Annotated in this window: 55 protein-coding genes and 3 other annotated features (1 of these 58 running past the window's edge); of the genes, 49 read left to right on the top strand and 6 right to left on the bottom strand. The window is 36.9% G+C overall.

Annotated elements, in window-relative coordinates; translation table 11 throughout:
- From RV15_RS08275 to wrbA, 15 genes are all read left to right on the top strand, one after another.
- Positions 1 to 272: LysM peptidoglycan-binding domain-containing protein (locus RV15_RS08275; protein ID WP_139242994.1), on the top strand; the 272-nt coding region annotated here is incomplete at its 5' end.
- Between the two features lie 51 nt (positions 273 to 323).
- Positions 324 to 608: a binding site (T-box leader), on the top strand.
- 578 nt (positions 609 to 1,186) lie between these two features.
- Positions 1,187 to 3,700, top strand: a complete 2,514-nt coding sequence (leuS, locus tag RV15_RS08280; protein WP_083429135.1) for a leucine--tRNA ligase — start codon at positions 1,187 to 1,189, stop codon at positions 3,698 to 3,700.
- Between the two features lie 286 nt (positions 3,701 to 3,986).
- On the top strand, positions 3,987 to 4,442 hold the full coding sequence (locus RV15_RS08285; RefSeq protein ID WP_071877589.1) for a hypothetical protein: 456 nt from the start codon (positions 3,987 to 3,989) through the stop codon (positions 4,440 to 4,442).
- A 174-nt stretch (positions 4,443 to 4,616) separates the two neighbouring features.
- Positions 4,617 to 5,009, top strand: a complete 393-nt coding sequence (gene fosX, locus RV15_RS08290) for a FosX/FosE/FosI family fosfomycin resistance hydrolase (protein WP_071877590.1) — start codon at positions 4,617 to 4,619, stop codon at positions 5,007 to 5,009.
- A gap of 460 nt (positions 5,010 to 5,469) precedes the next feature.
- Entirely contained in the window at positions 5,470 to 7,071 is a 1,602-nt protein-coding gene (gene abc-f, locus RV15_RS08295) for a ribosomal protection-like ABC-F family protein (RefSeq protein WP_071877591.1), read from the top strand.
- Between the two features lie 473 nt (positions 7,072 to 7,544).
- A complete protein-coding gene (locus RV15_RS08300) occupies positions 7,545 to 10,205 on the top strand; it encodes a fibronectin type III domain-containing protein (RefSeq protein WP_071877592.1) in 2,661 nt (886 codons plus the stop codon).
- Positions 10,206 to 10,215: 10 nt separating this feature from the next.
- Positions 10,216 to 10,755 carry a hypothetical protein gene (locus tag RV15_RS08305; RefSeq protein WP_071877593.1) on the top strand — a complete coding sequence of 180 codons (540 nt, stop codon included), beginning with the start codon at positions 10,216 to 10,218 and terminating at the stop codon, positions 10,753 to 10,755.
- A gap of 62 nt (positions 10,756 to 10,817) precedes the next feature.
- A complete protein-coding gene (locus RV15_RS08310) occupies positions 10,818 to 11,474 on the top strand; it encodes a hypothetical protein (protein WP_071877594.1) in 657 nt (218 codons plus the stop codon).
- Positions 11,475 to 11,498: 24 nt separating this feature from the next.
- A complete protein-coding gene (locus RV15_RS08315; protein WP_071877595.1) occupies positions 11,499 to 11,816 on the top strand; it encodes a hypothetical protein in 318 nt (105 codons plus the stop codon).
- Between the two features lie 569 nt (positions 11,817 to 12,385).
- The gene (locus tag RV15_RS08320) at positions 12,386 to 13,219 is read left to right on the top strand and encodes a PRD domain-containing protein (protein WP_071877596.1); all 834 of its coding nucleotides are present in this window, start codon (positions 12,386 to 12,388) and stop codon (positions 13,217 to 13,219) included.
- A gap of 161 nt (positions 13,220 to 13,380) precedes the next feature.
- Entirely contained in the window at positions 13,381 to 15,291 is a 1,911-nt protein-coding gene (locus RV15_RS08325; RefSeq protein WP_071877597.1) for a beta-glucoside-specific PTS transporter subunit IIABC, read from the top strand.
- A gap of 341 nt (positions 15,292 to 15,632) precedes the next feature.
- Complete coding sequence (locus RV15_RS08330) at positions 15,633 to 16,355, top strand: glucosamine-6-phosphate deaminase (RefSeq protein WP_071877598.1); 723 nt, start codon at positions 15,633 to 15,635, stop codon at positions 16,353 to 16,355.
- Positions 16,356 to 16,358: 3 nt separating this feature from the next.
- A complete protein-coding gene (locus RV15_RS08335) occupies positions 16,359 to 17,825 on the top strand; it encodes a glycoside hydrolase family 1 protein (protein ID WP_071877599.1) in 1,467 nt (488 codons plus the stop codon).
- A 187-nt stretch (positions 17,826 to 18,012) separates the two neighbouring features.
- Complete coding sequence (locus RV15_RS08340) at positions 18,013 to 18,330, top strand: rhodanese-like domain-containing protein (RefSeq protein WP_071877600.1); 318 nt, start codon at positions 18,013 to 18,015, stop codon at positions 18,328 to 18,330.
- 222 nt (positions 18,331 to 18,552) lie between these two features.
- Positions 18,553 to 19,158, top strand: coding sequence for an NAD(P)H:quinone oxidoreductase type IV (gene wrbA / locus RV15_RS08345; RefSeq protein WP_071877601.1), 606 nt, complete (start codon positions 18,553 to 18,555; stop codon positions 19,156 to 19,158).
- A gap of 73 nt (positions 19,159 to 19,231) precedes the next feature.
- On the opposite strand, the gene RV15_RS08350 is transcribed toward wrbA, so the two are convergent.
- The 3 genes from RV15_RS08350 to RV15_RS08360 all read right to left on the bottom strand — a co-directional run bounded on the left by RV15_RS08350 (position 19,232) and on the right by RV15_RS08360 (position 21,580).
- The gene (locus RV15_RS08350; protein WP_071877602.1) at positions 19,232 to 20,050 is read right to left on the bottom strand and encodes an amino acid ABC transporter substrate-binding protein; all 819 of its coding nucleotides are present in this window, start codon (positions 20,048 to 20,050) and stop codon (positions 19,232 to 19,234) included.
- A 14-nt stretch (positions 20,051 to 20,064) separates the two neighbouring features.
- A complete protein-coding gene (locus tag RV15_RS08355) occupies positions 20,065 to 20,700 on the bottom strand; it encodes an amino acid ABC transporter ATP-binding protein (RefSeq protein WP_071877603.1) in 636 nt (211 codons plus the stop codon).
- A gap of 238 nt (positions 20,701 to 20,938) precedes the next feature.
- Complete coding sequence (locus RV15_RS08360) at positions 20,939 to 21,580, bottom strand: amino acid ABC transporter permease (RefSeq protein ID WP_071877604.1); 642 nt, start codon at positions 21,578 to 21,580, stop codon at positions 20,939 to 20,941.
- A 73-nt stretch (positions 21,581 to 21,653) separates the two neighbouring features.
- Positions 21,654 to 21,898, bottom strand: a binding site (T-box leader).
- A gap of 185 nt (positions 21,899 to 22,083) precedes the next feature.
- Positions 22,084 to 22,312, bottom strand: a binding site (T-box leader).
- A gap of 254 nt (positions 22,313 to 22,566) precedes the next feature.
- On the opposite strand from RV15_RS08360, the gene RV15_RS08365 reads away from it, so the two are divergent.
- The 7 genes from RV15_RS08365 to RV15_RS08395 all read left to right on the top strand — a co-directional run bounded on the left by RV15_RS08365 (position 22,567) and on the right by RV15_RS08395 (position 29,454).
- Positions 22,567 to 23,289: a gamma-glutamyl-gamma-aminobutyrate hydrolase family protein gene (locus RV15_RS08365; RefSeq protein WP_071877605.1), complete on the top strand. Its 723-nt coding sequence runs from the start codon at positions 22,567 to 22,569 to the stop codon at positions 23,287 to 23,289.
- 139 nt (positions 23,290 to 23,428) lie between these two features.
- Positions 23,429 to 25,075, top strand: a complete 1,647-nt coding sequence (locus RV15_RS08370; protein ID WP_071877606.1) for a peptide ABC transporter substrate-binding protein — start codon at positions 23,429 to 23,431, stop codon at positions 25,073 to 25,075.
- A 250-nt stretch (positions 25,076 to 25,325) separates the two neighbouring features.
- A complete protein-coding gene (amaP, locus tag RV15_RS08375; RefSeq protein WP_071877607.1) occupies positions 25,326 to 25,889 on the top strand; it encodes an alkaline shock response membrane anchor protein AmaP in 564 nt (187 codons plus the stop codon).
- 13 nt (positions 25,890 to 25,902) lie between these two features.
- Positions 25,903 to 26,118 (top strand): DUF2273 domain-containing protein, encoded by a 216-nt coding sequence (locus tag RV15_RS08380; protein WP_071877608.1) that lies wholly within the window; start codon positions 25,903 to 25,905, stop codon positions 26,116 to 26,118.
- A 37-nt stretch (positions 26,119 to 26,155) separates the two neighbouring features.
- The gene (locus tag RV15_RS08385) at positions 26,156 to 26,626 is read left to right on the top strand and encodes an Asp23/Gls24 family envelope stress response protein (RefSeq protein WP_071877609.1); all 471 of its coding nucleotides are present in this window, start codon (positions 26,156 to 26,158) and stop codon (positions 26,624 to 26,626) included.
- A gap of 34 nt (positions 26,627 to 26,660) precedes the next feature.
- A complete protein-coding gene (locus RV15_RS08390) occupies positions 26,661 to 26,909 on the top strand; it encodes a GlsB/YeaQ/YmgE family stress response membrane protein (protein ID WP_071877610.1) in 249 nt (82 codons plus the stop codon).
- Positions 26,910 to 27,291: 382 nt separating this feature from the next.
- Positions 27,292 to 29,454 (top strand): hypothetical protein, encoded by a 2,163-nt coding sequence (locus tag RV15_RS08395; RefSeq protein ID WP_139242995.1) that lies wholly within the window; start codon positions 27,292 to 27,294, stop codon positions 29,452 to 29,454.
- Between the two features lie 105 nt (positions 29,455 to 29,559).
- Here RV15_RS08395 and RV15_RS08400 read toward each other — a convergent pair whose 3' ends face one another.
- On the bottom strand, positions 29,560 to 29,880 hold the full coding sequence (locus RV15_RS08400; RefSeq protein WP_071877612.1) for a DUF960 domain-containing protein: 321 nt from the start codon (positions 29,878 to 29,880) through the stop codon (positions 29,560 to 29,562).
- 271 nt (positions 29,881 to 30,151) lie between these two features.
- Positions 30,152 to 30,763: a 50S ribosomal protein L25/general stress protein Ctc gene (locus RV15_RS08405; RefSeq protein ID WP_071877613.1), complete on the bottom strand. Its 612-nt coding sequence runs from the start codon at positions 30,761 to 30,763 to the stop codon at positions 30,152 to 30,154.
- Positions 30,764 to 31,259: 496 nt separating this feature from the next.
- Here RV15_RS08405 and RV15_RS08410 point away from each other — a divergent pair, with 496 nt between their 5' ends.
- On the top strand, positions 31,260 to 32,015 hold the full coding sequence (locus RV15_RS08410; protein ID WP_071877614.1) for a 16S rRNA pseudouridine(516) synthase: 756 nt from the start codon (positions 31,260 to 31,262) through the stop codon (positions 32,013 to 32,015).
- Positions 32,005 to 32,691 carry a YjjG family noncanonical pyrimidine nucleotidase gene (locus RV15_RS08415; RefSeq protein ID WP_071877615.1) on the top strand — a complete coding sequence of 229 codons (687 nt, stop codon included), beginning with the start codon at positions 32,005 to 32,007 and terminating at the stop codon, positions 32,689 to 32,691. The genes RV15_RS08410 and RV15_RS08415 overlap by 11 nt, the downstream gene beginning before the upstream one ends.
- A gap of 50 nt (positions 32,692 to 32,741) precedes the next feature.
- On the opposite strand, the gene RV15_RS08420 is transcribed toward RV15_RS08415, so the two are convergent.
- Positions 32,742 to 33,194, bottom strand: coding sequence for a GNAT family N-acetyltransferase (locus RV15_RS08420; protein WP_071877616.1), 453 nt, complete (start codon positions 33,192 to 33,194; stop codon positions 32,742 to 32,744).
- Positions 33,195 to 33,339: 145 nt separating this feature from the next.
- On the opposite strand from RV15_RS08420, the gene udk reads away from it, so the two are divergent.
- The 25 genes from udk to RV15_RS08545 form a co-directional block, all read left to right on the top strand.
- A complete protein-coding gene (gene udk, locus RV15_RS08425; RefSeq protein ID WP_071877617.1) occupies positions 33,340 to 33,963 on the top strand; it encodes a uridine kinase in 624 nt (207 codons plus the stop codon).
- 181 nt (positions 33,964 to 34,144) lie between these two features.
- A complete protein-coding gene (locus tag RV15_RS08430) occupies positions 34,145 to 34,813 on the top strand; it encodes a response regulator transcription factor (protein WP_071877618.1) in 669 nt (222 codons plus the stop codon).
- Positions 34,804 to 35,895 carry a sensor histidine kinase gene (locus tag RV15_RS08435; RefSeq protein ID WP_071877619.1) on the top strand — a complete coding sequence of 364 codons (1,092 nt, stop codon included), beginning with the start codon at positions 34,804 to 34,806 and terminating at the stop codon, positions 35,893 to 35,895. Before RV15_RS08430 ends, RV15_RS08435 begins: the two co-directional genes overlap by 10 nt.
- Positions 35,896 to 35,952: 57 nt before the next feature.
- Positions 35,953 to 37,302 carry an ABC transporter permease gene (locus RV15_RS08440; RefSeq protein WP_071877620.1) on the top strand — a complete coding sequence of 450 codons (1,350 nt, stop codon included), beginning with the start codon at positions 35,953 to 35,955 and terminating at the stop codon, positions 37,300 to 37,302.
- Between the two features lie 44 nt (positions 37,303 to 37,346).
- Entirely contained in the window at positions 37,347 to 37,976 is a 630-nt protein-coding gene (locus RV15_RS08445; protein ID WP_245791287.1) for an ATP-binding cassette domain-containing protein, read from the top strand.
- An 81-nt stretch (positions 37,977 to 38,057) separates the two neighbouring features.
- Complete coding sequence (locus tag RV15_RS08450) at positions 38,058 to 39,542, top strand: ABC transporter permease (protein ID WP_071877622.1); 1,485 nt, start codon at positions 38,058 to 38,060, stop codon at positions 39,540 to 39,542.
- 12 nt (positions 39,543 to 39,554) lie between these two features.
- Complete coding sequence (locus RV15_RS08455; RefSeq protein WP_071877623.1) at positions 39,555 to 40,229, top strand: ABC transporter ATP-binding protein; 675 nt, start codon at positions 39,555 to 39,557, stop codon at positions 40,227 to 40,229.
- Positions 40,222 to 41,727 carry a PASTA domain-containing protein gene (locus RV15_RS08460; RefSeq protein WP_071877624.1) on the top strand — a complete coding sequence of 502 codons (1,506 nt, stop codon included), beginning with the start codon at positions 40,222 to 40,224 and terminating at the stop codon, positions 41,725 to 41,727. The genes RV15_RS08455 and RV15_RS08460 overlap by 8 nt, the downstream gene beginning before the upstream one ends.
- Positions 41,728 to 42,250: 523 nt before the next feature.
- A complete protein-coding gene (locus RV15_RS08465) occupies positions 42,251 to 42,592 on the top strand; it encodes a type II toxin-antitoxin system PemK/MazF family toxin (RefSeq protein ID WP_071877625.1) in 342 nt (113 codons plus the stop codon).
- A 322-nt stretch (positions 42,593 to 42,914) separates the two neighbouring features.
- The gene (locus RV15_RS08470) at positions 42,915 to 43,886 is read left to right on the top strand and encodes a Gfo/Idh/MocA family protein (RefSeq protein WP_071877626.1); all 972 of its coding nucleotides are present in this window, start codon (positions 42,915 to 42,917) and stop codon (positions 43,884 to 43,886) included.
- An 801-nt stretch (positions 43,887 to 44,687) separates the two neighbouring features.
- Positions 44,688 to 46,565 carry a BglG family transcription antiterminator gene (locus RV15_RS08475; RefSeq protein WP_071877627.1) on the top strand — a complete coding sequence of 626 codons (1,878 nt, stop codon included), beginning with the start codon at positions 44,688 to 44,690 and terminating at the stop codon, positions 46,563 to 46,565.
- A complete protein-coding gene (locus RV15_RS08480; RefSeq protein ID WP_071877628.1) occupies positions 46,562 to 46,900 on the top strand; it encodes a PRD domain-containing protein in 339 nt (112 codons plus the stop codon). Before RV15_RS08475 ends, RV15_RS08480 begins: the two co-directional genes overlap by 4 nt.
- A gap of 59 nt (positions 46,901 to 46,959) precedes the next feature.
- Positions 46,960 to 47,313: a glycine-rich SFCGS family protein gene (locus RV15_RS08485; protein WP_071877629.1), complete on the top strand. Its 354-nt coding sequence runs from the start codon at positions 46,960 to 46,962 to the stop codon at positions 47,311 to 47,313.
- Positions 47,314 to 47,340: 27 nt separating this feature from the next.
- The gene (locus RV15_RS08490; protein ID WP_071877630.1) at positions 47,341 to 47,715 is read left to right on the top strand and encodes a DUF4312 family protein; all 375 of its coding nucleotides are present in this window, start codon (positions 47,341 to 47,343) and stop codon (positions 47,713 to 47,715) included.
- Positions 47,716 to 48,498 (top strand): DUF4311 domain-containing protein, encoded by a 783-nt coding sequence (locus RV15_RS08495; RefSeq protein ID WP_071877631.1) that lies wholly within the window; start codon positions 47,716 to 47,718, stop codon positions 48,496 to 48,498.
- Between the two features lie 25 nt (positions 48,499 to 48,523).
- Positions 48,524 to 49,189, top strand: a complete 666-nt coding sequence (locus tag RV15_RS08500) for a DUF4310 family protein (protein ID WP_071877632.1) — start codon at positions 48,524 to 48,526, stop codon at positions 49,187 to 49,189.
- Between the two features lie 123 nt (positions 49,190 to 49,312).
- Positions 49,313 to 50,632: a PTS sugar transporter subunit IIC gene (locus tag RV15_RS08505; protein WP_071877633.1), complete on the top strand. Its 1,320-nt coding sequence runs from the start codon at positions 49,313 to 49,315 to the stop codon at positions 50,630 to 50,632.
- Positions 50,633 to 50,681: 49 nt separating this feature from the next.
- On the top strand, positions 50,682 to 50,996 hold the full coding sequence (locus RV15_RS18860) for a hypothetical protein (protein ID WP_071877634.1): 315 nt from the start codon (positions 50,682 to 50,684) through the stop codon (positions 50,994 to 50,996).
- Between the two features lie 5 nt (positions 50,997 to 51,001).
- On the top strand, positions 51,002 to 52,090 hold the full coding sequence (locus RV15_RS08515; protein WP_071877686.1) for a DUF871 domain-containing protein: 1,089 nt from the start codon (positions 51,002 to 51,004) through the stop codon (positions 52,088 to 52,090).
- 8 nt (positions 52,091 to 52,098) lie between these two features.
- Positions 52,099 to 53,208: an amidohydrolase/deacetylase family metallohydrolase gene (locus RV15_RS08520; RefSeq protein WP_071877635.1), complete on the top strand. Its 1,110-nt coding sequence runs from the start codon at positions 52,099 to 52,101 to the stop codon at positions 53,206 to 53,208.
- Complete coding sequence (locus RV15_RS08525; RefSeq protein WP_071877636.1) at positions 53,198 to 54,292, top strand: DgaE family pyridoxal phosphate-dependent ammonia lyase; 1,095 nt, start codon at positions 53,198 to 53,200, stop codon at positions 54,290 to 54,292. The genes RV15_RS08520 and RV15_RS08525 overlap by 11 nt, the downstream gene beginning before the upstream one ends.
- A gap of 26 nt (positions 54,293 to 54,318) precedes the next feature.
- The gene (dagF, locus tag RV15_RS08530) at positions 54,319 to 55,062 is read left to right on the top strand and encodes a 2-dehydro-3-deoxy-phosphogluconate aldolase (protein ID WP_071877637.1); all 744 of its coding nucleotides are present in this window, start codon (positions 54,319 to 54,321) and stop codon (positions 55,060 to 55,062) included.
- Positions 55,063 to 55,226: 164 nt separating this feature from the next.
- A complete protein-coding gene (locus tag RV15_RS08535) occupies positions 55,227 to 56,237 on the top strand; it encodes a sugar kinase (protein ID WP_071877638.1) in 1,011 nt (336 codons plus the stop codon).
- A gap of 197 nt (positions 56,238 to 56,434) precedes the next feature.
- Positions 56,435 to 57,445 (top strand): DNA topoisomerase IV subunit B family protein, encoded by a 1,011-nt coding sequence (locus tag RV15_RS08540; RefSeq protein ID WP_071877639.1) that lies wholly within the window; start codon positions 56,435 to 56,437, stop codon positions 57,443 to 57,445.
- 25 nt (positions 57,446 to 57,470) lie between these two features.
- Positions 57,471 to 57,671: the beginning of a YaiI/YqxD family protein gene (locus RV15_RS08545; RefSeq protein WP_071877640.1), read on the top strand. Its footprint extends 246 nt past the window's final position; only the first 201 of its 447 coding nucleotides appear in the window; its start codon is at positions 57,471 to 57,473; its stop codon lies beyond the right edge, outside the window.

Genomic DNA, 57,671 nt, shown 5'->3' on the forward strand with positions numbered 1-57,671 from the left:
GCATAAGTATCACTAATTTACGTCAGTGGAACAACTTGAATGGTGATATTATTCAGCCAGGTCAACGTTTAGTAGTTAAAAAAAGCCAAGGCGCTGCTAGCTCTTCTGGCAATCAAGGCAGTACTCAAACAGCAGGCTCACACACCGTAAAAAGTGGTGATACATTATGGGGACTTGCTCAAAAATATGGAACAAGCGTTCAAAAGGTCAAACAATTGAATGGCTTATCAAGTGATGTCATTTATATTGGTCAAAAATTGAAAGTTAAATAAAACGATTGATATTGCCTGAAATATTTGGTAGTATGGTAGCACATAATAGATATATAAACAGTGAAAAGGAATAGTAGAAAGAACTCTGTTTTAGAGAGCGTATGGCTGGTGAAAATACGCACAGAAGCTTTTGAACTCGCCTTTGAGTTATTTTACTGAATGAGTGACGGATACAGACTCTTAGAGAATTTTTCCGATTCTGATGAGCGGCTGAAAACAGTTGAACAATCATCTTCACTTTATTAAGTAAAATCGGCGACAGCCGTTACAATGTTGAGGCTTGTATTTATACAAGTGAACTTAGGTGGTACCACGTTGTCAATTTACGTCCTATAGGAATAGATTCCTGTAGGACTTTTTGTTGTGAATCACTGTGATTGCCAACGGCAGAACAGATGATGAACAATACTTGGCGACCAAAGGGAGAGAAGTTACCTAACTAGTGAATCACCCCAAGCCAGCACCCGAACAAAGTGTAAAAAGCCAAAAGTCCTAATCATCTTATCTAAAACAGATGATGAAATATGAAGGGTGCGACGAGAGAGAAGTTACCTAACTAGTGAATCACCCCAAGCCAGCACCCGAACAAAGTGTAAAAAACCAAAACTGCTAATCATCTTATTCTAAAACAGATGATGAAACACGAAGGGTGCGACGGGAGAGAAATTACCTAACTAGTGAATCACCTCCAAGCCAGCACCCGAACAAAGTGTAAAAACCAAAACTGCTAATCATCTTATCTAAAACAGATGATGAAACATGAAGGGTGCGACGAGAGAGAAGTTACCTAACTAGTGAATCACCCCAAAGTTACCACTCTAACAAAGTGAAGAAGGCTAGCCTTAAGAAATAGGTAAACCACCCACCATCAAAAACTAATAATCAAAAGCTACTTAAATAGGAGGAGAAAAAACGTGAGTTACGATCACAAGAAAATCGAAAAAAAATGGCAAAAATATTGGGCTAAGCATAATAGTTTTACTACCCATGATGATCCTAGCAAAAAGAAATTTTACGCTTTAGATATGTTCCCATATCCGTCAGGACAAGGACTCCATGTGGGACATCCAGAAGGATATACTGCAACAGATATTTTATCTCGCATGAAGAGAAGCCAAGGATACAGCGTGTTACATCCAATGGGTTGGGATGCATTTGGGTTGCCAGCAGAGCAATATGCATTGGATACAGGAAACGATCCAGCTGAATTCACAAAAAAAAATATTGAAACATTCAAACGTCAAATTAATTCCTTAGGTTTTAGTTATGATTGGAATCGCGAAATTAATACGACAGATCCTGAGTATTATAAATGGACACAGTGGATTTTTACCAAGCTATATGAACATGATTTGGCTTATGAAGCAGAAGTAGCGGTAAACTGGGTGCCAGAACTTGGAACAGTTATTTCAAATGAAGAAGTGATCGATGGCAAAAGCGAGCGCGGCGGCTACGATGTTGTTAGAAAACCAATGCGTCAATGGATGCTTAAAATCACAGCCTATGCAGATCGCTTACTGGATGATCTAGATTTGGTTGATTGGCCAGAGAATATTAAAGATATGCAACGTAATTGGATTGGACGTTCTGAGGGAGCCAATGTTGACTTCAAGATCAAAGGAAGCAATGAAACAGTAACAGTCTTCACAACCCGAGCAGATACATTATTTGGTGCTAGCTATTTGGTCATCGCACCTGAATTAAAAATAGTTGATGAAATCACGACACCAGAGCAAAAAGCTGTAGTTACGGCTTATCAAGCAGAAGTCAGCAAAAAATCTGATTTGGATCGTACAGATCTATCTAAAACAAAAACAGGAGCCTTTACAGGAGCCTATGCAATCAATCCAGTAAATGGTAAAGAAATTCCAATCTGGATCGCTGATTACGTTTTAGGAAGCTATGGAACAGGCGCTGTCATGGCTGTTCCTGCCCATGATGAAAGAGATTATGAGTTTGCTGATACGTTTGACATTGAAATGATCCAAGTAATCGAAGGTGGAGATATTACAAAAGCCGCGTATACGGGTGATGGTCTTCATATCAATTCCGATTTCTTAGACGGCCTAAATAAAGAAGAAGCCAATGAAAAAATGTATCAATGGCTAACAGAAAATGGCTGTGGTAGAAAAGAAGTGACGTATCGTTTGCGTGACTGGCTATTTTCTCGTCAACGTTATTGGGGTGAGCCAATTCCTGTGATTCATTGGGAAGATGGTACAACAACAACCGTTCCAGAAAGTGAGTTACCTTTAAGATTACCAAAAACGGATGATATCAAGCCAAGTGGAACAGGAGAGTCACCGCTTGCAAATATTACCGAATGGATCAATGTGACTGATCCTGAAACTGGTAAAAAAGGTAAACGTGAAACGAATACAATGCCGCAGTGGGCAGGAAGCTCTTGGTATCATTTACGTTATATCGATCCACATAACAAAAATGAAATTGCCAACTATGAGAAATTAGAACGCTGGTTGCCGGTGGATATTTATATTGGTGGAGCGGAACATGCTGTCCTTCACTTGTTATATGCACGTTTCTGGCATAAATTCTTGTATGATATTGGTGTTGTACCAACTAAAGAGCCGTATCAAAAACTATATAATCAAGGAATGATCTTAGGCCAAAGCTTCCGTGATGACCGTGGAGTACTTGTTCCTACGAATATGGTTGAAAAACGTGATGGTATTTGGGTCAATATCGAAACAGGTGAAGAACTTGAAGAAGCGCCAGCCAAGATGAGTAAATCTTTGAAAAATGTCGTGAATCCTGACGATGTTGTTGAAAAATACGGAGCTGATACACTAAGAATGTACGAAATGTTCATGGGCCCACTTGATGCATCGATTGCATGGAGCGAAAATGGTCTTGAAGGTAGTCGTAAGTTCTTAGATCGAGTGTGGCGCTTGATCGTAGACGAAAATGATAAAATGCGGGACCGTATTACAACGATAAATGATGGATGCTTGACTAAAGTGTATAATCAAACCGTCAAAAAAGTGACCGAAGATATGGAAAATCTGCACTTCAATACAGCAATCTCGCAATTGATGGTCTTTGTCAATGAAGCCAACAAAGTTGACGTGTTGCCATATGAATACATTGAAGGCTTTGTTCAGTTACTAGCACCAATTGCACCGCATATTGGCGAAGAGCTATGGGCGATTCTCGGAAATGACGAAAGCTTAACGAACGCACCTTGGCCGACGTACGATGAAGCCGCATTGATCGAAGATGAGGTTGAAGTCGTTTTCCAAGTGAATGGAAAAGTTCGTGCAAAACTAAATATTGCTCGCGGTTTGAGTAAAGAAGAATTAGAAGAAAAAGCGTTAGCAGCTGAAGAAATCCTGACATTTATTGAAGGGAAAACAGTACGAAAAGTTATTGTTGTACCAGATAAATTAGTGAATATTGTAGCGAATTAGTAACCTAACCTATAACTAGCTACGTGCCTTCCCATCTCGTTTGAGGTGGGATTTTTTGCGTTAAAGGAATCCTATCCAGATCGAGAACGTTCCTTAGGTAATTATATGGGTTATCTCTTGAGCTGCATGAAGAGGATGGCATAGAGCGAATTTTGAGCAGTTTTAGATATTCTCAATTGTGATGTATAGTCTAAAATAAATTTTGAACTATATTTCTGCAAAAACTCTAGCTATCTATTCTTACTCTTGATATGATTATACATAGAACATTTAAAGGAGAAAAAAGATGAAAAAAATCAGTTTAGTTATATTACCATTAGTATTATTGATCTTTAGTGGCTGTCAAAGTAATGGAGAAAAAAATAGTAGTTCAAGTGAGAATATAAGTCAGACGAATGAAACAAGTATTTCAGAGAGCGAAGATGAATCAGAAGGCATAGTTTTTGATGTGGAAGACTCTGAAATATGTGAAGATATAATAGATCAAGTAACTAAGAAAGAATCATTAGAAAGAGAAAAGCTAGATATACACATCTTTACTAACGATGACTATACTAAGAGAGATAAGTGGTTAGTGGAAATAATTACTTCAGATAATAAAGAAGTATATTTTGAGCTCACAAAAGATAGTCCTGATATCCAGAAAATAGATAAAGATCAGTATGATAAACTTTTTAAAGAAATTACATCATCAAATCATACTCCTGAAAAACCGTTATATAGCGAAGAAAATAACCAGTAATTTATCTATTGGCATGGTGGTTTTTGTCTGTGCAAATAACCGTAGTATAAATAAAACTATGTTTATTTATACTGTTTAGAATTGAATCAAAGCTAACAATGTAGCAAATTAAAAACAGGGATACTGAATAAACCAGTATCTCTGTTTTACTAAACTCATAAGAAGGTGAAAAAAATGATTAGCCACATGACATTCATTGTTCAAGATTTAGAAAAAGCAACCCTGTTTTTTGAAAAAATATTTGGTGCAAAAGAAGTCTATTCTAGCGGTATAAATACGTTCTCCATCGCGCAGGAAAAATTCTTCTTAATGAATGATCTTTGGATAGCGATCATGCAGGGAGATTCTTTACCAACTAAAACTTACAATCACATTGCTTTTAAAATAGAAGAAAGTGAATATGATGATTACTTAGAGAAAATCAATAGTTTGGGGTTAGAAATAAAAGAGGGGCGTCCACGAGTCGCGGGGGAGGCAAGCTCAATTTATTTCTACGATTTCGATAATCACTTATTTGAATTGCATACAGGGACTTTAGAAGAACGATTGAGTCGTTATCAAGCATAAACTGTTTTGCACAAATGTGATGTTCATGCTACAATATCCCTAAGAAATGACGAAGGTGGTGAATAAGTACAATGGTCAACATGTCAAAAATAACAGTTAGCTTTTCGTATACGATGGAGTACCTGGCTTTTTGTCATGTTATTATTTCCAATTTTTTATCTCAAGGGACAAGTGTGTCCAAAAAGGGCTAATTAATTGAATAAAACAGACCATTCAGACTTATTTACTGAAAAAGCAATCAGTCATAAAATAACATGATACTCGCTAATTGAGCTCGCTTCTGGCTAAAACCGTAGGAGTGAGTTGTGCGACTGACTAGTAAATGACGAAGGTTGAACGGAGAAATTCGCTCAGCTTTTTTGTGTACACCAAATAACTAGTGAAAATGTAAAGCAAAGGAAAATAAAAGACAAGAGAGTTTATTTCCGTTTATCTGTCTGAATGGCAGAAAGAGGACGATATGTTAGTACAATTACAAAAAATAACCAAAAATTATGGAAGTGTTCCACTTTTTGAAGAAGTAAATCTACAAATAAATAAAGGCGAAAAAATTGGGCTGATCGGCACCAACGGTTCAGGGAAATCAACGATTTTAAAGATTATCACTGGGCTTGAAGCAATTGATTCAGGAGTAGTCAGCTGCCAGAAAAATATTCGTATTGGCTATCTAGCACAAATTTCAGAAGTTTATGAACAACAAGTCAAAACGTATCTATTAGAAACCTTTACATTACTGAATTCGATCCAAAATCAATTAACACATTTAGAAGAACTCATGACCGATCCAACGTGTGATTTAGATAAAATATTAGTGCGTTATGGGCAAAAGCAAGAAGAATTTCAACAAGCTGGCGGCTATGAAATGGAAAATAAACTAGAAATGATTACCAATGGCTTAATGATCACTCATTTGCTGGCGAAAAAACTTTCAGAACTAAGCGGTGGAGAGCAAACGATTGTTTCTCTAGCAAGAATATTACTGCAAGAGAATGAGCTAGTGTTACTAGATGAACCGACCAATCATTTGGATGCCAAAAGAATTACTTGGCTAGAAGGCTATTTAACTCATGAGAAAACAGCATATTTAATCGTGTCACACGATCGTTTATTTTTAGACCATACGGTAGATAAAATTGTAGAGCTAGAATCAGGGCGATTAGAGAAATATAAAGGCAATTATTCAGCTTATAAGAGACAAAAGGAAGAGCAGCTTGAAAAGCTGAGAAAAGATTTTACAGAACAGCAAAAGGAAATTAAAAAAATCAAACTGACAATTCGCCGATTTCGTCAGTGGGGTTATGAAGGAGATAATGAAAAATTTTTCAAAAAAGCCAAAGAACTGGAAAAACGTTTAGAAAAGATTCAGAAAATCCCTAAGCCTAAAGATGAAAGCGCGAAATTAGGGAAGAAATTCAAAGAAGCTGATCGTTCAGGTAAAGAGGTACTTCAATTTAAAGCCGTTAGCAAAAACTATGCTGCTCAAGGTTTGTTCGATCAAATAGACTTTTCGTTGTTTTGGAAAGAGCATTCAGCCATTATAGGCGAAAATGGTGTAGGAAAAAGTACATTATTAAAGCTTGCTTTAAAATTAGAGTCAGCAGACAGTGGTGAAATCAAACAGGGAACGAATCTTCATATTGGCTATTTACCTCAGGTCATTCACTATGAACAGCCCAATCAAACTGTTTTGACTTCATTTAGCCAAAGTTGTTCCTTGCCTGAACGAGAAAGTCGCCAAGCACTAGCAAACTATTCTTTTTATAGTGAAGATGTAATGAAACAGGTTCGTTTTTTAAGTGGGAGTGAAAAAATTCGTTTAGAGCTAGCAAAATTAATGCATAATGAAGTCAATTTCCTTTTATTAGATGAACCGACTAATCATTTGGATATTGAAACCAGAGAAGAAATCGAAGAAATACTAGAAGCGTTCGAAGGAACCCTGTTAGTCGTGTCACACGATCGTTATTTTCTACAAAAAATGTTTGATACATTTTTGATTGTCGACCAATTTAAGGTAACGAAAAAAACAGGAGCCTATTTAGAAATACTTGTAAAAAATTAATAAATGTGCAAAGACAAGAACAAGACACTTAACTCTGAGAAGCAAGTACTTCAAATTTCAGTGTTTTTTGTGGACATCAGCCTATTTCCAATATTTTCAAGAGGTGCTACGATCTAACTCAGAGTGTTAGATCGTAGCACCTTAAAATCTGTTTGTCCCAATCTCGCTATTATTTTATTCAAGTGCTCTTTTACAAGTGGAACAATTTAAGCAATTATTCAAAAAAAGTGCAAACTGAGAAGGCAGATCCAGAGCTTAAAAAAAACTTAACTTTTGTTAAATGAAAATCAAAGTCTGCTAAAGCGCTAATTTATTATAAAAAGTTCAAAAAAAATAATTAATTGATAAGAAAAATGGATAAATAATAAAAAACTAATGTTATTAAATTGAAATCAGTTGTAAATTACAATACAATGATAGAAGTGCGAGCGATTATTAGCTTAATTTCTATTAAAAAATAGGGGAGGTCTGTCATGAAAAAAAAGATTCATTTGTTTTTAATCATATACGTCATCGCAATGATTTTTCCGATTGATTGGTCCTACGCTATCGAAATAGATCAATCGCAAGTGGAACAATCGAATGAGGAAACGTTAGCAACCTCTGAGTCAACAACGGAAGAATTAGTTTCAGAATCAACAGAGCTGACTAGCGATGATTCTTCAGACACACAGGAATCAACAGAAGAAAAAGAGTTTGTTGAAACTGATAATATAACGAATAGTAATGATATAAATAACGTGATAGGTGAAAATAAACCTGAAATAAAAAGTGGGAATATATTAAAGATTGCTGCACAAGACGAAGATGGTTTTTGGTTGGTTGATTCAGCAGCTACCTTGACTGAGTATTTAAAGGATAGTCAAAAACTAAATTTTCGTTTAACGAATGATATCAATTTAGGCTCAGCTGGTTATCAGCTTAAAGATAAGATGATCATAGATGGTGCAAATCATATTATTACATACAATAAAGGCGGTACAGCTGCCAGTGGTTTTTATGCAAACCAAGCAAATGCTGTGATCGAGATTCGCAATACACAATTTGGTAATAGCGATGGTTCAGGTGCAGTTGGTTATTATGGAATCATATCTGGGATATCAGCAGCTAATATGACAATCATTTTTGATGGTGTTGATTATTATTCTACAAACGGTCAAATGATTTATAACATAAACGGATCGGTTATTATGCGGGGACAAAATAGAATCGATCAAAGAGGTACGAGTACATATTCCCAGGAATGGGCAGAAATCAATTACGTAGAAATTCAAAGTGGTCATACTTCAATTCAACATTCTGGGACAACAGAAGCATTTATCTGGTCGTCCGGCAATGCCTCAGCTAATCCTCATGCAGGAACTTCTCAAATCATAGTCAGAGAAAACGCTCAACTTGATGTACAAACGAATGGAAATGTGATGTATGGTACCCTCTCACCAAGCTATATCGTTGAAAAAAATGGTGTCTTTAATTTGGACAAAGTTACACTAGCATCTACGAGTTCAAAAAATCAATTTTTTGCTGCTAATCTGACTCGACCAATTACGTTTGATTTTAAAGAAAATGCTCAAGTAGATTTTAAGTTGCCACTACCGATCAACCTTTACACTGCTAGTGGTGGAATGAATATCGGTGAAAATGCGGATGTTTCAATAGATGTCGCAAATGGCAATGCCTTCTTAGCGTATACTTCCAGTCTGTTTGCTATCAACATGAATAAGGCAAAACGAGTTTCATTTGCGGGGACTAGTCTTGGGACTTTAGGGTTAAATGGTGCTACAGGGGTAAATAACTTGGCATTTACAAGTAACTATTTACAAAAAATAGAGACCTTTTCAAGTAAGACCAATACTACGCCAACGCAAGAGATATTTAAAGAAGCCTCTGATTTAAGCGTTCAAGGAACAAATTTTACGAATATAGCTGGTTCTAAAGATCCATTTTCAGCTCAAGAGATTCTTGCCATGAGAAATTCGCAAAAAATCGTTTTTAGTGAGTTTGTGAATGTCCCGAATCAACTAGGATTGATTGCTGCAGATGAAACGGATACATCAGTCTCTCTCTATGGTTCATCGGTCAATAACGGAAGTCCTGCAACAGAAGTGAAGTTTTTCATTTTCTCTGCTGAAGAAGATGCAAATGATTTAAGAAATGCAAGGCAAATCGTTACGTTAGATTCATTTGATGGCCAGATAAACACAGCATTTAATTCTTATTACAATGTCAACGTGGACAGCTTGAACCCAAACACAATTTATTGGGTTCAAATGATTGTTATCAATCAAGCTGGCGAAAGTGAATTTTCTGATACGGAAGTATTTGCTACAAAACCACAGTTGAGCAATCTCACAGCTAATGTCACAACGACTACTGCCATCATCAATGGTGAACTAGCCAGTGATACAGGAAAGTGGACAGATTATTCGAATGGAGAAGCAGCAGCAATACCTGACCAACAGGCTGATTTTGGTGGAATGTATCGACAAGTCACAGTAGAATATAGTAAAAATAAAGACTTTCCAAAGAATGAAACAAAATCTCAAATCGCTGATCTTTCAGGAGATAAGAATCAAAAATTTACTACGAAGCTAAAAGGACTAGAAGGTGAAGCTACTTATTATGTTCGTGTGAGAGTGGCAGGAGTTCACGGAGAAGAAGCTGTTTTAACGATGACGCCTCTAACTGAATTTCAAACAGTAACGGAAGTCATCAAAGTCGAAGTGCCGATTGAAATGGCTTTTCAGACACAAAATAAAGACATTGGTACAACACAAGAAGGTGAAATCTCCTCTAGTGAATATCAAGTCATAAACAAAGGCAACACGGCAACAAAAATTTCTCTAACGAATCTAAGCAAGGAAAATACGGACGCGAATCAATTATTATTATTGAGTAATTTTGGTGGAAATGTTGGTCAAAATGAACTTGCTTTGCAATTGCTAGTCAATAACAATCAGTCAGATACACTCTTTTTAACGAGTGATCTAGCCAACGCACCCTTATCGATCGGTGTGTTAAATGTCAATGAACAGAAAAGTTTGACGCTTAGAGGAAAGTATTTTAATGCAGCAAAACAAGCAATCTTTCCAACCTATAAAATGACTTTTAAAGTTGAAAGAAATGAAGAATGAGAGGAAATCTATGGATAAAACTAACCAACCAACTGAAGAAAAGAAGAAAAAGAAACGACTGCTGATATTACTATTACTACTTTTACTAGCAGTAGCAGCAGGAGGGGTATACTACTATTATTCAACCAAAACTGAACCTGTTCAAGTCGTTTCAGGAGAGTATTTACCAGAGACAAAAGGTGCTAAGAAGATGAGTGATAAAGAAGTGAAAGAGGCTGAACAAAAAGCCGTGGATGCTAGTAAGTTCAATATGGTCATTAAATCAGAGGCCGTATTTGAAAATGGCAACAGTGAAGGCAGTCTCTACATTCAAAATCCAGTCGAAAACGGTTATCCAATCAATGTTGTGATTCGTTTAGACAGCAATAATGAACAAATTTATTCCTCTGGTGCAATTCAGCCGGGATATGAAATAAACGGAGCCAAACTAGAGAAAACACTTGCTCAAGGAGATCATCCAGCAACAGCTACATTCGAGATTTATGATTCAAAAACCAAGACAAAACGTGGCCAAGTACAAGCTGGAATTACAATTCGTGTCAATAACTAACATCGTTATTTAACAGGTTTTCTGTTAAAAATAAATTACTAACACACAGAGGGAGAAACAATATGAAAACAACTAACTATTTACTTACTGCAATGATACTAGGTTTAAGTGTCTCAGGATTAACGCAACTAGCTTCAGCTGAAACCATTGATGGAGAAAATTCAGCGGACGTTATCATCAATGGAACGATCGGTAAATTAGACAATACAGATCCAAATACGAATATCCCAGAAGGCTCTGATGAATGGATCAATGTTACAGTTGATACTGCAACAGCCTTTCACACTACGACAGCAAGTGCACACAAAAACATTGAGTCTGCTGATTATAGCATTGTGAATAATTCTGGTCGTGGGGTTGCTGTGACATTGAATAAAATGGATGGAACGCCTAAGTATGTTGACACATTGACAATCAATGCCAAAGGAGACGGTTTAGTTGCGGCTCCTGTAGCCACTAACTTAGTTGATAACAATGCGTTAGCTGATTTGACAAGCGCACCTGTTTGGATGCGTTTAGCCAATAAAGATGGACGCTTAAATATTGCTACAGATGCTGCTTCAGCATATGCAAATTCTGCAAAATTCTACTATACAGGTACAACGGTTGCGGATTTGCCAGCAAATGTTGAGCAAGCCACTACGGCAGAAAACTATACGTTGACATTGAAATTCACGTCAATCCAAAAAGATGGTACAACTCTTGGTGTAACGCCATAATTCAATAAAAGGCTGTGATTAACAATGAAACAATTCAGTTGTCACATCATTATGATTATTCTTTTGGTAGGCTGTATCGGTTTTTATCAAGATTTTGCTTATGCCGCTACCACTGAAATAGAGGTAAATGGGCAAATTGGCGGAAATAAAACCAATGTACAACCACCAAAAGAGCAAGAATTAGAAACAAAATTGGCACAACCAAAACAAACACATATAGAACTAAGAAAATTTCCAAATACTGGTAGTCTTATCGAAACAATCACGCCGATTGGCTTCATTGTATTGTTGATTTATTTACTGTTCAACAGATGGAAAGCACATAGAAATAATTATTCATAAGGAATGAGCTTAGAGGTTGGGACAGACAGCGTCTAATCCCGAGAATAAGAAGGAATTCACGAAAATTGCTCTTCAAATTTTTGTGAATTTCAGCTTATTTCCGAAGGGATTGCTTCTGCTTCCACCGTTTATTCGGATAAAAAGAGCCTGAGGCTTTTGTGTCTATCCAAGTGCTACGGTCATTGTATGTGCAAAAAAACGGATCTGTCCGTTACTAAAATAGCTTAAGCGAAAAAATGAAAAGTAAAAAAAGGAATTGACAGCGTTTTCTTGTCATGTTATATTGAGTATAGTTGATGGAATTGTTACTGATTTTTCAGGCATAACCATAATATAGCAAAAATGATAAAGGATTCTTTATCGTGACTGCTATGTTATGGTTTTTCTTATTTTTAGCATGTGATTGAAGAGAAGCGGAACGTTGTCACCATATATTATCTAGCTCTGCGGGCTAGTTTCTATGAAAAAAGATAAAAAAGGCGTGAGACAAGAAGCATCTCAAGCAATTTTTTCTATTTTTCTAAGAGACTGGACGAGCTCTTTTGGCTTTTATAGTAAGGAGGTGGAACATGTATATAAAAAAGCGAATCAATAATAATGTTGTCTTAGCTGTTGATGGGGAGTTAGAAGTTATTGTTGTTGGGAAAGGGTTGGGATTTCAAGCATATCCTAACGATCCTGTTGATCCCACGTTAATCCAGCAAGTGTATCTGCCTACAGAAAAAATAAATGTTAAGCAAATGGCTGTTTTATTAAATGAAGCGAGTTTTGAGGAAATTTTGTTAGTAGAAAAAATAGTAAAGATCGGCGAAGCAAAGCTTGGCAGAGAAATCAATCCAGTTATTTTGTTTAGTTTACTGGATCATTTATTATTCGCATTCAAGCGCCATCAAGAAAAATTAAAAATACGGAGTCCAATTGAGTGGGAAATTAAACAGTTCTATCCAAAAGAAATTGAGGTTGGTCTTCAAGCACTTTCGTTGATTGAAAAAGAACAAGGAATTGTTTTAGAAAAATCAGAAGCAGTGTTTATTGCCATGCACTTTGTAAACTACCAATTCGACCAAGAATCAATGGAAACTACAATGGACTATATGGAAGCGATGGGGGATATTACTCAACTAGTTCGTTATTATTTTCAAGTAGAATTAGATGAGAACTCTATCAATTACCAACGTTTTTTGAATCATCTGCGTTATTATTTGATGCGGTTGAATACACATGAGACCGCAAATTCTCTTGATAATGAAGAAATTGTTTTAACGGTTAAAAAGAAATATCCAAAAGAATTCAAATGTAGTCTAAAAATCAGTAATTATTTGGAAGAAAGATACAAAAAAACGGCAACATTTGATGAACAACTATATTTAACCTTACATTTAGCTCGCTTATTGCATTCATAAATATCAATACGAGGATTCGTTACAGTTAGGCTGGCAAGACCTGTTTGAAAAAGATTATTTTCTAAAGAAAATAGTTTTTTTGAGCAGGTCTTTTTTTTCAACAGACTAACTGCGGGATTTACGTAACCAATAAAAATACTAAATAGAAAAGAGGAGCAAATATGCAGGATTTAGCTGGAAAAATCATTTTGTTGGTTGGTGGAGAAGAAAATATCAGCAGCTTAACTCATTGTGTTACGCGATTAAGATTTAATTTGAAAAATGAGTCTAAAGCTCAAACAAAGGATCTTGAAACACTTGATGGAGTCATGGGTATTCAACGACAAGGTGGTCAATATCAAGTGATCATTGGTGGGAAAGTTGGGAAGGTTTATGCCGAGATTATCAAAATTGTCCCTCGTTTAGATGATCATACCAGTCAAGAAGCTCCAAAAGGTGAAAAAGATTCGCTATTAAACCGTTTAATCAATACGCTTTCCGCTATCTTGGTTCCAAGTTTGGCACCGATCATCGGTGGCGGAATGTTGAAAGGTTTCTTATTCATGCTAACGAGCCTAGGCTGGGTGAACCCTGAAAGTGGTACGATGTTTGTGTTGAATATGACTGGTGATGCTATGTTTTATTTTTTCCCATTCTTATTGGCAGTGAGTAGTGCTCGTAGATTTAAGACAAATGAATATATGGCTTTAAGTTTGGCGGGCGTATTGATGTATCCAACTCTGATCAATGCTGCAATAGCTGGAGAATTGACCAATGTTCAGTTTTTAGGTTTTTTACCTGTTCCAATCGTAAATTACAGTAGTTCAATTTTACCGATTATTTTAGCTGTCTGGCTGTTGAGTCATGTGTATCGTTTCTTTGAAAATGTGATACCTAGTATGGTAACAGTGATTTTTACCCCGTTGTTAACGTTGATTTTGATGGTGCCAGTGATGCTAGTGGTTTTGGCTCCAATCGGCTTTTACGTAGGAGAATACATTGCTCAAGGAATTGAAGCACTGATTAAATTTTCTCCGCTAGTATCAGGTTTCGTTATTGGCGCAAGTCGTCCATTGCTTGTATTAATGGGGATGCATCATGCAATTCGGCCAATTACGCAGCAACAAATCGCAACATATGGTTATTCGACAATGGGGCCAATGAATTTTATGAGCACGATGGCTCAAGCAACAGCCGCATTAGCTGTCTACTTTTTGATTTCAAATAAAAAGATGAAGCAAGTGGCTTTGTCTTCCACAGTTTCCGGGTATTTAGGAATTACTGAGCCTGCTTTATATGGTGTTTTAGTAAAATATAAAGCAGCTTTTGTCGGGGCATCTTTAGGTGGTGGAATCGGTGGTGCCGTTGGGGCGGTTTTGGGAGCTAAATCAATGGCGCCGGTAATGCCAAGTATTCTTTCGATTCCAGTTTTTTTAAATGATGCAGCAATAGGATTTATTATTGCCTTGATCGTAACGGTGATTGCTACTTTTGCCATTACCTTTTTACTAGCGAAAAGCGTGATGAAAATGGAGGATAGTCCGGAAAAAAGAAGGAGTTCATTGAATATACCTACTGTAGAAAAGGAACAGGATGTTGTGGTTATCAACGCACCAGTTTCTGGAACTGTTTATCCTATCGGGGATGTTGCTGACCAAACATTCTCAAAAGAATTAGTTGGAAAGGGAATTGCGATTATGCCTGAGACAGATCGAATCGTGTCCCCGGTGGAAGGGGTAGTGACAATTGCTTTTAAGACAAAACACGCTATCGGTTTGACCTCAAAAGAAGGAATTGAAGTTTTGATCCACGTGGGATTAGATACAGTGGCATTGGAAGGGCAGTATTTTGAGTTGTTGTGTAAGCAAGGTCAAGCTGTTCATGTAGGAACGCCATTACTGCAATTTGATCGTGAAAAAATTAGTGAAGCGGGTTATGACATAAGTGTGATTGTGGTTGTGACTAATTCAGATGATTATTTATCTGTTTTAGCAATGGACGATCAAAAACAGGTTCAGGAAGAAGAGACTTTGATTACAATTGTGCCTGGTTTGACACATGATAGAAACGAAGTCAATTTAGTGATGGAATGATTGAAGCAGAATGAAACGAAGAATGAAGTGAATTGATGTTGAAAAGTACAAGGTGAAGCAAAGCGGAACTTTGTTACCGTATATTATCTAGCTCCACGGGCTAGCTCTTCGGGAAAAAGATAAATTACGCTTGAGGCAAAAAGCGCCTCATTCATAATTTTCTATTTTCCAGTCAGAGCTGAACGAGCCCTTTCAGCTTTTAACCATATCTAGCTCCGCGGGCTAGTCTCTATGAAAAAAGATAAAAATGGCGTGAGACAAAAAGCGACTCAATCAATTTTTCCTATTTTTCTACGAGACTGAACGAGCCCGCTGCGCTTTTAAATTTAGGAGGAAGTATTATGAAAGTTATTTTAACGAAGGATTATGATGAATTAAGTAAAGTTGCCGCACAGATGCTGCTTGGGGAAATGTTTCAACGGCATGAACGAGTGAATTTGGCGATCACGGCAGGGACGACGCCGATTGGTATGTATGAAAAGTTAGTTGCTGAAGTGAGAGATAAGGACTATTTTGATAATGTTCATTACTATAATTTTGATGAAATCCCTTATAAATCAGGACGTCGCGAAGGGGTGACAATTGGTGATTTGAGAGAATTATACTTTACACCAGCAGCTATTTCAGATGAACAAATCCACGTGTTAGATGGAGAAAATTATGAAGACCAGGATCGACGGATAGCCGAAGCTGGTGGTCTTGATGCGATTTTACTGGGAATCGGTGCGGATGGTCACTATTGTGGCAATCTACCAAGTACAACAAGTTTTAATGACTTTACAACGAAGGTTGACTGCGATGATGCAATGAAAGAACGAATCGCTCCGCATTTTGAAGATCGTGCTGAAACACCTGATTTTTATGTTACAATGGGACCAAGAAGTGTAATGAATGCTAGACACTTGATTCTTTTTGCGAGTGGTGAAAAGAAAGCCAAAATTATGAAAGCGTTTATTGAAGGCGCAATCACTGATGAAATACCTGCTTCTATTTTGAAAATGCACCCTCATTTAACTGTTATTCTAGATGAAGCAGCAGCGAAACTATTGGACAAGGAGAAATAATTAATGAACAAATCAGTATTTCCTGAAAATTTTTTATGGGGTGGCGCAACAGCAGCTAACCAATATGAAGGTGGCTATCTTTCCGGTGGTAAAGAACTAAGTACGCTGGATGCAATTACAGGTGGCAGCCATACAAGTCCTAGAATGATCACGTACAAAACCAAAGAAGGTAAAATTGAAACTTGTACGAGAGATGCTACTTTACCAGAAGGTGCAGTGGGTTATATCGATCCTGAACAGTATTACCCAAGTCATGTAGCTACCGATTTTTATCATCATTATAAAGAGGACATTGCGTTATTTGCAGAAATGGGTTTTAAGTGTTTCAGACTTTCAATCGCTTGGGCTAGAATCTGCCCCAAAGGAACGACAGAAATCAATGAAGAAGGTTTAGCCTTTTATGATAAGGTTTTTGATGAATTGTTACGTTACGGGATTGAACCGATTGTTACAATTAATCACTTTGACATTCCGATGTATTTAGCCGATGAATTGGATGGATGGTCAAGTCGAAAAGTAATCGATTATTTCTTGTTTTTCTGTGAAACATTATTTAAACGTTATAAAGACAAAGTAAAATATTGGATGACCTTTAATGAAATCAATTTTTTACGTAGCTGGACGCAAATAGGGATCCATCAAAATGATAAACAAGCGAAATATCAAGCCGCCCATCATTTATTTGTAGCAAGTGCTGAGGCAGTTAAATTAGGTCATGAGATCAATCCTGATTTTCAGATTGGCATGATGGTAGCATATATTCCAAGTTATCCGCTGAGCTGTAATCCAGAGGATGTTATGGAGGCGATCCGATTTAATCGTGAGCAAGAATTTTACATCGATGTACAGGTCAAAGGTTATTATCCTGCTCATAAACTAAAAGAATTTGAACGGGAAAATGTTGTAATCAAAAAAGAAGCGGGTGACGATGAAATCATTCAAGCGGGCACGGTTGATTACATTGGATTTAGTTATTATATGTCAACTGTTTCTGCTTCTAATCCGGATGAGGTAAAGTATGTTGGTGGCAATCAAATGCCAGCGGTCAAAAATCCTTATTTACAAGAATCAGCTTGGGGTTGGGCTGTCGATCCTCTAGGTCTACGGATTTCTTTATGTAAATTATATGATCGTTATAATGTTCCCTTATTTGTTGTAGAAAATGGTTTTGGCGCAGTTGATAAGATAGAAGTAGACGGCACCATCCAAGATGACTACCGTATTGATTATTTCAGCAAGCACATTGCTGCAATGAAAGATGCGATCGAGTTAGACGGAGTTGACTTGATTGGTTATACCCCTTGGGGCTGTATTGATGTGGTTTCATCTGGAACAGGTGAAATGAAAAAAAGATATGGTTTTATTTATGTCGATATGGATGACCAAGGGAATGGAACGTTGGCTCGTTCTAGAAAAGAGTCATTTTATTGGTATAAAAAATTGATTGCAGCAAACGGTATAGAAGAATAAACGAGTTAAGACTTATTTCAAAGATAATTTGAAGTAAGTCTTTTTTAATAAAAGTCGCAAAAAGAGCGTAAAATGTTGTAGTGGGAAGGAACAGTGGTATACTGCTAATGAGACGAATTAACTGATTACGGAATTAAGAAGCAGTAATCAGGTGGCTGAAAAAGCTGCAGGAGGAATAATAGATAAGATGAAAAGAGTATCGGTCAAGGAATTAAAAAAGTTAATTGAATTAACAGTCAATGAACCAGTTTCGATCATTGATGTTCGAGAAGTAGAAGAATTTGCTGAAGGACATATTGTGACTGCTAAGAATTATCCATTGTCCACATTACCGGAAGCAATGTCAGAAATCGATCGGGAGCAACCCCATTACGTTATTTGTCAGCACGGTGTTCGATCTGAACACGCGTGTTCTTTTCTTGAGAATTATGGCTATAATGTAATTTCTGTATCAGAAGGTATGTCAGTTTGGGATGGAGAAAGTAAAGTCAATAGTTATAGATAAGAAGAAAGGGTGGTTCTGATGACACCGTTTATTCGAATTTAGGGTGTGAAACAAAAGTGGTTTTTACTTTTGTCTCACACCTTTTTTTAACGAATAAGACATCTTTAAAATAGGATATTGAGCAACACTTATTTTTAGTAAGCAAATAAGTTGTTGATTCACTTACTTTTTGTTAGTATGTAAATGTAGATAAGAAAACAATCGTTATTGGAGGAAAAAATCATGACAACAAAATTATTAATTGCATATTATAGTTCCACAGGGACTGGTACACAAATGGTAACATGGGCTAAAGAAGCAGCCGAAGCAAATGGCGCTGAAGTTCGTTTGAGAAAGGTACACGAATTGGCACCAGACGTGGCGATTGATTCAAATCCAGCTTGGCGTAAAAATGTGGAAGCAAGTGCTGATATTCCAGAAGTTACCAGTGATGATCTGTTATGGGCAGATGCCTATATCTTCTCTTCACCTTCACGTTTTGGTGTAATGGCAAGCCAATTAAAGCAATTTTTTGATTTGCAAGGTGGACTTTGGGCGCAAGGTAAATTAGCGAATAAATTTGTTACGGCTTTCTCTTCAGCTCAAAATCCAAATGGCGGACAAGAACAAGTGATTCAAGGAATCTATACGGTTATGCAACATTGGGGTGCCATTATTGTTCCAGCAGGGTATGTAAACCCATCGACTTTTGCAGCTGGCGGGAATCCTTATGGAACAAGTGCTTCAATCGATGGTGAAGGCAATATGTTGAAAGCTGATGAAGTCAAAGCAGCGATTCAAGATCAAACCAAACGATTGGTTGATGTAGCAAGTAAATATTTGAGTTAATTGAATAACGTCAAAAAAGCCATTAGACGAATAGCTAACGGCTTTTTTGGCGTTTATTTTTGATAGTGACTGCTCACTTAGTTACATCTGCTCCGAACCATTCTTTAGAAATAGCAGCTAGTTTACCAGATTTTCTGAGTTGTTCAAAAGCATTGTTGATTTTTTCTGCTAATTTTTTATCCGATTTCCGTAATCCGACAGCAAACGCCTCACTTTCAAAAGCACCGCTGACAATGGAATAATCTGCTAAATTATCTTCATGTGAAAGATAATAATTTGCATAAACCCGATCGATCAATAATCCGTCGATACGACCAGATTTTAAATCCATAAAGGCCTCATTGAAGCCATCATACAAAATGGCGGTCTGATCGTTTACTAAATTTTTTAAAATCTCAGGCTGTTCTTCAAAACTGTTATAACCAGAGGAACCATTTTGAGCACCTAAAATTTTTCCTTTCATATCTGTAAAGCTGTTGATATTATTCTTTTTTAAAGAAACCACGACTTGCTCATTTTTCATATATTCATCACTAAACAAGACCTTCTCTTCCCGCTCAGCGCTTTTAGAATAGCCATTCCAAATTAAATCAATGGTTTGATTTTGCAGTTCGTTTTCTTTCATCGACCAATCAATGGGTTGAAAATCAACTTTGATTCCATATGAATCAAAGACTGCTCTAGCTAAATCAACATCAAAACCGATGATTTCGCCAGCTTTATTTTGAAAGCCCATCGGTACAAAAGAATCATCTAAGCCGACGATCACTCGTTTTTCAGAATTGATTCGCGACCATTGATCGGTGTCAGTTTTTTTTCTGCCGCAGCCTATAATTGATAAAATAACCAATAAACTAGCGATGGTGAGTATTAGATAGTTTTTTCTCTTCATAGAACGTGTCCTTTCTACTGAACAGGTGACACTGTTAGTAAGTTATCAGCAATATTTTCAGCAAAATTCATATCATGCGTCACCACGATTTGAGTCATACCTTGCGCTTTTAGTGTTAAAATCACTTCTTCGACTTGTTGGCGAAGCTCGGGATCAAGTGCACTAGTTGGTTCATCATAGCCTAATACTTTGGGTTTCATTGCAAGAGCTCGAGCAAGTGCGACTCTTTGTTTTTGACCCCCAGATAATTGATAAGGATAAAGCTTTTCTTTTCCGCCTAAACCAAATTTGGTTAGTAGATCGACAGCTTCTAGTTCACTAGACTCTTTAGATTGCTTCAAAGCCAGGATAGGTGCTAACGTAACGTTATCTAGTACTGAAAGATGCGGAAATAATTGAAAATCTTGAAATACGATTCCTACGACCTGGTCGGCATTATCCATTTCAACAGGATTGAAAGGCACATCATCCATAAGCAGCTCACCAGAATCAATTGTCTCTAGCCCAGCTAAACAACGTAGTAAAGTTGTTTTCCCACCACCAGAAGGCCCTACGATTGTTAAGATCTCACCATCTTTGATTTCTAAATTCAATTGATCGATGATGCGACGACCATCGAAGCTTTTGGTTAAATTTTTTATTAGTAACATAATTTTCCTCCTAAATTTAAAAGCGCAGCGGGCTCGTCCAGCTCTGACAGGAAAATAGGAAATTATGAATGAGGTGCTTTTTGCCTCAAGCATAATTTATCTTTTTCCCGAAGAGCTAGCCCNCCAGCTCTGACAGGAAAATAGGAAATTATGAATGAGGTGCTTTTTGCCTCAAGCATAATTTATCTTTTTCCCGAAGAGCTAGCCCACAAAGCTAGATATGGTTACAAGGTTCCTTTTATTTATAATACTGATAGTGTTTTTCCAATTTTTTTGAAGCCAAAGTCAACACGGCGGTTAACAGTAGATAAATAACGCCCACCAAAACTAATGGCAATAAACTGACATCCCGGCTCATCGCAATTTTTCCGGCTCTCAATAAATCCCCTAAACCAAGTACGTAAATCAACGAAGTATCTTTAACCAAATTAATCACTTCATTACCGATAGAAGGTAACACGACTTTGATTACTTGAGGTAAAATAATCCTTGAGACTGTTTGAAAGCGTGTTAAACGTAAAACTTTAGCCGCTTCATATTGACCTTCTGGAATTGACTGAATCCCGCCCCGGAAAATTTCAGCAAAATAAGCTGCATAATTTAAAATAAAAGCAAACAAAGCTGCATCGTAACGTTCAAAGACGACCCCGATCAAAGGCAAACCGTAAAAAACAAAAATGAGCTGTAATAATAATGGCGTTCCTCGCATTAGCCAAATATAGATATTGATCAGAAAATTCAAAGGTTTAAAATGTGTCTGTAAAGCAAAAGCAACTAAAATCCCAAGTGGAATCGAGCCCAATAGTGTAAAGATAAATACTTTCAATGTCATAAGTGCCCCGTCTAATAAAGCCGGCATGATTTCTAAAATGTAGTTCATATTTTTTCCTCCAGTTTTTTAAATTTTTCCTTTTTTGTAGATAGAAAGCAAAAAAGTCCTCTTGGCAATCTGCCAAGAGGACGAAATAATCGTGGTTCCACCTCAATTTGTTAATACCTCGCAGTATTAACCTCATGAAATCTCTAGTGTGACTAAAGATTCTTTTCTGATAACGGAGAAGGCCGCAGCTTCTTACTTGATTCAGAAGATGACTGAAACAGATGTGTTCATCAAAGGTTTCCAGCTTTTTTTCTCAGCGAATAAAAAAGTCTCTGTCAGGAAATAGTCGGTGATTACTTGTTCTGTTTATGTGTTTTGGTTTTTATTGGAATGGCTGATGGGATTTTTTTAACTGTTAGTTTCTATTTGTTGCGAGATGTAAGACGTTTGGTAATTCACTAGTAAGGAAACTTCTCTCCCGTTGGTCGCCAAGTACTATTCATCATCTACTCTGGCGAAGCCAGTCGTAGCGATGAATAGCAAAAAGTCCTCTGGCAATTAAGCCAAAGGACGTAAAATTCGTGGTTCCACCTTTTTTCGTTATCATCTCACAATGACAACCTCATGAAGTCATAGACTTCAAATGCTATAACGGGCATTCCCGAACTTTTCTACTTTTTGTTCAAAAAGTTAACTCCCAGATGTGGTTCGCTTTATTCTTCTGTCTTTTTTCACCAGCCAAAGACTCTCTTCAAGAAAAAATAAAGGTACTCTTCTGTTCTTTGTTTTTTCTAACTTTACCATCAGTTTTTACCCTTGTCAACAATGAATTGTTTAGAAAATTCAGAAAATACCATTCTTTAAGCATAAAACTTACTGATTCAGCAAAGTTGAGTTAAAATGAAAATAGTTATTTCCTTTTAAAAAGTAAGTAAATTGTGATAGGTAGAAACTATCGCACTGCCCCTTTTAGTACTATCCTTTTGCGTATATATCTGATAAACTATGTACAATTATTGTCGGAAAGTAAAAAGGAGTGGTGGCGATTGAAGCGGCCGATTATTGGCATTGCAGCAAATGAAATCGAGGATGCAGGAGCAAAATTATATCATTTACCAATCAGTTACACTCCTTGCGGGTATGTAAAAGCTGTTCAAAGCGCTGGCGGCTTGCCGTTGGTTTTACCAGTCGGTTCTCCTGAATTGGCAAAAGCATACATTACCCAGATCGATAAATTGATCCTAGCTGGTGGGCAAAATGTCTCACCAACCCTGTATGGCGAAACGATTCAGGTTGAAGAGGCGGAGCTATCTAACGAACGCGATCAATTTGAGCTGACTTTGATTGAAGAAGCAATTGCACAAGGAAAACCAATCTTTGCAGTTTGTCGTGGTCTACAGCTAGTCAATGTAGCTCTTGGCGGAAGTTTGTACCAAGATATCAGCTGCTTGAACCAGCAAAAAATTGCTCACATGCAAGTGCCGGTATCTAGAGAAATTCCAACGCATCAGATTCAAACAGAAGCAGACAGCATTTTACGTGACATATACGGGGAAGCGACGACTGTTAACTCTTTTCATTTTCAAGCAGTAAAGAAATTGGCGAAAGAGTTAAGAGTTACAGCACTCAGTGAAGATGGCATCATTGAAGGGGTAGAAAGCAACGATCCTAGCTTAGTATTTTTAGGTGTCCAGTGGCATCCCGATTTTGCCTATGAGTATTTAGAACAAGAAATGGCTGTTTTTCATTATGTAGTCAAAGAATTATAACTTATTTAGCTTTACAGAACAACTTCCACGGTAATTAGATAACTCACTTGAACGCCAAAAAATGACGGTAAGTTGAGTTTCAAAATTGCTTAGGAAGATAGCGTTCTGTTCAGCTTTAAAAAAGAGGAGGAATTGTATAATGAAGAAAAGATTAGGTGTTTTTGTTTTGGCGGCAAGTCTATTGTTAGCGGCATGTAATAGCAATAGCGAGACAAGTTCAACGAAGGAAAAAGAAGACGGGAACAAAACAGCACAAACCCAGGTCATTAAAGTCGCTTCCGGAGGAGAACTGTCAACACTAGACAGTGCTCACTACACAGATGTTTACAGCTCTGACATGATTGGTCAAGTTGTGGAAGGCCTGTATCGTATGGATAAAAATCATGATCCTGAATTGGCTGTAGCTGCAAGTGAACCTACAGTTAGTGATGATGGATTAGTTTACACATTTAAATTAAAAGAGACAAAATGGAGCAATGGTGATCCAGTCGTAGCGGGTGATTTTGTGTCTGCTTTTAAAAATGTTGTCGATCCAAGCTTTGGCTCAAGCAGCAGCAACCAAATGGATGTGTTCAAAAATGGTCGGAAAATACGCGAAGGACAAGCGAAATTAGATGAGCTCGGTGTGAAAGCGATCGATAATCAAACGCTAGAAATGACGTTAGAATACCCAATTCCTTATTTAGCTCAAGTGTTAGTTGGCACACCATTTATGCCTAAAAACGAAAAACTTGTTAAAGAAAAAGGGGAAGCTTACGGAACTTCAGCAGATAATTTTGTTGGCAATGGTCCGTTTGTGATTTCTGGTTGGGATGGTAACACAGAAAACTGGAAATTAACGAAAAATAAAGATTACTGGGATCAAAAAAATGTCAAACTGGATACAATCGATGTTCAAGTAGTCAAAGAAATCGGTACTGGAACGAACTTGTTTGATGCAGGTGACTTAGATTACACTGTTTTAGCCGATACTTATGCATTACAATATAAAGATTCACCTCAAGCACACTTTACACCTAAGGCTATGGTGGGGTATTTAAGTCCTAATCATAAACGAGAAGTAACGGGTAATGTCAATGTTCGTAAAGCAATTTTACAAGCCATCGACAAAGAAACGTTTGCTAAAGAAATTTTAGGAGATGGTTCAACCGCTATCAATGGTTTTGTACCAAAAGATTTTGCCAAAGATCCAGAAAATGGTGAAGACTTCCGTAAAGAAAATGGTGATTTTCTGCCATATGATTTGAAAGCCGCTCAAAAAAGCTGGGAAACAGCGAAGAAAGAATTAGGCAAAGACGAAATCGAGTTAGAGTTACTTTCAGCTGATTCAGCTTTGGCGAAAAAGACGATTGAATATGTGCAAGGACAATTACAACAAAATCTATCAGGCTTAAAAGTTACCTTAAAATCGGTACCATTACAAAATCGTTTGGACTTACAAACAGCTAGTAATTTTGATTTAGTTTTTGGTACATGGACGCCAGATTATGCTGATCCAATCAATTTCTTAGAATTTTATGATTCTAAGAGTGGGTTGAATACAGCAGGGTACAACAATCCTGAATATGATAAAGGGTTGAATGATGCAAGAATCACATTAGCAAATGAGCCAGAAAAACGTTGGGATAAATTAAAAGAATTAGAAGAAACATTGATTGAAAAAGATGCCGCTGTCTTACCTCTATACCAAGGAGCAATCGGATATCTTAAAGCAGATCGATTAAAAGAACTGCAAGTTTTTCCTTTTGGGAGAACAGTTTCATATCGTTTAGCTTATGTCGATTAATAGTTAAATAAAAGAGCGAGTTGCGTTTTAAGGGAAATTCCCTTAAGTGCAACTCGCTCTTTTTATAGTAAAAATACTGACAAAGTGGATTCATGCAAGAAACTAGAGAACAATCAAGGGAAGAAAAAAACTGGACAGCCCATTTTGACTGTGCGTATCTTTTGTAATTGTTGGAAAATGCGTTTAACATAAAATGTATAGATAAGAGAAAACTTTTGTAATAGTCCGAACAACGTTGGAGGGAAAAACTATGCGAGTAATCAAAGGACTTGTTTCTTTATTGTTAATAGCCGGTATTTTTGGAGTTGTCGGGTTGTATTCACAGATGACGGATTTGGGCGTTGTGAGCACGTTTTTCAACGATTTGCTGTTTCAATCTGATGGGTTGTTTTATTTTTACCAGATTGTTCTTTTTGCTTTATTAGCAATACTGCTGCTGCTGTTTTTGATCATTGTATTCAAACCGATCACCAAAAAGCAAATACATCAAAAAAAAGATACAGGTCAGGTAAATCTGCCGCTCAATACACTAGAAGCTATTGCGAAATCATCAATACATGACATCGTCGATAGTGAGAATGCACAGGTGAAAATAAGACTGACCAAGAGCCAAACAGCAGATGTAGAAGTGACGATTGCAGATGAGCAACAACAACATTTTATAAGCCGAGGAAAACAAATTCAAGAACAGATCCCGCAAGCCTTGCAAAAAATGGCTATGGTCGAGACGCACAAAACAAAAGTTATTTTCAAAAAGAAAAAAGCAGAATCCTCTTTATTGCCAAACAGCAAAAAAGAGTCTCGTGTAGTTTAAAGGAGGAAGTAGGTTGAAAAAATTAAAAACTTTCGCTCCTTATCGCAATCAAATTATCTTTACGATTTTAGCGGTCCTCATTGCGATTCTTTTGATGACAATTGGATTTTGGAAAACAGTTTTACTTGTCGTTTTAACAGGAGCAGGTTATTTTATTGGTAAAACGCAAGATGAAAAACGCTCTATCTCTTCAATTTTAGCTTCTATACAAGCTTTTTTTGAAAGATAAAAATAAATTGAATCAAAATCAGAAAGGTTGAGAAGAAATGGATAACAAAGCAAATGGAAACACAACTGAAGGAACAAATGCAAATGGCATCAAAACTAAATTAACATTTGACGATCAAGTCGTGAAAAAAATTGCTGGTATCGCCGTATCAGAAATCCCTGGTATTTTGGGATTAAGCGGAAATGCAATTACAAACTTGACCGACAAATTTACGAATGGAAACAATCCGACGAAAGGCATCAGTGCAGAAGTTGGAACAAAACAAGTAGCAATCGATTTAGATGTTATCGGGGAGTATGGAAAAAATATTGCCCAAGTATTTGATACAGCAACTAAAAAAGTTGCAGATGAAGTGAAAAATATGACTGGTTTAGATGTTATTGAATTTAACATGAATGTAGATGATGTCATGTCAAAAGAACAATATGCAGAAAAATTTGAAAACAAGAAAAAAGATGATAACGAAAACGAGAAACAACAAGAAAACAGCACACGTACATTACAATAGTCAGTAATTGCATATTACGAGGAGGAAGATTACTATGTTGAGTTTTATTTGGTCATTAATTGTCGGTGGTGTGCTAGGCGCCATTGCCGGAGCAATTTTAGGTAGAGATGTACCAGGCGGTATTATCGGGAATATCATTGTCGGATTTATCGGTAGTTGGGTAGGAACGATGCTATTAGGAAATTTCGGTCCAATTATCGGAGGATTTCCAATTATATCTGCACTGATCGGTGCTGTAATCTGTATTGCTATTTACTCGTTTATTGCGAAAAAAATGGCTTAAAGAGTTGATCTTTTAAATAACGATCAAGGTGCTAAGATAGAGAAGTAGAACGTTAGAAATGAGTAGATCAATCAAGTTACTACACAATAAAACTAGCAAAGATAATTCATTTTTTATTTTTATAAAAAATGAATTATCTTTTTTTGGAAAAAAACTGAATATAAAAAGAGAAAAAAATAGATTGAAGTGCAGTGTGTAGCGCAATATAATGAAAGTTGTTCTCTTTGTAAGATACCCGAATACTCCATTTTACATAGGAATCATTTATAGAATGGTATTTCACTATAGCGATTATCGCGCAGTGACCAAAGAAAGAGTGAATAACGTTAAATTAAAGCAATTTTTTTTGAATAGAACAGTGCGTTTAACAGGAGGAATTACAGTGAGGAAAGTAAAAAAAGTCGTTTGTTTATTGATTATCTTTGTTAGCTGCTCATTAGGTACAGTACTTGCAAAGGCGGAGTCATCAGATGACTACGCGACATCTCGAACTTTTTTACTTGGGTGGCTAGATCAATATCCAAAATGGAAAAATATTGATAAAACAACCATACCAGTAGAAAATAGTTTTTTTATGAGACATACCAGTAATACGAAGGCCATAGACCTAACAGGGGGGGCGAAACTTGAAAAGGACCATGTTGATTTTTCTAGTGTGACCTCCACTGGGAGCGTTAGAATAACAAATGTCGGCTTCTATAATGGGAAGTCTATTGATACTAAGGTGTCTGTAAGCAAGAACAGTAAATCGGAAAAGTTTACCCTTGGTGTGACAGAGAGCAACTTTTTAGATTGGATTTTCAATACGTCTAAAAATGTTACCTCTAACCTTAAGTATGAATTTTTTATTTCTAAAACCAATACACCGATAGCTATCGGACAGTACATGGACTATAAAAATATAGATGAAAATTTAAGTATATATATTGTAAATACTTCATTAGAAAGTGTTGTCTCAAAAACACCAACTTATTTGATATATGATAAAAATAAAAAAGCTGGTCTATATCTTACTGGATCTGAACCTGCGCCAAATCCAAACGATCCAAAATTTGAAGCGGTAGTCTTGTTTCCTAAGAGAGAGTCAATCACCTTGCAAGTAAGTAAACCCTCAACTTATTCATCTGCTGTTGGTTTATATTATAACGGAGCCGCAAAAACAGATATTGAAACAAGCGAATTAGAAGGAATAGAGTCTGAATTGGAAGTTGTTGATTCAAAAAATACAACTGCTGATATAGAATTTGTTCAAACCGTTCCTTATAAGCATAGTGTGAATAACTATTATAAGAATTATGGTGTAACAATTCCACTGGAAAAAGGCCAGTTATCCTATGATTCGATAGAAATTAAGGATATGCAAGATAAGAATGCCTCTAAAAACTTTAATGTTAAAGTGGCAGAGAATGAAATAAAAATAGAAGCTACAGCTCAAGCGCTGAAGCAAGCAAGTTTCTATGATAATATATATAAGTTTAAGGTGAAGTACAAAATTGACTATTCAAAAGAAATAGACCCTTCGAGTTTAGATGAAGTAGGTTATTATAATTTTGAAACAACTGCACAAAGAAATTTGAATGGCGTTGTTTCAAGTGCAACGGCAAAAGAAAAAATCAATTTTAATAGCTCAATAAGTATCAAACATCATTTGGATGGCAAACCAATAGCGGATGTTCCAGATAGCGTGGAGAAAAAATTCCTCACACAAAAAATGAAAATATCAACTAAAATAACCAACCATAAATTAGTTTCCTACACACCAAGTACTATTGATTTAGAAAATCATGTGTTAGAGAAAACAACGGATGAAGTGATCTTAAATTATAAGCACTTGAATGCACCACTATTATCGGTAGCTGCTACAACTCTGACTGTCGATGCTGCGGATAATTTACTTCATCTTAAAGGAAATATTAAATTAGATGAACTAGAGGATTACGGCTATACGTTGCATTTAGCGTACAATAAACAAAATCAGGTAATTGACAAAGGTGCAACAAATAGTGAAGGGAAAAATTTTGAAATAGACGTGAAGATGATAGACGTTGTTACGGGGAAGATGAGTGCTACGCTGTATGTAACGGATGAGTACGGAAATCAATCAAATGTAATTGGCTTATCGATCGAAGTCTTTGGTATTCTACAATTTACCTCTGCACCTATAGAATCAGATTTTGGTACAATCAAAATTCCGAATCAAAAGACATATATCAAACCCAAGGAAATGCAATCCTTTAAAGTAGGCGATTTTAGAGGGCCCAATAAGCAATTTAACTTAACGGTGTCGCTAATTGATAAAACCCAAAATAATCAGCTAAGTACACACTTTTTTTTCAAAAAAAGTGCTGATTCTGAGATGGAAAGATTAGAAAATGGTCAAGCAATTTCTATTTACAGTGGAAAGACGCAAGCAGATAACAGCCAAAAAGAATTCGATATAGATTATGGGAAAGATTCAGGTCTCTTTTTAGAAGTAACCCCTGAAATGAAAATAGGTTCATACGAGGGAAATCTAATCTGGACGCTAGAAGATGTTCCAAAATAAGCAACGTTCGTTAGATAATTAAAGACAAACAAATAAGTTCCTTCAGCCAAGTCGTTAAGAGTAAGCTGGAGGAACTTATTTGTTTGATTAGAGAATACACTATAGCTATTCCAACATTTCAGCTGGCAATAAAATTGTCTCTTTATTGCCATCATCAAAAGCAAAAACTTGCGATGGATAATCTTCAGAATAAGGGAAAGGTAAGTCAACGGCCATTTGAACGTCGCTGATTTCTTGTGAGAAATGAACAGTTACTTTTCCGCCATTATCGATCAAATCAAAATACAGCATATTTGTAAGTGGGATAACGCCTTTTAAATCTAAATCAATAATCAGCCAGATACTGTCGATCAAAGCTGCAGGCAGGCTTTCAACCACACCTAAAGAAGCATAACGACTACGTTCACTATCAAAACTTTCAACCATTTTATTGACCTCCTTTGTTTATCTAATACCAATAGTATACCTTATTTGATTAAAACACGCTTCTGTCATGTTTCATAAAGAAAGCAAGTATATTGCTTAGAATAAGGCTTCTTTTAATTGTTGCAAAAAAGAGGCCGGGCTATAACTCTATGAGTTACATCCCAGCCTCAAGGAATCCGAATAAACGGTGGGAGCAGAAGCAACTCCTTCTTATTTCTCGGAGTTAAACACTTCTGTCCCATCCTCTTTAACTATATATTTAGGCAACCAGTTATTCTGGTTTTTCACCGATTACTGTAGGTTCAGCTGCTTCTTCTGAGCTTTCTTCAGTCGCTGCTTTGGCTTCTGTAATTGCCAAGATTTGTTCTTCACCATCAGTAATGATGTCATAATCTTTATCTTTTGGTAAATCAGCGACAGTGATTGCGTCACCGATTGCAAGTTTAGTAATATCAACTTCTACACGTTCTGGTAATTTATCTGGTGTAGCTGAAACTAAAACGTTGTATAAGTTTTGTGTTAGTTCACCACCGGCTTTCACACCTTCGGATTCACCAACAAGAACGATTTCAGCTTCCACTTCAGTTGTTTCCTTCATGTTTACAGCTAAAAACTCAACGTGTTTCATTTGACTTGTAAACGTGTCCAACTGTGCTTTAAACAGCAACGTATTGATTTTTTTACCACCAATAGTCATTGTGATTACAGCATTGGCACCATTATCTCGTAAAATTTTAGTTAACTCTTTTTGATCAACTGAAATAGGTGTACTTTCAATTTCATACCCATAAACGACGGCGGGAACTTGACCTGTGTGACGTAGTTGATTTCTTAGGGAACGTGGACGGACAGCTCTTTCTTTAACTTCTAATGATACTGACATAACCAAAATCCTCCTTAAATTTAAAGCTAAACGAGTTCGCTTAGTCGAAAGACTGCTCGTGTAGCTTGATAAATCAAAATGAATGTATATTTGGTCATCTGCAAAAAGCAAAATAATGTAAAAAAGGAGTTTCACTGCTACTTCGTATAAAAGCTGTAACTTAGCTAAAGTTCTCCTGTTCGTTTGTGAAACGAACAAGCAGCTCCTACAAAAAAGGACAGCAAAGACAAAAAATCCCGAATAATTGTGCACAATTATCCAGGGGAAAATTCTATATGATATCTTATTCTCTCCCAGGTCATTACGCTGTTTTTGAGAAACCTTATTCACTTTCTATATCAACCATAACGCGAATTCAAAGTTAAGTCAAGGGAAGTGAAGTCTTTTAATTTTTACTTAAAGGTTACTCTAGCAAAATATCGGTGCATTTATTATCTTGATTGCTTTTCATTCGGTAGAATTTATACTAAACTAGTAATTGAAAAGAGGAAAAGAAATGCGTTTAGATAAATTATTGGAACAAGAAAAAATCGGCTCTAGAAGAAAAGTCAAAGCCTTAATCCGCAGTAAACAAGTGACAGTTGATGGACAGATCATTATGAGTGAGAGCTTAAATGTAGACGCAGCGTTACAAGATATTTTTGTTGGTGATAAAAAAATTCAGCAAACCACACATGTGTATTACATGCTGAATAAGCCTAATGGTGTTGTGACTGCCGTCAAAGATGCCCAGCACCAAACAGTGATCGATTTAATCAGTGTCAATGATCAAAGAGTAGGCTTATATCCTGTCGGTCGGTTGGACCGTGATACAGAAGGGTTGTTGCTGTTAACAGATAATGGTCAGTTAGGGTACCAATTACTATTACCGCATAAAAAAGTCTCAAAGCGCTATGAAGTCATTGTGAATGAACCGTTGACGTTGCTTGATTGTAAAGCATTCTCTGAAGGGATCGTTTTTTTAGACGGAAAAAAATGTAAGCCGGCAGAGCTGGTGATTCTATCATCAGAGAAAAATCAGAGTCGTGCCTATTTGGATATCACTGAAGGGAAATTTCATCAGGTCAAAAAAATGTTTTTAGCTGTAGGTAAAAAAGTGATGTACTTAAAACGTTTATCGATGGGTCCGATCCAGCTAGATCCAACACTTAGTTTAGGAGCATACCGTCCTTTAAACCAGGCAGAATTACAGGCATTATTGCCTTATTTTACTATCCATAAAAAAGAAAAGAGCGTGGAACATGAAATTTAAAACGTTATTATTTGATGTCGACGATACATTATTAGATTTTCAATTAACAGAAAAAAAAGCCTTACAAGCACTTTTTCAAGAAGAAGAGCTAACTCTGACTGATGAAATAGAAGCAACTTATAAAAAAATCAACATTCAGTTGTGGCGTGAATTTGAGCAAGGAAAAACAGATAAAAAGACCGTGACCGATACTCGTTTTAGTCTGTTATTTGCTCAATTGAATAAAAATGTTGATGGGAAAAAAATGGGTGAGCAATATCGCTATCATTTAAGTCAAGGTCATGATTTATTAGGGAACAGTAAAGAAATTATCGAACGACTTCAACCGGATTATGACTTATATATTGTGACAAATGGTGTCGCTAAAACGCAATATCAGCGGTTAAATGATTCAAAAATGACCACGTTTTTCAACGACATTTTTGTTTCAGAAGAAGTAGGTTATCAAAAGCCGATGAAGGAATACTTTGATTATGTTTTTGAACGAATTCCTAGCTTTGATCGAGAAAAAACATTGATCATTGGAGATTCACTTGCTTCTGATATCAAAGGCGGTAACGTAGCGAATATTGAGACTCTTTGGTTGAATCCATCAAAACAACCAGCGACGCTTGATATTCAGCCTACTTATGAAATCAGTCGTTTAGATGAAATTTTTAATGTATTAGCACCATGAAAAACAGCGATTACGAGTTTTGAACAACTCTCGTGGTCGCTGTTTTATGCTTATATATCGATGCTTAATCGAACCATATCTTTCAATACAAGCTTATTTTCGACAATTTCGTCTTGATAATGACGAAGGAAAAAGTCACGATCGATGCTTGTCATACGAAATCCACATTTTTGATAAAGATATAACTGCCCCAAACTAGTGCTACCGGTGCCGATTTCTACTGTTTTATAAGAATGATTTGTGGCGTAAGCTAAGGCAAACTGAATCAGTTTTTCACCAAGACCTTGTCCTTGGTAACTTTCAGATACAGCGATATTGACGATTTCCAGTGTTTCTGGTCTCGTAGGAAGTAAGACTAAAATACCTGCTACAGTGTTATTAAAAATAAGTTCAAAACACAAGCCGCGTTTTATGTAATCGTCTACTAACTGTTTATTCGGATCAGCTGATAATAATAAGTCATAGTGAGGTGCTTGAAGGGGCTGAATTACTCTAATTGTCATCCTACTTTTTCCTTTCTGATAAACCTATCTAATAAACGAAGAAGTTTAAAAAATAAATAGATAAAATTGTAGCTTTCTGGCTCTTTTCTATTATAATAGAAAAAGGATATTATGACTATTACAGATAAGAGAGAGGTTTCGTTGAATGAAAAATACTCAACCAATCGTGATTGGTGTTACTGGCGGTTCAGGCAGTGGGAAAACTAGTGTCAGTCGGGCGATTTTCAATCATTTCCCAAATCATTCGATCATGATGTTGGAGCAAGATTCTTATTATAAAGACCAAAGTCATCTGAGCTTTGAAGAAAGATTAGCGACAAATTATGATCATCCATTCGCTTTTGATACGGATTTATTGATCGATCATTTAAAACAATTAATCAATTATGAGTCAATTGAAAAACCAGTATATGATTATGTTGCGCATACGCGGAGTTCGGACATTATTATCCAAGAACCAAAAGAAGTGATTATTTTAGAAGGGATTCTGATTTTGGAAGATATCCGTTTAAGAGAGTTGATGGATATTAAATTATATGTGGATACGGATGACGATATCCGTATCATCCGCAGAATCAAACGGGATATGGAAGAGCGTGGAAGAACCTTAGACTCTGTTATTGAACAGTATTTGACTGTGGTCAAACCGATGTACCATCAATTCATCGAACCAACGAAACGTTACGCAGATGTGATTGTTCCAGAAGGTGGAGAAAATCATGTCGCAATTGACTTGATCACGACAAAAGTAGCCAGTATTTTAAAATAAGTTGACAGTATTTAAAACCAAAAAATCAGTAATTGTATTTGAATTTATCAAGTATAATTACTGGTTTTTTTGTTATTTTATATCTGTTTAAAAAATGAATCATAGACAAAGCATTCTTAGATATAGTATCTTATGAGATAACTATTGAGCACAGATCAGTTTTTTGAAGGGAACGGAATAGATGAGAATTTTAATTATTGAAGACAATCGTGAATTAGCGCTATCTGTACAAAAAGGATTAGAACGGGAAAAATTTTCGGTAGACCTAGCATTTTCCGGTGTGACTGGCGAAGAGAAAGCCTATGTAAATACATATGACGCAATTTTATTAGACTTGAACTTACCTGATAAAGATGGGCTATCGATCCTAAACTTTTTAAGAGAATCGGATATAGATAGTCCAATTATTATTATTACAGCTAGAGATGAGATTGAAGAGCGGGCAAAAGGGCTTGATTTTGGAGCAGATGATTATTTAGTCAAGCCGTTTGAATTATTAGAATTGGTTGCTCGTATTCGAGCAGTTGTTCGACGTTTCCATGGTCGAACTTCGCCACATATCAAGATTGGTTCGTTAATGATCGATCCGGTGAAACGCTCTGTTCGTTATGAAAATTCTGAAGTAGTGTTAAAGCCGAAAGAATTTGATATTTTACTGTGTATTGCCCAAAAATATCCAGCAGTGATTTCCACCGAAGAAATAGCTGAACATGTGTATGATGAGAACTTTGATCCATTTTCTTCTGTGCTACGGGTCCATCTTGCACGTTTAAAAAAACAGCTTGCCAAAGCCTCTGGAAAAGACTTACTAAAAACGATTCGAGCGAAAGGATATCAATTATGCGAGTAAATTTAAAAATCAGTTTAACCGTTTTAACCTTTGCCTTTTTTGTTATTTTGATTATCAGTGGTGGTTTTTTTGCAGTCAAAAGTAACTGGCGTTCACTAAATATAGGCCAGTCGATCGGTTCTGCTGTGTACGTGGTGAATGATGCCAATGAAACCATTGCTCAACCTACTGCAACAGTTGAGCTTAAGGCCTCTGAACTGGTTAGTACACAAGCGCTGGATGATATTTATTTAAATAGCTTATTAAAGTATTTACCGATGATTATTTTAGTGGTTTGTTCAGCTATTTTAATTTTGACTATGACTTTGTGGGTTGTTTTACGGCGGATTTATACCAAGCAAATGGTTTCGATCATTCATGATTTACAGTTTTTAGAAAAATTTTCAGAAGAAAAAGTCGAAGATAAGTCAGTTGCCAAAGCATTTAAGCAATTAAAAGATAAATTCGATGGGAATCTAAGCGATTATAAAAGGCTTAGCAGCTATCTGACACATGAACAAAAAAATGCCATTGCCATTTTAAGAGCTAATTTAGAATTGAAGCAAAATGAAACGAGTAATCTACATATTTTGGATCGGTTAACGGATAGTATTGATGATATTTTGACACTTTCAAATAGCACGGAAGAAGCGATGAGTGAGTCTGTCGATGTTTCTTTGATCTGTGCTGAGGTTTGCGATACCTACCGTAAAAGTTATCCTAATTTGATCTTTTCTTTTGATGAGGTTGATTCAACGCTGATTTTAGGAAAGAACCGCTGGATTTATCGAGCTGTCTCAAATTTAGTGGACAATGCCATCAAATATGGCGAAAGCAAACCGATTGAAGTTTCCGTCAATAATCAAAAAGGCAGTGTGATCGTTGAGATCAAAGACCATGGCAAAGGAATCGATCAGGCAGTTCATGCCGCTATTTTTAATCATAATTATCGAATCAATGGGTTAAAACAAGATGGTTATGGTATCGGTTTGTCAGTGGTTTCTCATGTATGTGACTTGTGTAAGGGATTTGTTTATGTTGAAAGTACAAAGAATCAAGGATCGACTTTTTATCTATCATTTCCACAAATTGCTGAAAGTTAACATTCAGTTAACAATTGATTTGGTATTGTAGGAGCAGGAAAGGAGGAGAGTAAGAACATGTTCGTCTTTAAACATGCTTTCTTAAATCTTAGAAGACACACTTGGAATTATGTACTAGTCGGCATTATTTTATTCTTTTTGATGTTAAGTTCAATGGTGACAAACACCATATACACATCTACTAAATTATTTGTAAAAAATTACAGTAAGCAGTTTACGACGCTAGTCACGATTCTTGAACCAGATTTAAGTAATTTAACGCATGAAGAAAAACTAACAAAAGAACAATATCTCAAATTTGGAGAATCAACGTATGTAAATAACACGCGAATGACAGCAAGTGTTCCAGTATCGCTTGAATCATTAAAAACAATTACCGCTGTAAGCCCTTTTCAATTTCAAAAAGTAGAGGGCGACGAGCTAAAGCGAAGTTCTTATCAATCAATAGCTAATTGGCTTGGAGCAGGAGCGGCAGATCTTGCAAAAGAGCTCGCAGAAAGCGGCATGGAAATCAGTGCAGGAAATGCTGATCTAAAAAGAAATGACTGTTTGATCAGTGAAGAGTTAGCTCAGATGAACCAGCTTAAGATAGGCGATTCGATTCAAGTAGCGGCAATAGGAAGTGACCAAGCGGAGAAACAAAGATTGGTCATTGCTGGAATGTATCGCTCACAGAAAAAGACCCAATCAAATGGAGCCAGTGAATTGGTGAAGATTCAGGAAAATGATATTTTTACGAACTGGGAAACGGTCTATGCAATAAAAACATTTGATCGTTTTGGATACAATAATGTGGCATATGAATTAAAAAACGCAGATGATTTTGATGCGTTTTTTAAAGAAATTCAAGCTAAAGGTCTGCCTAGTAAGTATCAGGTTATAACCAATGAAACAAATCTGCAGATGCTTTTAAGCCCAGTTAACGGACTAGGAACATTGGCTGGAACGATTTTATTAGGCTTATTGCTATTCGGCAGCTTTAGTTTGGCATTATTTTCGATTCGTGCATTTAAACAAAAGCAAACAGAAATTTGTGTGATGCGTAATATAGGAATCACCCAAAAGCAGTTGATCAATAGCCGATTGATCGAATTAGTAGGGGTTACAATGTTTAGTTTTAGTTTGGCATTCTTGAGCGCACAATGGATCGTACAACCGATCGCTGATTGGCAATTGAAAAATCAAAAACTGCTAATGGGCAATGTCGACCAGTTGTTTAGTGTGATGGGCAACAGTAAAAATGAAGCTATCATATCGATTCCTATGATGATCAACGATAATTCTCTTCTCATGCTGATTGGCATAGCTTGTTTATTTTTGATGACGATCATTTCCATCGAAGGGTATAAGATTTTCAAATTTGAACCGATTGAGTTTTTGTTAGAAAGGAACAGAAGTGAACAATGATTCTCTCTCTTAAAAATATAGTATATACGCATAAAAAAAACAAAGTGACTGTGTTGGATGATGTAACGGTTGATTTTTCACCGGGAAAGGTTTACGGCATTTTAGGAAAAAGCGGAGTAGGAAAAACGACATTACTTGCGCTGATTGCAGGAATGGACACCGTTGATTCAGGTGCGATTTTTTTTAAAAATCAAAATCTTGAGAACATTAATCGAGACAAGTATCGCCAGCAGGAAATAGGGACCGTTTTTCAACAGTACAATGTACTCCCGAATGAAACGGCTATGACAACCCTTAAATTGTGTACACTCAATTCCTGTACACAAGGAATTGATCGTTTGTATGAAGCATTAAAAAAAGTCGGGATCAATCAAAAAATGGCAAACCAAAAAATCAAAAAATTATCTGTTGCTAATCAACAACGTGTTTATTTGGCCAAAGCAATCATCAATAATCCTGAGCTTATCTTGATGGATGATCCTGTCGAGTCATTAAATGAATTGTCATTAAAAATGGTCATGGAGTACATACGTATATACGCAAAAAATGAAAACAAGTGTATCATCATTTGTTCGCAATCAAAAGCAATTGCAGAGCATGTTGATGAGTTGTGGGGATTGAATGGTGGGAAACTATCATTTATCAAAGACAATATAGAAAAAGGGAAACTTTAGAGCATATCAAGGTTGTTGTAGGCTTGATGGATAGCTACTTGAGTGATTTCTACATTGTTTGTAAGTAGGAAGGAAGAGTATATGAACTATTGGAATCGAGCATTGTGCAGTGTGACAAGGAGAAAAGGAAAATCAATTATTTTATTTGCAGTTATTTTTATCTTAGGTAATGTGATTGCAGGATCAATCGCGATTCAGCAATCGACTGCAAATGTTGAAAAGAAAATCAAACATGATCTAGGTGCCACGGTAAGTGCTGAATTGGATTATCAAAAAATGATGGATGAAGGTCAATCTTTTTCACCCTCAGCGTTAAAAGTAGAAGATGTTAAAAAAATGGGTGAGTCCTCGTATGTTAAAGAATTTGACTATAATGTCAAAACCAATCTTTTTGTGAAAAAAATTAAAACGTATGAAATGGAAAATGCTGCGACGATGGGCGGTATGCCAAAAACGTTGAGTCTTAAAGGGAACAATTTGCTTGAACCATTGGATTTTAAGGATAAAAAAGTCAATCTAGTTGAAGGTCGAACATTTAAACAAGATGAAATCAACAATGGTAAAGACGTTGCGATCATTTCAAAAAAACTAGCTGAAGCAAACGGCTTTAACGTAGGAGACAAAGTTGTTTTAGATAGTTCTGTCATGGATTTTAAACAAGATGGCTCGATGGAAGAGTTAGCAAGTCAAGATCACCCAGTAGAGATCATCGGCATATTTGAACCGACAAGTATTGAAAAGAAAAAATCGGATGGCAAAGATCAAAAAGGAATCGAAGAGCAGTTTATGGAAACCGAACAATTCAATACGGTCTATATGCCAAATGATGCAGTAATGAATATCAATAAAGTCGAATTTGAAAAAGGTAAAGCGCTATTACCAGATCGTTATAAAAAAGCAGATGGTACAGATTCAACTGTAGAAGATATGAATCAAATCACCCCTGTCTATGTGCTTAAAACGCCAGAAGATGTGGAGGCATTCAAAGAAGAAGCAAAAGCTATGATCCCAGAAGGGTATAAGTTAACTGCATCGACGGATCAGTATGATCAAGTTGGTGGTACCTTCAAAAAAATGTCACAAATTTCTGGTTATGTCGTGCTTTTAGCGATTGGCGCCACCCTATTGATTATTTCATTAGTGGTCATTCTCTTCTTACGTGATCGTAAACATGAATTAGGAATTTATTTATCATTAGGTGAAACAAGAGCCAAAGTTATGCAACAGATTCTGATAGAATTGTTACTGATTAGTCTAGTTGCGATGTGTCTGTCTTTAGTTACAGGAAATATTCTTGGAAAAATGGTTTCAGAATCCTTGATTGCCAGTGATGCCTTCTCACAAACAGGAGATACCGCAGGTAATGGTGGTGCAATGATGATCGGAGGTAGTGGTGCCAATATGCCGACCTTAACAACAGAGGATGTATCTAGTGCGTATGAAGTGAAATTCTCAATTAGCTACATCGTGACATTCTTGATTGCAGGATTAAGTACAGTTTTATTATCAGCGATTTTACCTTTGACCTATGTCTTACGGTTGAATCCAAAGAAAATCATGATGTAGGAGGGAACCAATATGACAATTTTACAAACCAAAAATGTGAGCTATTTTTATCAAGACGGCGACAGACGTCGAATGATCTTGCAAGATACGTCGATCAATTTTGAACAAGGACAATTTTACACGATTTTAGGCCAATCTGGTTCAGGAAAAACAACCTTTCTTTCGTTGATCAGTGCCTTGGACGAACCAAAATCTGGCGAAGTGTTGTACAAAGGGCAAAATATCAAAACGATTGGGTTGGAGAAGTATCGGAGAGATGATATCAGTATTATTTTTCAAAGCTACAATTTAGTTCCGTATTTAACAGCATTAGAAAATGTTCTAGTAGCGATGTCGATCACAGATAACGATATGCCTAAAGATAACCGTGAAGTAGCGTATAATTTGTTGGATTATATTGGCATCAATAAAGCGAAGGCGGACCGTTTAGTGGGCCAATTATCTGGTGGTGAGCAACAACGTGTGGCAATTGCTAGAGCCTTAGCAACGAATGTCGATATCATACTAGCAGATGAGCCAACAGGAAATTTAGATGAGGGCATGGAACAAGAAATCGTTGATATCTTTAAAGATTTAGCTGAAACGCATAATAAATGTGTGATCGTTGTGACGCACTCGAATGAAATAGCCAAACAGTCAGATAAAACGTATTTTCTTAAGCAAGGTGAGTTGATGTTGAATGAGTGATTTTTTATCTAATTTCAATAAATCAAATTATGATAATACAAAAGAAAAAAAGTTACGGGAAGACTCTGAAAAAGAGCCCTCAATAAAACAGGAACCAAAAACAGTAGCTTTAACAGAATCTTTTACTGAAAAAATAAGTGAAGCTCCGACAAAAATGGGCCCATTCAATGCAGAAACAGAAAAAAATGAACGTTCGACCTCATTTGCTATCGAACAAGAAACAACTCAACAAACGCTTAGAAACCAGCCAGATGATGACACAGAAATAGATCCTACCTATCATAAGAAAAGAAAAAAGAAATTTTTGCTGATAGGTCTGGGGGCGTTTATTACACTCTGTATTCTTTATTTTGGTTATTATCAAATGACACATGTTGAGCTCCCAGATTTTACAGGAAAAGAGTTGGCGGAAGCACGAGCATGGGCAACGGAGAACAAATTGAAATTAAAAGTTGATTCAAGCTATAGTAAAGAGGTTGAAGTCAATAAAGTAATTTCTCAAAAATCAAAAAAAGGGAGTAAAATCAAAAAAGGAAGCGAATTGACGATTCAATCAAGCTTAGGTGCTGATCCAGAAGAGAAGTTGACGTTGCCAGATTTTATGACAATGAAAAAATCAGAAGCTGAAAAATGGATCAAAGACAATCAAGCTGAGAATGTCTCGCTCATTGATGAATACAGTGATACCTTAGAAAAAGGCAAGCCAGTTCGCTTTGAAATTGTCAATAAAGAAGTCACTAAAGATACTTACAAGCGCAAAGACAAAGCCAATATGTATTATTCTAAAGGCAAAGAGACATTTGAAAAAAATATTTCCGTTCCTGATTTTACAAAAAAAATGAAGGCAGAGGTTGAAAGCTGGGCCAAAACAAATGACATCAAAGTGACCTATGAAGAAGCCAGCTCAGCAGAAATACCAGCAGAAAGTATTATTTCACAAAGTATTGCCAAAGATCAAAAAGTTGCCAAAAAGGATAGTTTAACGGTAACCGTATCTCTCGGTAAAGGCTTTATCGTACCGAACTTTGCAGACTATACCCAAGAAGAAGCTGGAACAGCGGTAGAAGGACTGAACCTTCAGGCTAAAAGTGTCTTTACGAATAGTGTTCCATACGGTCAATTAATCTCTCAAAGTGTTGAAGCAGGAACTCAGTTAACAAGTAAGGATGACTTGAAAGTCAAAATCTACTATTCAGCAGGTCAACCTTACCTTAAAGATTTAAGAGGAAATACTCTAGAAGGTGATTTGCAAAAACAATTCTATGATGAATTTCAATCAAAAGGTGCAAATATTCAATATACTGTCAGGTATGTTGACTCGGCAGAACCTAAAGGGACAGTTGTAAGAATGAGTGCATATAATTTATATGTACCATTAGAATATACAGTAGCTTTAGATATTAGCTTAGGAAATTTAGAGGGAGCGTCAAATCAACCACCTAAATCTTCTAAAAATGATTCTGGAAAGGAACAAGACTCAAAAGAAATGCCGAGCTAACATATAAATATCACTATAAAGAACGAAATCAGGTGTTGTTTTAACCTGGTTTTGTTTTTTTATTGCAAAGCAAGCGCTCATTGTAAAATAAAAATTCAATGAGAAGGGTTTTTCTGTTTTAGTTAGTAGCAAAGGAGAGCAGTTTTTTTAATCAATTTATTTAAATATAAATTTTATTTTTGTCAAGAATAAACAAATAGAACGCTTGTTTTTGAGGGGGCATATTTTCTGTGTAACTAAAGATATAAAGGGGTTTGCTTTGTATTTAGGTGGTTTTTTATTGTTTATATTTGTAATTATAGTATTTTGTTGTATTTTTAAGGTTTTAAAAAACGAAACAATATTTATTGTTTATGTTTTTTCGATAAAATATATTACGCTTGTTTTCTCATGAAATCTTCCTTTTTACAGAGATTATCAAAGTTTTCAGGGGTTGGTATAAAATATTGAAAAATTTTATTATAAAAGCATGATATAATTTACACAGAAGAAGTTTTTGTTAGATTAGAGGTGATAAACTATTATGATGCGAAGGGGAGAAATCTTTTATGCGAACCTCTCGCCTGTTGTTGGTTCAGAACAAGGAGGGATTAGGCCAGTATTGATTATTCAAAATAACAAGGGAAACTTATTTAGTCCAACGTTGATCGTTGCACCAATCACTAGAAATGTGAATAAAAAAATGCAGCCGACACAGGTCAAGGTGGATATACCTCATGACGATCGAATGACACCGTCGTTGGTATTACTGGAACAGATCCGAACACTGGATAAAGAACGAATTCTTCACAAAATTTGTCAGTTACATGAAGACGATATGGTGAAGGTCAATCAAGCACTGAAAATAAGTATTGGTATTCGTTAAATGAGGAGTAGTACATAGGTAAAGATATACATAAATATTCGTAAGCAAAGGATTGAAAAAATTAGGGTAGCCGTAAGGCCGAACGATTCGCGAATATGCTTTTTGGATAATCAAAATGGACTAGATAGGCTGAGATGAGGGTGTTTTTTACCTTTTGTCTTAGCCTATTTCAACTTGAAAAATTATGATGAATGAGAAAGGCCATTAAACGACTTGAATCATCTGCAGTGTTTTTAGTTAAATATCATAGAATTTATAGTAAGGAAGTTTTTTGAAGTTTTTGAAATTTATCGTTATAGTATAAAGAAAGGAGTCGATACGGATGAAGAAAATTCGGTATGGCATTTTAAGTACTGCGCAAATTGTTCCTCGCTTTGTGGCCGGAATTAAACAAAGTAAAGTAGGAGAGGCTACAGCGATTGCTTCACGAAGTTTGGATAAGGGGGAACAGCTGGCAAATGTTTTGGGGATTCCTAAAGCGTATGGCAGTTATGAGGAGTTGTGTAAGGACGAAGAAATAGACATTGTCTATGTGGCTACCTATAACAAAGGGCACTATGAAGCAGCCAAACTGGCTTTGACACATCAGAAACATGTGTTAGTCGAAAAGCCTTTTACGCTAGAAACGGCCCAAGCAGAAGAACTTTTTGCATTAGCTGAAAAAAATGGTTGTTTCTTAATGGAAGCCCAAAAAGCTGTTTTTTTACCGATCAGTAGACAAATAAAACAGGTGATCCAGCAAAATAAAATCGGTGAAGTTCGTTGGATGCAGTCAATAACTTCCTATCCAAGTGTAGACCATATCAGTTGGTTTCATTCACTAGAAGCAGGCGGTGGCGCGTTACATGGCTCAGGCAGTTATCCGCTTCAGTACATGCAATTTATGCTGGATTATTCCATTGAAGAGTACAGCGGCAGTGTAACGAGAAACAAGGGGGCAACCGATGATCAAGTAACTTTGGCTTTAAAATTTCAAAATCAGGTATTGGGAAATATTTTTATTTCGGTAAAAGTAGATATTCCAAGTAAAATGACGATTTATGGTGAAAAAGGACGGATCGAAATTCCTTATTTTTGGAAAGCTGAGCAGGCGGTTGTTTATTATGAAGATGGCAGCCAAGAAAACTTGCTGGGTGCGTTTGAAAGTGAGTTTGTCTTTGAAGTGGACCATGTGAACGATTGCATCCAAAACCAGTTACTTGAAAGTCCGATCATGACAAAACAGATGACGATAGATACTGTCCGATTAGTAGAACGGCTTTATACAAAGTGGCTTAAAGAAGATAAAATATAGAAGCCAGTTGCAATCATAGACTATCTGTGTTAAAGTAATTCTCATGCGACGAGTTGACTTAATCAGACAGCTTAGGCTGTTCCGTTTTGACGGCTAGTGATTAACTAAACAACAGAGGCACATATGTTAAATCATACCTACCGGATGTAGGCGTGTCGGATAAATATTTTTGTGGAGAAGATGTTATCTATTTATTTTTATAAATACTGTGGCAAAAAAGAAGACTTCGGTCTTCTTTTTTGCTGTGAAACACTATGAACGAGGAACGAAGAGAATAGATGTTGAACAGTACAAGGTGAAGCGAAGCGGAACGTTGTCACCAGTGTTCCGAAACACTATGAATGTGGAACGAAGAGACGAAGAGAGTAGATGCATTCTCGCCAAGTGCTCGTCGCAGGAAAACAATGTTGAACAGTACAAGGTGAAGCGAAGCGGAACGTTGTCACCAATGTTTCGAAACACAAGGAACGAGGAACAAAGAGACGAAGCGAATAGATGCATTCTCGCTCAAGCGCTTATCTTGGGGAAATGTTGTATTTTTTGCTATAAAAGCAGCTAGTGCAAAAACTATTCAATCATGGATAAATGTTGTTGCACTAAAAGAAACACCTCGAAAGCTAGTATTTCGCTATATATAGTCTGGGTGAAACACTATAAAATAACGAATAAAGAAATTTAAATAGGCAAATAAAAATAGTATACTAAGAAAGTTGCACTTGTGTAAGTGCAACTTTTTTGTGTTGTTAAGCAATAAAAATCAAGCTATAGTTCAAGTGTAAGGGAAAGAAAGTTGGTGAATTTATGTCACTGCACTTATCAAAACGAGAAATAAAAATCTTGTTATTGCTTTTAGATTTAGAAGAAAGTGTTACTACAAAAGAATTGGCAGAAACGTTTCAAGTTAGTGTAAGAACGATCAAATATGATTTGGAGAATATTCGTGATTGGTTTAAAGAACAGAACGTTTTGCTGCAAACACGCCGCAATAAAGGCATTTGGTTGGAACTACCTGATTCAGAACGATTAACCTTAAAAAATGAAATTATCGAGGTGGAACGCTTTGAAACCTATCCTGATCAGGAGTTGCGAGTAAATCAATTGATTTTTCGTTTGTTGTTGGCATCTAATTATTTAACTTCTCAAGAGTTGGCAGATGAAATCCAAGTGAGCAGAAATACGATCGTCAGTGATTTAGATCGTGTACAAGAGCTGATTCAGGCATATGGTCTTGTACTGAATAGACAAAGCCGGCAAGGGTTTTCAATCATAGGGGAAGAAAGTAAGATTCGCTTATTGATGGAATATATCACGCAAAAAGAAATAACAGAGTATGACATTTATCAAATTATGAGCTATTTTGTTCAATCTGGTCAGCAGAAAAAAATGCAGGAAGTTCATGTTGGCGTCAATACAATCTTTCAAAAAATTTATCAGGTTGCGCTAAAAGAAATGACTAGCCTGTTAGATCCGTCCTTGTTTGACCAATTTAATTACGCAGAAATTTTGTCGATCACCTTACGAGTTGCAATCGCAACTGCTAGAATGCAGCTCCACCATACTGTTGGCGGCTATAAAATGTTGACGAATCAAAATGTATTGCGGCAAAAACAAGAATTACCGTTTCTATTAATGAAAAAAGTTTTCGATCATTATGAGTTGCCGCTTTTAGCTGATGAGTATTTCTATATTTATAGTGATGTGTTTGTAGCTAATAATCAACAGGACATTGTTGGTTTGACTGAAGAGCTGATCAAGGATGTATCAGAAGAAATCAAGTTTCCTTTTTACCGTGATCGACAATTGTTTACAAATCTTTTCGCTCATTTGTCTTTGCGTTTAACAAAGAAACACCTTTTTATAAATGAGTATAATCCGTTTGTAGATGACATCAAAGCCAAGTATCCACAATTATTTTCGGCCATCCAATTTGCTAGTCAAAGCGACATTGTTGGTTCGGCATTGTTGATCAACGATTCATTTATTGCCTATATTGCGCTGCACTTTTTAGTTGCTTATGAAAAAAATCAGCATGAAGTAAACGTAGTGCGGATCGTTTATGTATGTTCAACAGGTTTAGGTGTAACCAGTTTGATCGAACAAAAAATTCTGGAAGAAGTCGCTAATGTTGAGATTGCAGGATTTGCTTCTGTCTTGAATGCAGTGGATACAATAGAAGAAAAAAATCCGGATCTGGTCTTAAGTATTTTTCCAATCGAAATCATAAATCGTCCGTTCATAAAAGTGAATCCACTGCCAACGGAAGCGGATATCCATAGCATCCAAGAAGAAGTCAATAAAATTTTGACACATACGAAAACGGGTAAGGTTCCACGATTGATCCCTCGTCAGCCGATCAAAGAAAAACAAGGCATTGAAGCAGAAAGCCGGGACATTATCGTCCGGACATATGTGATTTATGAAGAATTACTGAAAGCATTTGCTGAAAAATTGACGCAAGAATACAAAGAAGCCTTTTTGCTTCATGTGATGCTGATGGTTCATCGAATCACGTTTGATAGTCAATATGAGAATGAGGGAAATATTGTTAAAGAAACCTTGTTGGCACAGCAAGAATTAGTGGAGCAAATTGAACGGATTTTTGCTAAAAATGATTTAATGGTTAATCAAGCAGAAATTACTGCTTTATTGAATTATATAAGAGAGGAGGGGCACGTATGATGTTAAATGACGATGCTCAAAAAATCATTGATGAAAGTCCGAATAAGGTTGAGTTGGAAGCATCACTGGAAAAAATCAGAACCTTGTTACTAAAACAGGCGATTCAACCGACTGAGTTGCAATGGACGATTTTGATCAATCATGTTAATGAAATGATCAAACGCTCGATTGCTGGAGAAAAAATGTCCGGCGTTGATCCTGTAATGTTTGAAGAAGTGTCTAAAGAAGCCTTAGCAATTGCAGATCAAGTGGTTCAACATATCGGTAATCTGCCGCAAGATGAAATGTACGTATTATCGATTCATTTTGAAGCAGCTAGACAAAACGAAGGATAAGAGAGAAAAATTGAAGTCTGCATGAGCGGCTTTCAAATAAAAAAATTGGAGGAATTAGGATGATAACAGTAGTAATCGCAGATCGTTTAGGTAAAGGGCAAAATGTAGCCAAAGGAGTGGAAGCCGCTGGCGGTAAAGCCGTTGTTGTACCAGGAATGGGCGCTGATATGCGTTTAGGAGATGTGATGCAGCAAGAAAATGCCGATTTAGGTATTTCATTTTGCGGAAGCGGCGGGGCTGGCGCTTTAACAGCTGCTACAAAATATGGCTATCCAGAACGCCATGGTATGCGCTCAATCGATGAAGGTGTGACGGCTATCAATGACGGCAAAACAGTTTTAGGGTTTGGGTTTATGGACCAAGAAGAATTAGGGAAACGTATAGTAGAAGCGTATCTGAAAAAGATTGGCTAAGCATTAAAGCTGGAGGGGGAAAACCAAATGGAAAAAGTAACAATTAAAAAGCGTCAGGTCATTCAGGTTGAAGGAACAGGAAAAGAAAAAAATTTAGCTTTCGCCAATGCTCTGAATCAAATCCATAATCGTGTATTAAAGGAAAAAGATGATGTGATCGTTCGAATTGAACCTGTGGATATTCAAATTGTAAGAGCAGAACAAGAAACATTTACAGAACACTTTCTATTTTTCTTTTTACCTCGCACGCGTGCGGATTATCGCGTACTGCTGGATGTTGAAGTTGAGATCACACTGATTGAGATGGAAACGGTCTCTTTTGTAGAAAAAAAGGTTGCTGATCCAAATGGTCTTCCGATCCCTTTCGGAAAGAACAAAAGAATGCATAAGGAGGCAAATTAAATGGATGTTTTAGTCGTTTTACTCAAGTCATTACTGATTGGGGGATTGGTTGGATTTGCAGCAGGAGCAGGAGCTGCAAGAATGTTTCATGCACCAAGTACGCAAGGCTTAGGTGCTTTTAGAACATTAGGAGAAATGAATGCATGTGAAGGAGATGCGGCTAGTCATTTTTCATTTGGCTTAGGTTTTTTCTTTAACGCTTGGGCTTCAACCGTTGGAGCTGGGGCATTTACGCAGGATGTGGATCACCGCGTTATTCCTAACTGGGCTGCTGCAGCTTTATTAGTAAAAAATAAAAATGTCGCTGAAACAATGCATAATCCTAAGAAAATGGGTATTTCAGGTGCAGTTGTGGGGATGTTGGTTGTGGCTTTCTTGAATACAACGGCATCCGCAATTCCGGAGTCTTTACAAGTGACAGCAATTGCTGTTTTAGTACCTGCAGCGAACCTTTTGATCAACACAGTAATGCCAGTTTTATTCTGGCTAGCAGCAATTGATGCTGGAAAACGTTCTGGTCTTTGGGCAACAATATTTGGAGGTCTTGCAACAATGATTATGGGCAATGCCGTTCCTGGTGTGGTTTTAGGTATTTTAATTGGTAAAGGAGTCGATGAAATCGGCTGGAATAAAGTAACGAAAAGTATGATGGCAGCAGTTATTCTATTATTTGTATTGAGTGCCTTTTTCCGTGGTTTTGATTTGCAAATGATCGAAAGCTTCCGTTTACAAATTCCTGGATGGCTAGAAAACATGCATGATGTCTTCAGCATCGGTAAATAATTAAAAAGAAAGAGAGGGAATCATAATGGAAGAAACATTGGAATTAGAAGGAAGAAAGAATTTTTGGTTTGCTGATTGGTCATTTCCGATTTTAGTTGGATTGTTGTCAGCAGGTGTTTTTGCTGGAACGCATATGTATTTTGTTTATGGTGTTGGAGCGTTTAATGAGGTAGCGATTGTTGCAATGTTAAAAGCTGGAATGGACGGCGGTTCATATGGTGCGGCGGCGGCATTTGGGGCTAGTTTCTTATTTGCTCGTATTTTGGAAGGCTCACTGGTTGGGATTTTAGATATCGGTGGTGCAATTTTAACAGGGGTTGGTATTGGGGTTCCGGCAATTCTTTTGAGTATGGGAATTGAAGCACCACTTACAAACTTTAGCCTTTCATTGTTAACTGGCATGCTTCTTGGTGTAGTCATCGGTGGGATTATTGTAATGATTCGTAAATTTACCATCAATCAGTCAAATTCCACATTTGGTGCAGATGTCATGATGGGAGCAGGAAATGCTTCAGGACGCTTTTTAGGTCCGTTGATCATTATCAGTGCATGTGGAGCCTCTGCACCCATCGGAATTGGCTCAGTGATCGGTGCCGTGATTTTCTATGTGTGGAAAAAACCGATAGCGGGTGGCGCAATTTTAGGCGCAATGATTTTTGGTGCAATATTCCCAGTAGATTTACCTAGTTAAAACCGATCCTAATTGCACTTTTCTTTTGAAAACCGTTTACATTATAATGTTACCATGTTATTATGAATGAGAAATAATTTGATTTTTTATTTATACTAATTTTTTGAATGGAGGACAAAAGAAATGAATGGTTTTGTGCAGTGGATGGAAGTAAAATTGATGCCGATTGCCAATAAGTTTGGCTCTCAAAGACATATGACAGCGATTAGAAAGGGTCTTATCGCAACGATGCCGTTGACAATTGTTGGTGCCTTTTTCACGGTATTTCAGAATATCCCGATTGATGCTTATATGAAATTTATTGAACCTTATCAAGCAGTTTTGGATATTCCATCTCGTTATACGATGGGGATTTTAGCTTTATATGCAACCTTTGGAATTGCTTCTTCTTTAGCAACGAGTTACAAGCTGGATTCTTTAACATGTGGGATTTTAGCTGTTATGGCCTTTTTAGTCACAGCAGCACCACCTACAAGAGTTTTTGAAGATGTGAAGGATGTCATTGGGACAGGACGTTATATCAATTTAGCGAATATTGGTTCAGCGTCATTATTTGGTGCGATCGTGACAGCGCTTGTTTCTGTTGAAATTTACCGCTTCTTTATTCAAAAAAATATTACGATAAAAATGCCTGATGGTGTCCCACCTGAAGTGTCTAATTCATTTATCGCGTTGATTCCTGGCGCTGTGATTTTATTACTATTCTGGGTGATTCGTCACGTTATTGGTTTTGATTTAAATGGTTTCTTGAGTACATTATTAATGCCGTTGAAAGATACTTTGGCTGGAAACAGCTTATTTGGCGGGTTGCTTACAGTCTTCTTAATTTGTTTCTTCTGGGTCTTAGGGATTCATGGACCAGCGATTATGGGTCCTGTCATCAGACCATTTTGGGATATGTCGATTGCTGAAAATACACTTGCTTTCCAAGAAGGCGCATCTGTTCATAATTTGCCGAATATCTTTACAGAACAATTTTTACAATGGTTTATCTGGATCGGCGGTGCTGGTACTACTTTAGCGTTAGTCGTTTTAATGATGTTTTCTAAATCAACTTACCTGAAAAGCTTAGGACGTTTGTCTTTCTTACCAGGATTATTCAATATTAATGAACCTGTGATTTTTGGTACACCGATCGTGATGAACCCGATTTTGGGTATTCCGTTTATCGTAGCACCATTGATCACAACAACATTTTCTTACTTTTTAACGGTCACAAATGTAATTCCAATGATGGCGGCACGCTTACCATTTGCCATACCTGCGCCAGTCGCTGCGTGGATGAGTACCAACTGGAGTGTTCCGGCAGCTCTGCTTGTCTGTGTCAATTTCGCGATTACTTTAGCGATCTACTACCCGTTCTTCAAAGTATATGAAAAACAACAGTTAGACAAAGAAGCTGAAGAGTTAGCAGCTGAACAAAAAGCAAAAGCAGTTGCTTAATTAAGTAGAGAGGAAGAGAGGAGAGGATGGGACAAAACCAAAAACAGTTTTGAACCATCCTTTAAATACTGATAAACGCTTCTGTACCAACCTCTCTTTGGTGATTAAGGTTATGTTGATTTGGTTCATAGTATTTTTTATTCTTAGTCAAGTAATGATTGAAAGAAAATGGCTGCCTACAAAGTTTACAGATTTAAGATTGTTGCATCTATGTATTGCTTCGATTGGTTTGATTTTCTTATCGATCGTAATTGGTATTTTAGTTCAACAACCTCTATTTGTAGTAGGAACGGTCACTATTTTTTGCAGTTCAGTTATCTCCTGGAGATATAGAAATAAATTCGACCATATAAAGCGAGGGTAAAAGTGATGAAAAGAGCATTAGGTGTATCTGTTTATCCAGATCATAGTGATATAGAAAAAGATAAAGCTTATTTAAAGAAAGCCAGTGAATGTGGATTTTCACGGATCTTTATGAGTATGCTAGAAGTAACAGAAGGCAAAGAAGTGGTCAAAGAACGGTTCAAATCACTAATCTCGTATGCAAAAAGTTTAGGCTATGAAACGATTTTAGATGTGGCACCAAATATTTTTGATGAATTACAAATTTCATATGATGATTTAACGTTCTTTTATGAAACGGGTGCAGATGGCATTCGTTTAGATGTAGGGTTTGACGGAAATAAAGAAGCAAAGCTGACCTTTAATCCGTTTGAATTGGCGATTGAACTAAACATGAGCAATGATGTGGCGTATTTGGATAATATCTTAACCTATGAGGCCAATGTTCCATTTCTTTATGGTTGTCATAATTTCTACCCACAAGAGGGAACGGCGTTGCCGTATGATTTTTTTGAACGTTGTAGCGTTCGTTTTAAAAAGCATGGGATTCGGACAGCGGCATTTATTAACTCTCAGGCAGGAACGATTGGACCTTGGGATGTCAATGATGGATTGCCGACGTTAGAAATGCATCGACATTTACCAGTGGATATCCAGACAAAACATTTATTTGCGACAGGTTTGATCGATGATGTGATCATTGGCAATGCGTATGCTTCAGATGAGGAACTAGAATTATTAGGTAGTTTAAATCGTTATCAACTAGAATTTGCTGTGGAATTTACAAAAGATGCCAGTAAAGTTGAAAAGGAAATTACGTTGACTGAACAACACTTCCGTCGTGGTGATATCACAGATCAAGTGGTTCGTTCAACAGAAGTTCGTAAAAAATACAAAAATGAAGCGAATCCAGCACATGAGAATACGCAAGAATTCCAAGTAGGTGATGTTGTGATTGGCAATGATTCATTTGGAAAATACAAAAATGAACTGCAAATTGTTTTACAGCCACATTCAGATGACCGTAAAAATAAAGTGGGGCAAATAACAGAGAAAGAATTGTTGTTGTTGGATTTTGTAAAACCCTGGACTAAATTTAGATTTAAAGAAAAGTAGGGGATAAGATGAGTTACGACTTAATCATAAAAAATGGCAAAACCATTGAAGGTAAACCAATAGAAATAGCGATCAATGCTGGAAAAATAGCAAAAGTTGCAGATAAAATCGAAGCGGACAGTAAAGAGGTTGTTGAACTAGCTGAAGGGACTTATGTATCGGCAGGTTGGATCGATGATCACGTTCATTGTTTTGAAAAAATGACCTTATACTACGATTTTCCCGATGAAATTGGTGTCAAAAAAGGCGTAACAACAGTAATTGATGCAGGTACGACTGGCGCTGAAAACATCCACGAATTTTACGACCTAGCAAAACAAGCACAAACGAATGTCTATGCGTTAGTGAATATTTCAAAATGGGGGATTGTTGAACAGGATGAATTGGCGGATCTTAGCAAGGTGAAAGAAGAATTAGTTCATCAAGCGTTGTCTGAACTGCCGGATTTTGTCGTAGGAATCAAAGCCCGTATGAGTAAAACCGTGATCGGCGACAATGGGATCACGCCATTGGAAATGGCTAAAAAGATTCAAAAAAACAACAATGATCTTCCGCTAATGGTGCATATTGGCTCAGCACCACCAAAATTAGATGAAATTTTGGCGCATATGTCAAAAGGGGATATTTTAACACATTGTTTCAATGGGAAAGCGAACGGAATCTTAAATCAAGAAACTGACCAAATCAAAGATTTTGCCTGGAAAGCATATGAGAAAGGTGTTATTTTTGATATAGGTCATGGGACAGATAGTTTTAATTTTCATGTAGCTGAAACAGCCTTAAATGAAGGCATGAAAGCCACTTCGATCAGTACGGATATCTATATTCGAAACCGTGAAGCGGGTCCAGTTTATGATCTAGCGACGACCATGGAAAAACTGCGTGTCGTAGGTTATGGGTGGCCTGAAATTATCGAAAAAGTTACTATAGCTCCAGCTGAAAGTTTCCATTTTGATACTAAAGGGCGCTTGAAAGAAGGTTACGATGGCGATATTACGATTTTTACGATCGAAGCAGGCAAAAAAACGTTAACTGATTCAAACGGATTTACAAGGGAAGCGACAGAATTGATCAAACCTGTAAAGACCATTATTGGAGGAATAGTTTATGACAATTAGTTATGAAAAATTCAACTTAAAAGAAGTGATCAATGCTTCGGGACGGATGACCATTTTAGGCGTCTCTAAAGTGTCAGAGAATGTTTTAGCCGCTCAAAAATTTGGCGGTGAACATTTCTTTGAGATGAGTGAACTAAGTATTCAAACGGGTGCTTATTTAGCCAAACTATTACATGTTGAAGATGCCCAAGTCGTCTCTTCTGCATCTGCCGGAATTGCCCAAAGCGTAGCTGCTTTGATTGGCGAAGGGTCGGTGTATCATGCCTATCATCCGTATACAGATAAGATTAACAAACGTGAAATCATTTTACCCAAAGGACATAATGTAGATTATGGCACACCAGTTGAAGTAATGGTGGAACAAGGTGGCGGTCATGTTGTAGAAGCAGGCTATGCGAATATGTGCTCTCCAGAACATATCGAAATGATGATCACAGACCAAACCGCAGCCATACTTTATATCAAGAGTCACCATACTGTTCAAAAAAGTATGTTAACTGTAGCAGAAGCAGCAGCAGTAGCAAAAGCGCACAACTTACCACTGATCGTTGATGCTGCAGCGGAGGAAGACTTATTCAAGTATAGCGAAGCAGGCGCTGATCTAGTTATCTACAGTGGTGCAAAAGCTATTGAAGGCCCAAGTGCTGGACTTGTGATTGGTCAAAAAGAATATATTGAATGGATTCGCCTACAAGGTAAAGGAATTGGGCGTGCGATGAAGATCGGCAAAGATAATATTCTAGGATTTACACAAGCAGTCGAAGATTACGTGAAAAATGGCAGTGAATCAGGAGAGTCGATGCAGGCACGTCTGTCACCGTTTATCGATGAGCTGAATAAAATCAAAAACATTGAAGCTAAAGTCGTTCAAGATGGTGCAGGCAGAGAGATATATCGTGCTAGCATCAAAGTTAGCGGCGCTAAATCGGCTAAAGAGGTTATCAAAGAATTAAGCGTAGAAAGTCCTGCGATTTACACCAGAGAATACCAAGCCAACAATGGTATTATCGAATTTGATATTCGTTCCGTGAATGAAACAGAAATGAAAAAAATCGTGACGCGTTTAACTACGATCATGAACTAACTAAAAATGTAGAGGAGCAATCAATTATGTCATTAACACCAAACTATTTAGAAGATCGTATTTGCCTAAATGTCCTAGCTAACTCAGTAGAAAATGCTAAAGAATGTTACGAAGCAGCTGAAGGACACATCGTTTTAGGTGTATTATCTAAAAATTATCCAACAGATGAAGCGGCAATCGAGGATATGAAAAAATATGCTGCAGCAACGAACAATGCGTTATCGGTTGGTTTAGGTGCAGGAGATCCTAACCAAAGCCAAATGGTTTCAAGAATTTCAAAAGACTTACAACCGCAACATGTGAATCAAGTCTTTACAGGCGTTGGTACATCACGTGCGTTACTAGGACAAAACGAAACGATAGTTAACGGTTTGGTCTCACCAACAGGCAAAGTCGGCATCGTGAATATCGCAACAGGTCCATTAAGCTCACAAACACCAGCAGGTGAAGTAACAATTGAAACGGCGATTCGTTTATTGCAAGATATGGGTGGTAGTTCAATCAAATTTTTCCCAATGAAAGGCTTAGCTCATATTGAAGAATACAAGGCTGTCGCAAGAGCATGTGCTAAATATGATTTTTATTTAGAACCAACTGGCGGGATCGATTTAGAAAACTTTGAAGAAATCGTTCAAATCGCTGTGGATGCAGGTGTTAAAAAAATTATTCCTCATGTTTACAGTTCAATCATCGATTCAGAAACAGGCGATACAAGACCAGCTGATGTAAAAACATTACTTGGTATGATGAAAAATACATTGAAAAAATAAAAGCTGAACAAACTCACTCAGGGCTGACAGAAAAATAGGAAACCTTGACTGTGGCGTATTGTGCCACAATAAAGGTTTATCTTTTTTCCGAAGACCTAGTTTGTAAAGCTAGACAAAATAAAAGCAGAACGAGCTCGTGAAGCTAGAAATAGGCAGGGATCATGATGAAAATTGCAGCTTTTGGTGAAATAATGATGCGTTTGACGCCACCGGAATATCTGATGTTGGAACAAACCAAGGAATTACGGTTAGACTTTACTGGTACCGGCGTAAATATTTTAAGTAATTTAGCCCATTTTGGTTGTCAAACAAGTTTGATCACGAACGTACCAAATAATCGATTAGGTGAGGCGGCTAAAGCGAGCGTTCGGCAGCTGGGAATTCAAGATCATTGGATTGGAACAGCTGGTGATCACATCGGTTCTTATTTCGCTGAAATGGGTTTTGGACCAAGGCCGACACAAGTGACGTACCAAAATCGCCGGAATAGTTCATTTGGTGTGAGCGGGGCTGCTAGCTATGATTTTGATGCATTTTTAGCTGAAACTGATTTAGTGCACATCTGCGGGATAGCATTGAGCCTGACTCAAGAAACACGAGATGCGGCGCTTACTTTAGCGAAAAAGGCACATACTTTAGGAAAAAAAGTTTGCTTTGACTTTAATTTTCGTCCTAGTTTAAATGAAGTACATGGTGTTTCATTTATGAAAGAACAGTATGAAAAAATGCTACCGTATTGCGATTTAGTTTTTGGCAGTCAACGCGATTTAACGGATCTGTTAGGGATGTCGCTTGATGAGTCGTTGGATTCTTCTAAACAATTTGAAGAATTAGTGCATCGCTTTATGAAACAATACCAGATCGAAGCATTTGCCGGAACGATTCGTCAAGGTGAAGCAGACAAACATTATTTGACGGGTTTTCTCTTTGATAGGGAAAACAACGTACAAGCAGCGCCGCGGGAGATTATTAATTTAGATAGAATCGGTGCAGGAGATGGTTATGCCGCTGGGGTACTGCTTGGCTACAGTGAAGCTTGGTCGTTGTTGGAGACGGTCGAATTTGCTACAGCCAACGGTGTTTTAGCGCATACGATTCAAGGAGATGTGCCGCTTACAACGCGCAAGCAAGTCAGACATATCATGGAACAGCCGACCGTTGATTTAATTCGTTAAAAGAAAGAGTAGAACGAAATAGTATAAATGTGTTTATACTACTTTCGTTCTACTCTTTTTTTCATTATAATGAGTATAGAGCTGGAATTTAGCGTAACCATTTACGTGGCTCAGATTAATTGGTATGCTTAGGAAGTATCAGGTAGTATTTAGATGTTATTTTATAGATAAAAGTCTGTTTACAGGAGGAGATCAACGTGACCGATGAAAATATTTGGAAAGCACTAGATGATGATGTTTTGAAAGATAGTATTCGAAAACGACCAGGTATGTACATTGGTGGGATTGGTCCGACTGGCTTAGAAAGTATGCTATTGCAAGTGCTGGATCATTTACTGCAATTAGCAGTCGATCTAAAGCAGGCAGAACTGTCGATTGAATTATCAGAGAAACAATTTATTTTTTCCTTTTTCAGCCAAAAGGGGTTTCTCTTAGATAAAAGCCCAGAAGAACAGTACACACCGCCTTATCTGTTTCTTTCTGTCGTTAATGCCTTATCAGAACAGTTGGGTTTTGGTGTAGAAAAGTTAGGTAAGCGGACCATCCAGATCTATCAGAACGGTCAGCTAAACAAAAAAGCATTGATTCCTTCAGAAGATGAAGGGCAAAGAATCGAATTGGCCTTTACACCTGATGAAACATTATTCGGCAATAAGCCATTATCATACTTTATTTTATTTAACCGTTGTCAGGAATTAGCACTGTTGAACAGCGGTTTGACGATTTCATTGACGGATGGGAAAAAACAGAAAAATTATTTGCACTACGAGCAAGGATTGGTTGATTATATTTTTCAAAAAGATGATAGCATCACACGAAACGGTCAGCCATTGATCATCAACACAGTCAGTGAAGGGGTGACGATTCAAGCTGTTATTTCCAAAAATGGTTCTACTAGCATCAAAGACAGTTTTGTCAATGGACACTTGCCAGCTGATGGTGGGACACATCTTGATGGATTTATTCAAGGAACAGTCGATGCGATCAATCAGTTTTTAGAGGAAACAAACCGACTAAAATATCTAACGACCGATAATTTTTCTGAACGTTTTGATGTTGTTCTGTCGATCAAAGTCAAACGACCAAGGTACACTGGCGCTGTCAAAAAGAAAATCAGAAATCCTGAGCTGTATAAAATCGTGAAAGAAGCTGTGTTTACAGATGTGTCGATCTTTTTAAAACGACATCCAGCTTGGTATTTAAGTTAAGTATAATGTGCTGAAAGGAAAAATAATGAAAATATTTATCGATGGTGATGGTTCACCAGTTAAGGATTGTGCAATTGAAATCGCCCGTACTTACTCAATTGATGTTGTGATTGTGACAAGTATTGATCATTATTCGCTGAAAGAATATCCTGATAATGTTTCTTTTGTTTACGTAGATAAAGGGGCTGACGCGGCTGATTATAAAATTGTTCAATTGATTAAAAAC

This window comes from Enterococcus silesiacus, assembly GCF_001886225.1.
GTDB classification, from domain to species: domain Bacteria; phylum Bacillota; class Bacilli; order Lactobacillales; family Enterococcaceae; genus Enterococcus_L; species Enterococcus_L silesiacus.

What these genes read in the sequence shown, in the direction of transcription:
- RV15_RS08285 (WP_071877589.1), top strand. Translation starts at nt 3,987, where the DNA reads ATGAAAAAAATCAGTTTAGTTATATTACCATTAGTATTATTGATCTTT.
- fosX (WP_071877590.1), top strand. Translation starts at nt 4,617, where the DNA reads ATGATTAGCCACATGACATTCATTGTTCAAGATTTAGAAAAAGCAACC.
- abc-f (WP_071877591.1), top strand. Translation starts at nt 5,470, where the DNA reads ATGTTAGTACAATTACAAAAAATAACCAAAAATTATGGAAGTGTTCCA.
- RV15_RS08300 (WP_071877592.1), top strand. Translation starts at nt 7,545, where the DNA reads ATGAAAAAAAAGATTCATTTGTTTTTAATCATATACGTCATCGCAATG.
- RV15_RS08305 (WP_071877593.1), top strand. Translation starts at nt 10,216, where the DNA reads ATGGATAAAACTAACCAACCAACTGAAGAAAAGAAGAAAAAGAAACGA.
- RV15_RS08310 (WP_071877594.1), top strand. Translation starts at nt 10,818, where the DNA reads ATGAAAACAACTAACTATTTACTTACTGCAATGATACTAGGTTTAAGT.
- RV15_RS08315 (WP_071877595.1), top strand. Translation starts at nt 11,499, where the DNA reads ATGAAACAATTCAGTTGTCACATCATTATGATTATTCTTTTGGTAGGC.
- RV15_RS08320 (WP_071877596.1), top strand. Translation starts at nt 12,386, where the DNA reads ATGTATATAAAAAAGCGAATCAATAATAATGTTGTCTTAGCTGTTGAT.
- RV15_RS08325 (WP_071877597.1), top strand. Translation starts at nt 13,381, where the DNA reads ATGCAGGATTTAGCTGGAAAAATCATTTTGTTGGTTGGTGGAGAAGAA.
- RV15_RS08330 (WP_071877598.1), top strand. Translation starts at nt 15,633, where the DNA reads ATGAAAGTTATTTTAACGAAGGATTATGATGAATTAAGTAAAGTTGCC.
- RV15_RS08335 (WP_071877599.1), top strand. Translation starts at nt 16,359, where the DNA reads ATGAACAAATCAGTATTTCCTGAAAATTTTTTATGGGGTGGCGCAACA.
- RV15_RS08340 (WP_071877600.1), top strand. Translation starts at nt 18,013, where the DNA reads ATGAAAAGAGTATCGGTCAAGGAATTAAAAAAGTTAATTGAATTAACA.
- wrbA (WP_071877601.1), top strand. Translation starts at nt 18,553, where the DNA reads ATGACAACAAAATTATTAATTGCATATTATAGTTCCACAGGGACTGGT.
- RV15_RS08350 (WP_071877602.1), bottom strand. Translation starts at nt 20,050, where the DNA reads ATGAAGAGAAAAAACTATCTAATACTCACCATCGCTAGTTTATTGGTT.
- RV15_RS08355 (WP_071877603.1), bottom strand. Translation starts at nt 20,700, where the DNA reads ATGTTACTAATAAAAAATTTAACCAAAAGCTTCGATGGTCGTCGCATC.
- RV15_RS08360 (WP_071877604.1), bottom strand. Translation starts at nt 21,580, where the DNA reads ATGAACTACATTTTAGAAATCATGCCGGCTTTATTAGACGGGGCACTT.
- RV15_RS08370 (WP_071877606.1), top strand. Translation starts at nt 23,429, where the DNA reads ATGAAGAAAAGATTAGGTGTTTTTGTTTTGGCGGCAAGTCTATTGTTA.
- amaP (WP_071877607.1), top strand. Translation starts at nt 25,326, where the DNA reads ATGCGAGTAATCAAAGGACTTGTTTCTTTATTGTTAATAGCCGGTATT.
- RV15_RS08385 (WP_071877609.1), top strand. Translation starts at nt 26,156, where the DNA reads ATGGATAACAAAGCAAATGGAAACACAACTGAAGGAACAAATGCAAAT.
- RV15_RS08390 (WP_071877610.1), top strand. Translation starts at nt 26,661, where the DNA reads ATGTTGAGTTTTATTTGGTCATTAATTGTCGGTGGTGTGCTAGGCGCC.
- RV15_RS08400 (WP_071877612.1), bottom strand. Translation starts at nt 29,880, where the DNA reads ATGGTTGAAAGTTTTGATAGTGAACGTAGTCGTTATGCTTCTTTAGGT.
- RV15_RS08405 (WP_071877613.1), bottom strand. Translation starts at nt 30,763, where the DNA reads ATGTCAGTATCATTAGAAGTTAAAGAAAGAGCTGTCCGTCCACGTTCC.
- RV15_RS08410 (WP_071877614.1), top strand. Translation starts at nt 31,260, where the DNA reads ATGCGTTTAGATAAATTATTGGAACAAGAAAAAATCGGCTCTAGAAGA.
- RV15_RS08415 (WP_071877615.1), top strand. Translation starts at nt 32,005, where the DNA reads ATGAAATTTAAAACGTTATTATTTGATGTCGACGATACATTATTAGAT.
- RV15_RS08420 (WP_071877616.1), bottom strand. Translation starts at nt 33,194, where the DNA reads ATGACAATTAGAGTAATTCAGCCCCTTCAAGCACCTCACTATGACTTA.
- udk (WP_071877617.1), top strand. Translation starts at nt 33,340, where the DNA reads ATGAAAAATACTCAACCAATCGTGATTGGTGTTACTGGCGGTTCAGGC.
- RV15_RS08430 (WP_071877618.1), top strand. Translation starts at nt 34,145, where the DNA reads ATGAGAATTTTAATTATTGAAGACAATCGTGAATTAGCGCTATCTGTA.
- RV15_RS08435 (WP_071877619.1), top strand. Translation starts at nt 34,804, where the DNA reads ATGCGAGTAAATTTAAAAATCAGTTTAACCGTTTTAACCTTTGCCTTT.
- RV15_RS08440 (WP_071877620.1), top strand. Translation starts at nt 35,953, where the DNA reads ATGTTCGTCTTTAAACATGCTTTCTTAAATCTTAGAAGACACACTTGG.
- RV15_RS08450 (WP_071877622.1), top strand. Translation starts at nt 38,058, where the DNA reads ATGAACTATTGGAATCGAGCATTGTGCAGTGTGACAAGGAGAAAAGGA.
- RV15_RS08455 (WP_071877623.1), top strand. Translation starts at nt 39,555, where the DNA reads ATGACAATTTTACAAACCAAAAATGTGAGCTATTTTTATCAAGACGGC.
- RV15_RS08460 (WP_071877624.1), top strand. Translation starts at nt 40,222, where the DNA reads ATGAGTGATTTTTTATCTAATTTCAATAAATCAAATTATGATAATACA.
- RV15_RS08465 (WP_071877625.1), top strand. Translation starts at nt 42,251, where the DNA reads ATGATGCGAAGGGGAGAAATCTTTTATGCGAACCTCTCGCCTGTTGTT.
- RV15_RS08470 (WP_071877626.1), top strand. Translation starts at nt 42,915, where the DNA reads ATGAAGAAAATTCGGTATGGCATTTTAAGTACTGCGCAAATTGTTCCT.
- RV15_RS08475 (WP_071877627.1), top strand. Translation starts at nt 44,688, where the DNA reads ATGTCACTGCACTTATCAAAACGAGAAATAAAAATCTTGTTATTGCTT.
- RV15_RS08480 (WP_071877628.1), top strand. Translation starts at nt 46,562, where the DNA reads ATGATGTTAAATGACGATGCTCAAAAAATCATTGATGAAAGTCCGAAT.
- RV15_RS08485 (WP_071877629.1), top strand. Translation starts at nt 46,960, where the DNA reads ATGATAACAGTAGTAATCGCAGATCGTTTAGGTAAAGGGCAAAATGTA.
- RV15_RS08490 (WP_071877630.1), top strand. Translation starts at nt 47,341, where the DNA reads ATGGAAAAAGTAACAATTAAAAAGCGTCAGGTCATTCAGGTTGAAGGA.
- RV15_RS08495 (WP_071877631.1), top strand. Translation starts at nt 47,716, where the DNA reads ATGGATGTTTTAGTCGTTTTACTCAAGTCATTACTGATTGGGGGATTG.
- RV15_RS08500 (WP_071877632.1), top strand. Translation starts at nt 48,524, where the DNA reads ATGGAAGAAACATTGGAATTAGAAGGAAGAAAGAATTTTTGGTTTGCT.
- RV15_RS08505 (WP_071877633.1), top strand. Translation starts at nt 49,313, where the DNA reads ATGAATGGTTTTGTGCAGTGGATGGAAGTAAAATTGATGCCGATTGCC.
- RV15_RS08515 (WP_071877686.1), top strand. Translation starts at nt 51,002, where the DNA reads ATGAAAAGAGCATTAGGTGTATCTGTTTATCCAGATCATAGTGATATA.
- RV15_RS08520 (WP_071877635.1), top strand. Translation starts at nt 52,099, where the DNA reads ATGAGTTACGACTTAATCATAAAAAATGGCAAAACCATTGAAGGTAAA.
- RV15_RS08525 (WP_071877636.1), top strand. Translation starts at nt 53,198, where the DNA reads ATGACAATTAGTTATGAAAAATTCAACTTAAAAGAAGTGATCAATGCT.
- dagF (WP_071877637.1), top strand. Translation starts at nt 54,319, where the DNA reads ATGTCATTAACACCAAACTATTTAGAAGATCGTATTTGCCTAAATGTC.
- RV15_RS08535 (WP_071877638.1), top strand. Translation starts at nt 55,227, where the DNA reads ATGAAAATTGCAGCTTTTGGTGAAATAATGATGCGTTTGACGCCACCG.